Origin of the sequence: Streptomyces apricus (assembly GCF_008369065.1) — a bacterium.
GTDB classification, from domain to species: Bacteria; Actinomycetota; Actinomycetes; order Streptomycetales; family Streptomycetaceae; genus Streptomyces; species Streptomyces apricus.
This window is the reverse complement of the sequence record NZ_VDFC01000046.1, coordinates 284,177-334,743: the sequence shown is the minus strand read 5'-3', so window position 1 is coordinate 334,743 and position 50,567 is coordinate 284,177. Positions and strand designations below refer to the sequence as shown.

At 72.1% G+C, this 50,567-nt stretch carries 49 protein-coding genes and 2 pseudogenes; 28 read left to right on the top strand and 23 right to left on the bottom strand.

Annotation, left to right across the window (positions count from 1 at the left end; all coding sequences use genetic code 11):
• Window positions 1-583 (top strand): DUF6286 domain-containing protein (locus tag FGF04_RS21575; protein WP_149513758.1); only part of this gene is annotated, 583 nt, incomplete at its 5' end.
• A 4-nt stretch (window positions 584-587) separates the two neighbouring features.
• Complete coding sequence (amaP, locus tag FGF04_RS21570; protein WP_149512952.1) at window positions 588-1,166, top strand: alkaline shock response membrane anchor protein AmaP; 579 nt, start codon at window positions 588-590, stop codon at window positions 1,164-1,166.
• Window positions 1,167-1,210: 44 nt separating this feature from the next.
• On the opposite strand, the gene FGF04_RS21565 is transcribed toward amaP, so the two are convergent.
• The 5 genes from FGF04_RS21565 to FGF04_RS21545 all read right to left on the bottom strand — a co-directional run bounded on the left by FGF04_RS21565 (window position 1,211) and on the right by FGF04_RS21545 (window position 6,171).
• Complete coding sequence (locus tag FGF04_RS21565) at window positions 1,211-1,966, bottom strand: SDR family oxidoreductase (protein WP_149512951.1); 756 nt, start codon at window positions 1,964-1,966, stop codon at window positions 1,211-1,213.
• A 5-nt stretch (window positions 1,967-1,971) separates the two neighbouring features.
• Window positions 1,972-3,828 (bottom strand): glycoside hydrolase family 15 protein, encoded by a 1,857-nt coding sequence (locus tag FGF04_RS21560; protein ID WP_149512950.1) that lies wholly within the window; start codon window positions 3,826-3,828, stop codon window positions 1,972-1,974.
• Window positions 3,829-4,011: 183 nt separating this feature from the next.
• Complete coding sequence (locus FGF04_RS21555; RefSeq protein WP_149512949.1) at window positions 4,012-4,803, bottom strand: SURF1 family cytochrome oxidase biogenesis protein; 792 nt, start codon at window positions 4,801-4,803, stop codon at window positions 4,012-4,014.
• Window positions 4,804-4,853: 50 nt separating this feature from the next.
• The gene (locus FGF04_RS21550) at window positions 4,854-5,087 is read right to left on the bottom strand and encodes a hypothetical protein (protein ID WP_149512948.1); all 234 of its coding nucleotides are present in this window, start codon (window positions 5,085-5,087) and stop codon (window positions 4,854-4,856) included.
• 97 nt (window positions 5,088-5,184) lie between these two features.
• On the bottom strand, window positions 5,185-6,171 hold the full coding sequence (locus FGF04_RS21545) for a DEDDh family exonuclease (protein WP_149512947.1): 987 nt from the start codon (window positions 6,169-6,171) through the stop codon (window positions 5,185-5,187).
• 175 nt (window positions 6,172-6,346) lie between these two features.
• Here FGF04_RS21545 and FGF04_RS21540 point away from each other — a divergent pair, with 175 nt between their 5' ends.
• The 6 genes from FGF04_RS21540 to FGF04_RS21515 all read left to right on the top strand — a co-directional run bounded on the left by FGF04_RS21540 (window position 6,347) and on the right by FGF04_RS21515 (window position 12,331).
• Complete coding sequence (locus tag FGF04_RS21540) at window positions 6,347-7,159, top strand: acetoacetate decarboxylase family protein (RefSeq protein ID WP_149512946.1); 813 nt, start codon at window positions 6,347-6,349, stop codon at window positions 7,157-7,159.
• Window positions 7,159-8,043, top strand: coding sequence for an SDR family NAD(P)-dependent oxidoreductase (locus tag FGF04_RS21535; protein ID WP_149512945.1), 885 nt, complete (start codon window positions 7,159-7,161; stop codon window positions 8,041-8,043). Before FGF04_RS21540 ends, FGF04_RS21535 begins: the two co-directional genes overlap by 1 nt.
• 27 nt (window positions 8,044-8,070) lie before the next feature.
• Window positions 8,071-9,357: an amidohydrolase family protein gene (locus FGF04_RS21530; protein WP_149512944.1), complete on the top strand. Its 1,287-nt coding sequence runs from the start codon at window positions 8,071-8,073 to the stop codon at window positions 9,355-9,357.
• A 5-nt stretch (window positions 9,358-9,362) separates the two neighbouring features.
• On the top strand, window positions 9,363-10,592 hold the full coding sequence (locus tag FGF04_RS21525; RefSeq protein WP_149513757.1) for an amidohydrolase family protein: 1,230 nt from the start codon (window positions 9,363-9,365) through the stop codon (window positions 10,590-10,592).
• 123 nt (window positions 10,593-10,715) lie between these two features.
• A complete protein-coding gene (locus tag FGF04_RS21520) occupies window positions 10,716-11,639 on the top strand; it encodes a sterol desaturase family protein (protein WP_149512943.1) in 924 nt (307 codons plus the stop codon).
• Window positions 11,636-12,331 carry a lysoplasmalogenase gene (locus FGF04_RS21515; RefSeq protein WP_149512942.1) on the top strand — a complete coding sequence of 232 codons (696 nt, stop codon included), beginning with the start codon at window positions 11,636-11,638 and terminating at the stop codon, window positions 12,329-12,331. Before FGF04_RS21520 ends, FGF04_RS21515 begins: the two co-directional genes overlap by 4 nt.
• On the opposite strand, the gene FGF04_RS21510 is transcribed toward FGF04_RS21515, so the two are convergent.
• From FGF04_RS21510 to FGF04_RS21500, 3 genes are all read right to left on the bottom strand, one after another.
• A complete protein-coding gene (locus FGF04_RS21510; protein WP_149512941.1) occupies window positions 12,300-13,325 on the bottom strand; it encodes a CopD family protein in 1,026 nt (341 codons plus the stop codon). The two genes, FGF04_RS21515 and FGF04_RS21510, sit on opposite strands and share 32 nt — an antisense overlap.
• A gap of 141 nt (window positions 13,326-13,466) precedes the next feature.
• The gene (locus tag FGF04_RS21505; protein ID WP_149512940.1) at window positions 13,467-15,005 is read right to left on the bottom strand and encodes a S8 family peptidase; all 1,539 of its coding nucleotides are present in this window, start codon (window positions 15,003-15,005) and stop codon (window positions 13,467-13,469) included.
• Between the two features lie 95 nt (window positions 15,006-15,100).
• On the bottom strand, window positions 15,101-16,624 hold the full coding sequence (locus FGF04_RS21500) for a S8 family serine peptidase (protein ID WP_149512939.1): 1,524 nt from the start codon (window positions 16,622-16,624) through the stop codon (window positions 15,101-15,103).
• A 392-nt stretch (window positions 16,625-17,016) separates the two neighbouring features.
• Between FGF04_RS21500 and FGF04_RS21495 the strand changes: the two genes are divergently transcribed.
• From FGF04_RS21495 to moaA, 3 genes are all read left to right on the top strand, one after another.
• On the top strand, window positions 17,017-17,373 hold the full coding sequence (locus FGF04_RS21495) for a DUF485 domain-containing protein (RefSeq protein WP_149512938.1): 357 nt from the start codon (window positions 17,017-17,019) through the stop codon (window positions 17,371-17,373).
• Window positions 17,370-19,013 carry a solute symporter family protein gene (locus FGF04_RS21490; RefSeq protein WP_149512937.1) on the top strand — a complete coding sequence of 548 codons (1,644 nt, stop codon included), beginning with the start codon at window positions 17,370-17,372 and terminating at the stop codon, window positions 19,011-19,013. Before FGF04_RS21495 ends, FGF04_RS21490 begins: the two co-directional genes overlap by 4 nt.
• A 153-nt stretch (window positions 19,014-19,166) precedes the next feature.
• On the top strand, window positions 19,167-20,156 hold the full coding sequence (gene moaA, locus FGF04_RS21485; protein WP_223146398.1) for a GTP 3',8-cyclase MoaA: 990 nt from the start codon (window positions 19,167-19,169) through the stop codon (window positions 20,154-20,156).
• Between the two features lie 135 nt (window positions 20,157-20,291).
• Here the strand turns inward: moaA and FGF04_RS21480 are convergent.
• Window positions 20,292-20,525: pseudogene (locus FGF04_RS21480) on the bottom strand (hypothetical protein); the annotation flags it as partial.
• A gap of 239 nt (window positions 20,526-20,764) precedes the next feature.
• On the bottom strand, window positions 20,765-21,151 hold the full coding sequence (locus FGF04_RS40130) for a DUF3099 domain-containing protein (protein ID WP_188114170.1): 387 nt from the start codon (window positions 21,149-21,151) through the stop codon (window positions 20,765-20,767).
• A gap of 211 nt (window positions 21,152-21,362) precedes the next feature.
• On the opposite strand from FGF04_RS40130, the gene FGF04_RS21470 reads away from it, so the two are divergent.
• Window positions 21,363-21,638 (top strand): GlsB/YeaQ/YmgE family stress response membrane protein, encoded by a 276-nt coding sequence (locus FGF04_RS21470; protein WP_149512935.1) that lies wholly within the window; start codon window positions 21,363-21,365, stop codon window positions 21,636-21,638.
• 88 nt (window positions 21,639-21,726) lie between these two features.
• Here the strand turns inward: FGF04_RS21470 and tyrS are convergent, their stop codons facing one another.
• The 3 genes from tyrS to FGF04_RS21455 all read right to left on the bottom strand — a co-directional run bounded on the left by tyrS (window position 21,727) and on the right by FGF04_RS21455 (window position 25,981).
• Window positions 21,727-22,992 carry a tyrosine--tRNA ligase gene (gene tyrS / locus FGF04_RS21465; protein WP_149512934.1) on the bottom strand — a complete coding sequence of 422 codons (1,266 nt, stop codon included), beginning with the start codon at window positions 22,990-22,992 and terminating at the stop codon, window positions 21,727-21,729.
• 74 nt (window positions 22,993-23,066) lie between these two features.
• A complete protein-coding gene (locus FGF04_RS21460) occupies window positions 23,067-24,461 on the bottom strand; it encodes a metallopeptidase TldD-related protein (RefSeq protein ID WP_149512933.1) in 1,395 nt (464 codons plus the stop codon).
• Window positions 24,458-25,981 (bottom strand): TldD/PmbA family protein, encoded by a 1,524-nt coding sequence (locus FGF04_RS21455; protein WP_149512932.1) that lies wholly within the window; start codon window positions 25,979-25,981, stop codon window positions 24,458-24,460. Before FGF04_RS21455 ends, FGF04_RS21460 begins: the two co-directional genes overlap by 4 nt.
• 227 nt (window positions 25,982-26,208) lie before the next feature.
• On the opposite strand from FGF04_RS21455, the gene fabG reads away from it, so the two are divergent.
• From fabG to FGF04_RS21440, 3 genes are all read left to right on the top strand, one after another.
• Window positions 26,209-26,928, top strand: a complete 720-nt coding sequence (gene fabG / locus FGF04_RS21450; protein WP_149512931.1) for a 3-oxoacyl-[acyl-carrier-protein] reductase — start codon at window positions 26,209-26,211, stop codon at window positions 26,926-26,928.
• A gap of 4 nt (window positions 26,929-26,932) precedes the next feature.
• Window positions 26,933-27,703, top strand: a complete 771-nt coding sequence (fabI, locus tag FGF04_RS21445; RefSeq protein ID WP_149512930.1) for an enoyl-ACP reductase FabI — start codon at window positions 26,933-26,935, stop codon at window positions 27,701-27,703.
• Window positions 27,704-27,989: 286 nt separating this feature from the next.
• Window positions 27,990-28,313, top strand: a complete 324-nt coding sequence (locus tag FGF04_RS21440; protein ID WP_149513755.1) for a hypothetical protein — start codon at window positions 27,990-27,992, stop codon at window positions 28,311-28,313.
• On the opposite strand, the gene FGF04_RS21435 is transcribed toward FGF04_RS21440, so the two are convergent.
• Window positions 28,297-28,992, bottom strand: a complete 696-nt coding sequence (locus FGF04_RS21435) for a FadR/GntR family transcriptional regulator (RefSeq protein WP_149512929.1) — start codon at window positions 28,990-28,992, stop codon at window positions 28,297-28,299. The two genes, FGF04_RS21440 and FGF04_RS21435, sit on opposite strands and share 17 nt — an antisense overlap.
• 61 nt (window positions 28,993-29,053) lie before the next feature.
• On the opposite strand from FGF04_RS21435, the gene FGF04_RS21430 reads away from it, so the two are divergent.
• The 4 genes from FGF04_RS21430 to FGF04_RS21415 all read left to right on the top strand — a co-directional run bounded on the left by FGF04_RS21430 (window position 29,054) and on the right by FGF04_RS21415 (window position 31,558).
• The gene (locus FGF04_RS21430) at window positions 29,054-30,379 is read left to right on the top strand and encodes a CynX/NimT family MFS transporter (protein ID WP_408055646.1); all 1,326 of its coding nucleotides are present in this window, start codon (window positions 29,054-29,056) and stop codon (window positions 30,377-30,379) included.
• Window positions 30,380-30,422: 43 nt separating this feature from the next.
• Window positions 30,423-30,539 carry an SGM_5486 family transporter-associated protein gene (locus FGF04_RS41710; protein WP_107017780.1) on the top strand — a complete coding sequence of 39 codons (117 nt, stop codon included), beginning with the start codon at window positions 30,423-30,425 and terminating at the stop codon, window positions 30,537-30,539.
• 192 nt (window positions 30,540-30,731) lie between these two features.
• Window positions 30,732-30,947, top strand: coding sequence for a hypothetical protein (locus FGF04_RS21420; RefSeq protein ID WP_149512927.1), 216 nt, complete (start codon window positions 30,732-30,734; stop codon window positions 30,945-30,947).
• 92 nt (window positions 30,948-31,039) lie between these two features.
• Window positions 31,040-31,558 (top strand): SixA phosphatase family protein, encoded by a 519-nt coding sequence (locus tag FGF04_RS21415; protein WP_149512926.1) that lies wholly within the window; start codon window positions 31,040-31,042, stop codon window positions 31,556-31,558.
• Window positions 31,559-31,673: 115 nt separating this feature from the next.
• Here the strand turns inward: FGF04_RS21415 and serB are convergent, their stop codons facing one another.
• Together serB and FGF04_RS21405 are read right to left on the bottom strand one after the other, a co-directional pair.
• A complete protein-coding gene (serB, locus tag FGF04_RS21410; protein ID WP_149512925.1) occupies window positions 31,674-32,879 on the bottom strand; it encodes a phosphoserine phosphatase SerB in 1,206 nt (401 codons plus the stop codon).
• Window positions 32,880-32,971: 92 nt separating this feature from the next.
• Window positions 32,972-34,846, bottom strand: coding sequence for a streptophobe family protein (locus FGF04_RS21405; protein WP_149512924.1), 1,875 nt, complete (start codon window positions 34,844-34,846; stop codon window positions 32,972-32,974).
• A 242-nt stretch (window positions 34,847-35,088) separates the two neighbouring features.
• On the opposite strand from FGF04_RS21405, the gene FGF04_RS21400 reads away from it, so the two are divergent.
• Window positions 35,089-37,596 carry an ABC transporter ATP-binding protein/permease gene (locus FGF04_RS21400; RefSeq protein WP_149512923.1) on the top strand — a complete coding sequence of 836 codons (2,508 nt, stop codon included), beginning with the start codon at window positions 35,089-35,091 and terminating at the stop codon, window positions 37,594-37,596.
• 85 nt (window positions 37,597-37,681) lie between these two features.
• On the opposite strand, the gene FGF04_RS21395 is transcribed toward FGF04_RS21400, so the two are convergent.
• From FGF04_RS21395 to FGF04_RS21385, 3 genes and pseudogenes are all read right to left on the bottom strand, one after another.
• Window positions 37,682-38,395 (bottom strand): transglycosylase SLT domain-containing protein, encoded by a 714-nt coding sequence (locus FGF04_RS21395; protein ID WP_149512922.1) that lies wholly within the window; start codon window positions 38,393-38,395, stop codon window positions 37,682-37,684.
• 295 nt (window positions 38,396-38,690) lie between these two features.
• Window positions 38,691-39,811, bottom strand: a pseudogene (locus tag FGF04_RS21390) (S-adenosylmethionine:tRNA ribosyltransferase-isomerase).
• Between the two features lie 67 nt (window positions 39,812-39,878).
• The gene (locus FGF04_RS21385; protein ID WP_149512921.1) at window positions 39,879-40,577 is read right to left on the bottom strand and encodes an SDR family NAD(P)-dependent oxidoreductase; all 699 of its coding nucleotides are present in this window, start codon (window positions 40,575-40,577) and stop codon (window positions 39,879-39,881) included.
• A gap of 185 nt (window positions 40,578-40,762) precedes the next feature.
• On the opposite strand from FGF04_RS21385, the gene FGF04_RS21380 reads away from it, so the two are divergent.
• The 4 genes from FGF04_RS21380 (at window position 40,763) to FGF04_RS21365 (ending at window position 43,409) form a co-directional block, all read left to right on the top strand.
• A complete protein-coding gene (locus FGF04_RS21380; protein WP_149512920.1) occupies window positions 40,763-41,908 on the top strand; it encodes a GAF domain-containing sensor histidine kinase in 1,146 nt (381 codons plus the stop codon).
• A complete protein-coding gene (locus tag FGF04_RS21375) occupies window positions 41,901-42,542 on the top strand; it encodes a response regulator (RefSeq protein WP_149512919.1) in 642 nt (213 codons plus the stop codon). The genes FGF04_RS21380 and FGF04_RS21375 overlap by 8 nt, the downstream gene beginning before the upstream one ends.
• 184 nt (window positions 42,543-42,726) lie before the next feature.
• A complete protein-coding gene (gene chpE / locus FGF04_RS21370; protein WP_149512918.1) occupies window positions 42,727-42,975 on the top strand; it encodes a chaplin ChpE in 249 nt (82 codons plus the stop codon).
• 194 nt (window positions 42,976-43,169) lie between these two features.
• Complete coding sequence (locus FGF04_RS21365) at window positions 43,170-43,409, top strand: chaplin (protein ID WP_149512917.1); 240 nt, start codon at window positions 43,170-43,172, stop codon at window positions 43,407-43,409.
• Between the two features lie 111 nt (window positions 43,410-43,520).
• Here FGF04_RS21365 and FGF04_RS21360 read toward each other — a convergent pair whose 3' ends face one another.
• Complete coding sequence (locus FGF04_RS21360) at window positions 43,521-44,309, bottom strand: hypothetical protein (protein ID WP_149512916.1); 789 nt, start codon at window positions 44,307-44,309, stop codon at window positions 43,521-43,523.
• A 133-nt stretch (window positions 44,310-44,442) separates the two neighbouring features.
• Between FGF04_RS21360 and FGF04_RS21355 the strand changes: the two genes are divergently transcribed.
• From FGF04_RS21355 to FGF04_RS21345, 3 genes are all read left to right on the top strand, one after another.
• Entirely contained in the window at window positions 44,443-45,234 is a 792-nt protein-coding gene (locus tag FGF04_RS21355) for an ABC transporter ATP-binding protein (RefSeq protein WP_149512915.1), read from the top strand.
• Between the two features lie 84 nt (window positions 45,235-45,318).
• Window positions 45,319-45,750 carry an NfeD family protein gene (locus FGF04_RS21350; protein ID WP_149512914.1) on the top strand — a complete coding sequence of 144 codons (432 nt, stop codon included), beginning with the start codon at window positions 45,319-45,321 and terminating at the stop codon, window positions 45,748-45,750.
• 131 nt (window positions 45,751-45,881) lie between these two features.
• A complete protein-coding gene (locus FGF04_RS21345) occupies window positions 45,882-46,814 on the top strand; it encodes an SPFH domain-containing protein (protein WP_149512913.1) in 933 nt (310 codons plus the stop codon).
• A gap of 206 nt (window positions 46,815-47,020) precedes the next feature.
• Here the strand turns inward: FGF04_RS21345 and FGF04_RS21340 are convergent, their stop codons facing one another.
• The 3 genes from FGF04_RS21340 to FGF04_RS21330 form a co-directional block, all read right to left on the bottom strand.
• A complete protein-coding gene (locus FGF04_RS21340) occupies window positions 47,021-47,524 on the bottom strand; it encodes an HNH endonuclease (protein ID WP_149512912.1) in 504 nt (167 codons plus the stop codon).
• Window positions 47,525-47,668: 144 nt separating this feature from the next.
• The gene (locus FGF04_RS21335) at window positions 47,669-48,208 is read right to left on the bottom strand and encodes a YbhB/YbcL family Raf kinase inhibitor-like protein (protein ID WP_149512911.1); all 540 of its coding nucleotides are present in this window, start codon (window positions 48,206-48,208) and stop codon (window positions 47,669-47,671) included.
• 50 nt (window positions 48,209-48,258) lie between these two features.
• A complete protein-coding gene (locus tag FGF04_RS21330) occupies window positions 48,259-49,044 on the bottom strand; it encodes a sporulation protein (RefSeq protein WP_149512910.1) in 786 nt (261 codons plus the stop codon).
• 168 nt (window positions 49,045-49,212) lie between these two features.
• On the opposite strand from FGF04_RS21330, the gene FGF04_RS21325 reads away from it, so the two are divergent.
• The gene (locus FGF04_RS21325; protein WP_149512909.1) at window positions 49,213-49,854 is read left to right on the top strand and encodes a DNA-3-methyladenine glycosylase; all 642 of its coding nucleotides are present in this window, start codon (window positions 49,213-49,215) and stop codon (window positions 49,852-49,854) included.
• The last annotated feature ends 713 nt before the right edge of the window (window positions 49,855-50,567 follow it).

Genomic DNA, 50,567 nt, shown 5'->3' with positions numbered 1-50,567 from the left:
GTACACGCCCCCGCCGACCCTCGACGACACCGGGAGCGGCGGCAGCGGCCGCTTCTGGTCGGCCCGCCGCATCCCCGCCGCGGTCCTCGCGCTGCTGGTCCTCGCCGCCGCCGGCCTCCTGCTGTACGACGYCGTCGCCGTCCGCGCCGACCGGCCCGCCCTGCACGCGCGCAGGGTCCTCGCCCGCGAACTCGCCGAGCGGCCCCTCGACGACACCTGGGTGCTCGTGGGCGCGGGCGTCGCGGCGCTGCTCGGCCTGTGGCTGCTCGTCCTCGCGGCGACCCCGGGACTGCGCGGCGTCCTGCCGATGCGGCGCCCCCGCCCCGACGTACGGGCCGGACTCCAGCGGGACGCGGCCGCCCTGGTACTGCGCGACCGGGCCATGGAGGTGTCCGGCGTGCAGTCGGTCCGGGTCCGGGTGCGGCGCCGGAAGGCCGACGTCCGCGCGGTCTCGCACTTCCGTGAACTCGACGACGTACGCGCCGATCTGGAGACCACGCTCGCCGACGGCGTCGAGGGGCTCGGTCTCGTCCGGCGCCCCGCGCTGTCGGTGCGCGTCGCCCGGCCCGGCAGGAAGGGGTGATCCCGTGCTGAGGACCGTGAACCGGGTCCTGCTGGGCCTCGCCGGCCTGGTCCTGGTGGTGCTCGGCGGTTCCGTGCTCGCCGTCGGCCTGGGGGTGCGCCCGCCCGCCTGGTGGATCCACGACGGGCGGCACGACGTGCTGCTGAGCGACGCCGGCCGCACGCGGTGGCGGGACGCGGGCTGGTGGTGGCCGGCCGTCATCGCCGTACTCGCCCTGGCCGTGCTGCTCGCCCTGTGGTGGCTGGCGGCGGTGCTGCGCAGGCCCCGGCTCGCCGAGGTCCTCGTGGACACCGGCGACGGCGAGGGCGCGCTGCTGCGGGGGCGGGCCCTGGAGGACGTACTGACCGCCGAGGCGGGCGCGCTGCGGGGGGTGCGGGACGCGCGGGCGGTCCTCACCGGCCGCCGCAGGGCGCCCGGGGCCCGTGTGCGCCTGCGCCTGGAGCCGCACGCCGACCCCGCGGAGACCCTGACCGGTCTGACGGCGGAGTCCCTGACCCGGGCCAGGGACTCCGCGGGCCTGGAGACCCTCCCGACGGAAGTCCGCCTGAGAGCGGCCAAACACGCCGCGGAACGGGTCAACTGAGCCGGCCTCGACCGTCCCCTCGACCGCCCGGTGAGAGGGACCGTTCAGAACCCGCCGCGCGCCCCACCGTCCACCGGCACCATGATCCCCGTCAGGTACGACGCCGCGGGCGACAGCAGGAACGCGGCCGTGCGCCCGAACTCCTCCGGCGTCCCGTACCGCCGCAGCGGGATGCGCGCCTCGTTGGCCGCCCGCGCGGCGGCGGGGTCGGGCGCGTACCCGTCCAGCTCGCGCACCCGGTCCGTGTCGATCCGCGCCGGCAGCACCCCCACCACCCGGATCCCGCGCGGCCCCAGCTCGTCCGAGAGGGACTTGGCGAACCCGGCCAGGCCGGGACGCAGCCCGTTGGAGATGGTCAGCCCGCCGATCGGCTCGTGCACCGAACCGGAGAGCACGAAACCGATCACCCCGCCCTCGCCCAGCTCGGCGGCGGCCGCGCGCGCCAGCCGCACCGCGCCCAGGAAGACGGAGTCGAAGGCGGCCTGCCACTGCTCGTCCGTGGTGTCGGCGACGAACCCGGGCGGCGGCCCGCCGACGCTGATCAGGATGCCGTCGAAACGGCCGAAACGCTCCCGCGCCGCCGCGATCAGCCGCTGCGGCGCCGACGCGTCCGCGTTGTCCACGGCCACCCCGTGCGCGTCGGGTCCGAGCGACGCCGCGGCCTCGCCCACCGTCTTCTCGTCGCGCCCGGAGACGACGACCTTCGCGCCGTCGCCGACGAGTTCACGCGCCGAGGCGTACCCCAGGCCGCGCGAGGCTCCGGTGACGACGTAGACGCGGTCCTTCAGTCCAAGATCCATGGTCCTCATCCTGCCTCGTGAGCCGTCTCGTCCGCATCGGGCACCCCCGCCTTTCCGTCACCGTCGAACAGGGCGAGCGCGGTGCCGACCAGACCGATGTGGCTGAACGCCTGCGGGAAGTTGCCGAGCTGGTGCCCGGCCGCGGAGTCGTACTCCTCCGCCAGCAGCCCCACGTCGTTGCGGAGCGCGACGAGGCGTTCGAACAGGTCCAGGGCCTCCTTCGTACGGCCCGTCAGATGCAGTGCGTCCGCGAGCCAGAACGAGCACACGAGGAACGCCCCCTCGCCCCCCGGCAGCCCGTCGACGTCCTCCAGGCCCCTCTCGTGCGGAGCGGGCTCCCCGTGCGGATGCGCGGTGTACCGGTGCACGAACCCGTCGCGGACCAGTTCCGCCCGCACCGCGTCGACCGTGCCGACCACCCGCGGATCGTCCGGCGGCAGGAAGCCGATCCGGGGGATGAGCAGCAGCGCGGCGTCCAGCTCGTGGGAGCCGTAGGACTGCGTGAACGTGTTCCGCTCGGGGTCGAAGCCGCGCTCGCACACCTCGCGGTGCACCTCGTCGCGCATCGTGCGCCACTTCTCGATGTCGCCGTCGAGCTCGGGGTTCTCCTCCAGGGTGCGCACGGTGCGGTCGGCCGCCACCCATGCCATCACCTTCGAGTGCACGAAGTGGCGGCGCGGCCCGCGCACCTCCCACAGCCCCTCGTCCGGCTTGCGCCACGCCGAGTGCAGGAACTCCATCAGGGCCTGGTGCAGCCGCCACATGTCCGGTTCGGCCGGCAGCCCCGCGTGCTGGGCCAGCGTGAGCGAGTCGATCACCTCGCCGTACACGTCGAGCTGCAGCTGCTGCACGGCGTCGTTGCCGATCCGCACCGGCGCCGAACCGCGGAAGCCGGGCAGCCACGGCAGTTCGTACTCGGGGATCCGCCGTTCGCCCGCCAGGCCGTACATGATCTGCAGGTCCGCCGGATCGCCCGCGACCGCGCGCAGCAGCCAGTTGCGCCAGGCCTCCGCCTCCTCCTGGTAGCCGCAGGCGAGGAGCGCGCCCAGGGTCAGGGTGGAGTCGCGCAGCCAGCAGTAGCGGTAGTCCCAGTTGCGGACGCCGCCGATCTCCTCGGGCAGCGAGGTGGTGGGGGCCGCGACGATGCCGCCGCTCGGCGCGTACGTGAGGGCCTTGAGGGTGATCAGGGAGCGGACCACCGCGTCGCGGTGCGGTCCGTCGTAGCGGCAGCGCGCTGCCCAGGCCTGCCAGTCCTGGACGCTGTGCTCCAGCGCCTCGAACGGGTCGACCAGGTCGGGGCGCGGCTCGTGCGAGGGGTGCCAGGTCAGCACGAAGGCGACCTTCTCGCCCTCGGCGACCGTGAACTCCGCGTGCGTACCGAAGTCCTCACCCCAGGTGCGCACCTCGGGCTCGCTGCGCAGCCACACCGAGTCGGGGCCGGCCACGGCCACCCGGTGGCCGTCCGACCTGCGCACCCAGGGGACGACCGAGCCGTAGTCGAAGCGCAGCCGCAGGGTGCTGCGGACGGTCACCCGGCCCTTGAGGCCCTCGACGATCCGTACGACGTCGGGCGCGCAGTCGCGCTGCGGCATCAGGTCGGTGACGCGGACCGAGCCGTCCTCGGTGTCCCACTCGGTGTCGAGCACGAGCGTGTCGGTCCGGTACGCCCGGCGCGTGCAGGTGCTCGCGCCCGCCGGCGCCATCCGCCAGTGCCCGTTGTCCTCGTCGCCCAGCAGTTTCGCGAAGCAGGCCGCCGAGTCGAACCGGGGCAGGCAGAGCCAGTCGATCGAGCCGTCCCGCCCGATCAGGGCGGCGGTCTGGTGGTCGCCGATGAGCGCGTAGTCCTCGATGGAAGGGTGCACGTGTGCCGCCTTCCCGGGGGATCCCGCGATCAACCCCGGTGGGTTGACCTGCGGGCTCCCTGGGGCGGGCGCCCCTGGGGCGGGCTGGGGTGGGGTTTCGGGTGCGGGTCCGTTGTGGCTGGGCGCGCAGTTCCCCGCGCCCCTTGCAGGGCCCGCGCCCCTTCAGGGCGCAGTTTCCCGGGCTCAGACGGTGGCGGGCTCCGTCTTCGGGGTTGGCTCGGCCTCGGCCGCCTCCTGGCGGTCGCGGCGTTCTCGGCGGGCCAGGACCACGAAGCCCACGGGGACGCCCGCCGCGAACAGCCACCACTGGACGGCGTACGCCATGTGCGGGCCGATGCCGCTGTGGTCGGGCTCGGCGATCTGCTCGGGGCTGCCGCCCCGGGGCTCCGGCGCGGTCAGCGCGATGTAGCCGCCGAGGACCTCCTTGCCCAGGTCCTTCGCCCGCTGCTCGCTGTTTATCAGCATGACCATGCGGTCGGGGAGGCCGCGCACGTCCTTGATGCCGCTGTCGGCGCTCGTCTCGTCCGCCATCAGCCGGCCGGTGACGGTGATCTCGCCCTTCGGCGGCGCGGGGATCTTCGGGACCTCGGTCTGCGCACCGTCCGCGGGGATCCAGCCGCGGTTCACCAGCAGCACCCGGCCGTCCGTCAGGACGAACGGGGTCAGTACGTGGAAGCCGACCGCCTCGTCGGAGTTGGTGCGCCGCCGCACCACGACCTCGTCGGCGGTGTCGAAGCTGCCCTTCGCGGTCACCCGGCGGTACAGGTCGTCGTGGGCGACGGCCCGCCCCGGCGCGGTGAGCGACTCGGCGGGAACCGGCTTCGCGGCCAGCGACTCGGCGATCACGCGGTTCAGCGCGACCTTGTGCTCGTGCCGGTGCAGCTGCCAGAAGCCCAGCTCGATCATCGTCGGGATGAGCGCGAGCATGATGAGGGTGAGGATCACCCACTGCCGGGACAACAGGAAGCGGTACACCCCACGACGGTACAACCCGGACCGTGGGGCGCGTTCGGTCGGGTACCGGCTCACACCCTGTCGACGATCCCCACCTTGCCCTCCGCCCGGGCGCAGTGGGCCCCGCAGTACCAGTGCCCCTCGACCTCCACGCCCTGCCCGATGATCTGGACCCGGCAGTGCTCGCACACAGGTGCCATGCGGTGGATCGCGCAGGAGAAGCAGTCGAAGACGTGCACCGCGCCCTGCGCGTGCACCTCGAAGGTCATTCCGTAGCTGTTGCCGCATACCTCACAAGTCGCCATGCGCCACAGGGTGGGCCGTCACCGCGGTCCGGGCGAGCGGGCCGCGGGCGAGTCGCGCGGCAATCACCCGTCCGTACGGTCGCCGCCCCGCGGCCGCTCAGGCGGGTTCCACGTTCCCCAGGAGCTGGCCGAACGCCGCCTCGTCGACGACCGGGGTACCGAACTGGCGCGCCTTGACCACCTTGGACGTACCGGAGTCGGGGTCGTTCGTGACGAGCAGGCTGGTGAGCCGGGACAGGCTCGTGGCGACGTGCAGCCCGGCCTCCACGGCACGGTCCTCCAGGAGGTCGCGCTCGACCGAGGTGTCCCCGGAGAACGCGATGCGCATGCCCTGCTTGAGCTGCTTGCCCGGCTCGTACCGCCCGGGGTTCGGGTACGGGCAGGCGGGCCGCTTGCGCGAAGGGCGCCAGCTGCCGGAGGGATAGCCGCCCGCCGCCCGGCCGGCGCCCGGCCGTCCGGTGCGGGGCGCCGCCCGGTCCGTCCACTCCGTCAGCGGCAGGCATTCGAGCAGCGGCAGCCGCACCCCGTCGCGCGCGGCGGCCAGCAGGCTCGGCCGGAACGCCTCGGCGAGCACCCGCGCATCGTCCAGCGCGTGGTGGGCGCGCTGCTGCACGACCCCGAAGTGCGCCGCCAGCGACTCCAGCTTGTGGTTGGCCAGCGGCAGGCGCAGCTCCTTCGACAGCGCGATGGTGCACAGCCGTTGGCGCACCGGCGCCTCGCGCCCGGCGCGCGCGTACTCCCGGGCGATCATCGACCAGTCGAAGACCGCGTTGTGCGCGACGAGCACCCGGTCCTCCAGCCGGGCCGCGAACTCCTCGGCGATGTCCGCGAACAGGGGCGCCCCTTCGAGCACGTCGCTCGTCAGGCCGTGGATCCACACCGGGCCCGGGTCCCGCTCCGGGTTGACCAGCGTGTACCAGTGGTCCTCGACCTCGCCGCGCGCGTCCAGCCGGTAGACCGCGGCCGACACGATGCGGTCGTCGCGGGCCAGTCCGGTGGTCTCCACGTCGACGACCGCGTACCCCTGCGGGTACGAGGCCGGCCACGGGACGGCGGACGGTGCGGTCTGACGGTCTTCGAGCATGGTCACCGAGGATAAGGGGCGCGACTGACAGCCCCGCCCCCGGGAGGCCGGACCCGGCCCGATCCGGACGTTCGTCCCTGCACGGCTATGGACCATTGCCGCGCCCGGTGCGACGGTGCTCCGCGCCTGCGATGCACGCGGACACCGAGGACGGCGACGCGAAGGGTGGTACGGCATGGCACGCGTACGGTACGGGGCGCGGACCGGGGCGGAGGCCGCCGCCGCGCGCGCCGCGCACTCCCGGCTCCCCGCCGTCTGGTCCACCGGTGTGACGGCCCTCTGGGAGAGCGACCCGGACGCGGTCGCGGCGGTCCTGCCGCCTCCGCTCGAACCCACCGGACGCCCGCTCGTCCGGGTGAACATCAGCAAGGTCGACCTGCCCGGGTACCCGCTGGGCGCGGGCTCCTTCGCGGTCGCCGCGGCGCACGACGGGGTCGAGGGCTGGTACCCGCTCGTCATGCCGATGACCCATGAACGGGCGCTCACCGGCGGCCGGGAGGTCTTCGGCGAGCCCAAGAAGCTGGGCGAGGTGACGGTGGAGCGCGAGGGCCTGACGGTGCGCGCCGCGCTCGCCCGGCACGGCATCGCGTTCGTGGAGGTGCGCGGCGCGGTGAGCGGGCCGCTGCCCCTGCCGGAGCCGGCCCGCAGGACCGACTTCTACTTCAAGTTCCTGCCCGCGGTGGACGGCTCGGGCGCGGACGGCTCGGGCTTCGACGCCGGCCCCGTCCTCGTGCACTGCGTACGCGACGAGCGGGTGCGCGGACTGGAGCGGATCACCGGCGACGTCGTCCTGCGCGAGTCGGTGTACGACCCCGTCGCCGACCTCCCGGTCCGTGAGCTCGTCGGGATCACCCTCGGCGAGCGGACGACGGACCAGAAGGGCACCGTCGTCGCACGGGTCGACCCCGGGGAGCTGCTGCCGTACGCCCACCAGCGCTACGACGACCCGCACCAGCTCCTCGACGGGCCTCCCGAGGGGAGCGCCTGATGGACCTGGAGGCGGGGCAGGTCGCCGTCGTCACCGGAGCGGCGAGCGGGATCGGGCTCGCCATGGCGCGGCGGTTCGCGGCGGAGGGCCTGAAGGTCGTCCTCGCGGACGTCGAGGAGGGCGCCCTGGAGGCGGCCGCCACCGGGCTGCGCGAGGACGGCGCCGCGGTGCACGCGCGCGTGGTGGACGTCGGGGAGCGCGAGGAGGTGTTCGCGCTCGCCGAGGACGTGTACCGCACCTTCGGCGCCGTGCACGTCCTGTGCAACAACGCGGGGGTCGGCTCGGGCGCCGAGGGCCGCATGTGGGAGCACGACCCGAACGACTGGAAGTGGGCGTTCGCCGTCAACGTCTGGGGCGTCTTCCACGGCGTCCAGGCCTTCGTGCCGCGGATGCTGGCCGGCGGCGGGGCCGGCCACGTCGTCAACACCTCCTCCGGCGACGGCGGCATCGCGCCCCTGCCCACCGCGTCCGTCTACGCCGTCACCAAGGCGGCCGTCGTGACGCTGACGGAGTCCCTGTACGCGCACCTGAGGGCGGAGCACGCGCGCGTGGGGGCCTCCGTGCTCTTCCCCGGGCCCCACATGCTCCGTACGGGCCTGTGGGAGTCGCACCGCAACAGGCCCGCGCGGTACGCCAAGCAGCGGCCCCGCAGGACCCCGTACCGCAGTCTCGGCCAGTGGGAGGCCGCGATGCGCGAGGCGGGGCGCGAGGTGCGGTTCACGCCCGTCGAGGAGGTCGCCGGCCTCGTCGTGGACGGCATCCGCGCGGGCCGCTTCTGGCTGCTGCCGGAGAGCGAGCACAGCGACGCGCGGATCCGCGCGCGGGCGCGGTCGATGCTCGACCGCGCCGACCCGGCGTACCTGGAGAACTTCATTCTGGACTGACCGGACCGACCGGACCGAGGAGCCGTTGTGGACGCCACGACAGAGCCCTACCTGATCATCTCCTCCGACTGCCACGCCGGACCGCCCACCGAGGAGTACCGGCCCTATCTGGACGCCCGGTTCCACCGGGACTTCGACGAGTTCCTCGCCGGGCAGGACCGCCGCCGCGCGGAGATGACCCGGCTCGGCATCCGCAACGAGGCCTTCGCCGACCGGTGGTTCCACGACAACGAGGAGGGCCTGCGCGGCGGCTGGGACCCCGCACGGCGCCTCAAGGAGCTGGACGGCGACGGCGTGGCGGCCGAGGTGGTCTTCCCGGACGCCGACGCGGTGGACAGCCGCACGGCCGCGCCCTTCGGGGTCGGCCTCGGCCTCTCCGGCGACCACGACCCCGACCTCGGCATGGCGGGCGCGCAGGCCCACAACAGGTGGCTCGCCGAGTTCGTCGGCGAGCACCCGCAACGGCACCGGGGGGTCGCCCTGCTGCCCGTCACGGCGCCCACCGACCGGGTCGTCGCCGAGGTGTACCGGGCCAAGGAGTCGGGGCTCGGCGCCCTGATGATCCCCGCCATGTGGGTCGACAAGGAGCCCTACCACGACCGCCGTTACGACCCCGTGTGGGCCGCGGCCGCCGAGTGCGCGATGCCGGTGCTCACCCACTCCGGGGCGGCCCCGCGCCACGAGTACGGCGACCACCTCGGCATCTACGTGAGCGAGGTGACCTGGTGGCCCGCCCGGCCGCTGTGGTTCCTGCTCTGGTCGGGCGTCTTCGAGCGGCACCCCGGACTCAGGTTCGGCGTCGCGGAGTCCGGGTGCTGGTGGCTGCCGAACCTGCTGTGGTTCATGGACCGGCTCTACCTCGGCGCGCACGGCGGCAAGAAGCTCTCCCCCTTCGCCGGTCTGCGGCGCCCGCCGCACGAGTACCTCGACCGCCAGGTCTTCGTCTGCGCCACCAACACCAAACGGCGCGAGCTGGCCCAGCGCTACGAGATCGGCGTCGACAACATCCTCTGGGGCAGCGACTTCCCGCATCCCGAGGGCACCTGGCCCGACACGCGCGCGTGGCTGGCGCGGACCTTCCACGACATCCCGGTGGCGGAGACCCGCCGGATGCTGGGCCTCGCCGCCGCGGAGGTCTTCGGCTTCGACACCGGTCGACTGGCCCCGCTCGCCAAGCGGATCGGCCCGACCCCGGCCGACCTCGGCCAGAGCGGGGACCAGCGGGCCGTCGAGGCGTCCTGGGCGCGCTCGCGCGAGGTGGGCCGGCACTGGCTGACGGACCACGACTTCCCGGCCCTGGGGGTGAATCCGTGAGCCCCATGAGTACGGACCGCTACACCGTGATCTCGGCCGACTGTCACGCCGGAGCCGACCTGCTGGACTACCGGCCGTACCTGGAGAGGGCGTACCACGACGAGTTCGACGCCTGGGCGGCCGCGTACGTCAACCCGTACGAGGACCTGACGGCCGACACCGCCGACCGGAACTGGAACTCGGACCGCCGCCTCGCCGAGCTGGAGCGGGACGGGATCGTCGCGGAGGTGGTCTTCCCGAACACGATCCCGCCGTTCTTCCCGTCCGGCTCCCTGATGGCGCCGGCGCCGACGGCCGCGGAGTTCGAGCGCCGCTGGGCCGGCCTGCGCGCGCACAACCGCTGGCTGGCGGACTTCTGCGCGGCCGCGCCCGGCCGCCGCGCGGGCGTCTTCCAGATCCTCCTGAACGACGTCGACGAGGCGGTGAAGGAGGTCGGGCGGTCCGTCGCGGCGGGCCTCACGGGCGGCCTGCTGCTGCCCGGCACCCCGCCGGGCTCGGGACTGCCCGAGCTGTACTCGGCGCTCTACGACCCCCTCTGGGCGGTGTGCGAGGAGCTGGGCGTCCCCGTGAACCACCACGCGGGCTCGGCCTCGCCGCCGCTCGGCGAGGAGCCCGCGGCCCGGGCGGTCTTCATGGTGGAGACGACCTGGTTCTCGCACCGCGCGCTCTGGCACCTGGTCTTCGGCGGCGCCTTCCGCCGCCACCCCGGTCTGCGGCTGGTCCTCACCGAGCAGGGCTCGGGCTGGATCCCCGGGGTGCTCGACATGCTCGACTACTACCACGGCCGCCTGGTGGCCGCGGCGACGAAGGCGGTCACCGCGGAGTCCAGGTTCGGCGCGGGCCTCGCCGCCTCGATGGGCAAGGGCCCGTCCCAGGTGTGGCGCGACAACTGCTTCGTGGGAGCGAGCTTCATGCGCCCGCACGAGGTGCCGCTGCGCGACCGCATCGGCCTCGACAAGATCATGTGGGGCAGCGATTACCCGCACGACGAGGGCACCCACCCCTACAGCCGGGAGGGCCTGCGGATCGCGTACGCGGGACTGCCGCGCGCGGAGGTCGCGGCGATGACCGGCGGCAACGCGGCCCGCGTCTACGGCTTCGACCTGGACCTTCTGGACCCCATCGCGGCGAAGATCGGTCCGACCGTGGAGGAGATCGCCGAACCCCTGGCGGAGCCCCCGGCGGACGCGACGAGTCCGGTGTTCGCCCCGGGAGGGTCGGTGCGGGTCTGGTGAGGGGTCCGGCACGAACCGGAGGCTCCTTGTCCGGGGTCGCCAACAAACAAGCGCGTACCGCCGGTAATACTTGTGGGTAACAACGTCTAGCCGCGGTGGGCCGAGCGGCCCTACGGTGCAGTGATGCCGAACCTGCCCGATGTCGTGCTGTGGTCGATCCCCGCCTTCGTGCTGCTCACCGTGGTGGAGATGGTGAGCGTCCGGATCCATCCGGACGAGGACGCCGCGGGGTACGAGGCGAAGGACGCCGCCACGAGCCTCGGCATGGGCCTGGGCAGCCTCGTCTTCGACTTCCTGTGGAAGATCCCGATCCTCGCCGTCTACACGGCCGTGTACGAGCTGACGCCGCTGCGCGTGCCCGTCCTGTGGTGGACCGTGCCGCTGATGCTGCTGGCGCAGGACTTCTTCTACTACTGGTCCCACCGCGGGCACCACGTGATCCGCATCCTGTGGGCCTGTCACGTCGTGCACCACTCCAGCGAGAAGTTCAACCTCACCACCGCGCTGCGCCAGCCCTGGACGACCTGGACCGTCTGGCCGTTCTACGTGCCGCTGATCGCCCTCGGCGTCCATCCGGCGGCGCTCGCGTTCTGCTCCTCCGCGAGCCTGGTGTACCAGTTCTGGATCCACACCGAGCGCATCGGCAAACTGCCCCGGCCCGTCGAGTTCGTCCTCAACACGCCCTCGCACCACCGGGTCCACCACGCCTCCCAGGGCGGCTACCTGGACCGCAACTTCGGCGGGATCCTGATCGTCTGGGACCGCCTCTTCGGCTCGTTCGTCCCGGAGACGGACCGGCCGGTGTACGGGCTGACCAAGAACATCCGCACCTACAACCCGCTCCGGGTCGCCACGCACGAGTACGCCGCCATCGCCCGGGACCTGCGCGGGGCACGGAGCTGGCGCGAGCGGGCCGGGCGGGTGTTCGCCGGACCGGGCTGGCAGCCGGCGACAGCACCGGCACCGGCACCGGCACCGACATCGGTACCGGAACCGGCCCCCACGTCAGCACAGGCACCCGCGTCCGTCACGGGACCCGCCGCGTGAACGAGCGCCACGCGCGCGTGGCGCTCGTCGCCTTCGGCCTGGTGGGCGCCTCGGACCTGTTCCTGCTGGCCGTCGGCGGCGACACCGGGGACCTCGGCCACACCCTGGCCAAGCCCCTGCTGATGCCCCTGCTCGCCGCCCACGCGTACCTGCGCGGCGGCCCCGCCCTCCTCGTCGGCGCCCTGCTCTGCGGCTGGGGCGGCGACGTCCTGCTCCTCCTCGACGCCGAACCGGCGTTCCTGGCCGGGATGGCGTCCTTCGCGGCGGGCCACGTGTGCTACCTGCTGCTCTTCGCCCGGCGGGCCCGGAAGACGGTTCCACGCGTGCGCGTGGCCCGCGCCACGACCGCCGCGTACGCCCTCGCGCCCGTCGTCACCGTCGCCCTCCTGTGGCCGCACCTGCCCGCCGGGCTCCGCGTCCCCGTCGCCGCCTACAGCCTGCTGCTGACCGCGATGGCGTACGGAGCAGGGCGGCTCGGACCCGCCGCGGCGGCCGGGGGCGTCCTGTTCCTGCTGTCGGACACGCTCATCGCGACCGGTGTCGCCGATCTGCCGCAGCTCCCGCGTCCCGACCTGTGGATCATGCTGACCTACCTCGCGGCGCAGTCCCTGCTGGTCCGGGGCGCGCTCGCGGACAGGGCGGCCCCGGCGGGCCACACGGTCACCAGCGGATCGGCACCGGCACGGCCGTGAGCACGGCCGAGACCGCGACCACCAGGCCCAGCACCACGACCTCGGCGCGGGCGGGGGAGTAGGCGGTGAGCGGCTCGGCCGCCCGGTGCAGCCGCCGGCGGGCCCACAGCGCCAGCAGGGCGACGGCGGCCACCAGCAGCACCTTCGCGAGCAGCGTGCGCCCGTACGCCGTCGTCGTCAGCTGGTCCAGGACCGTGCCGGGCGGCATCCGGCGCAGCGTGCTGCACACCCCCGTCGCGGTGATCGCGGCGAGCAGGACGGCCGCCACGCGCGCGTAGAGGCCGAGCAGCGCGGCGCCCGCCGCGGGGGCGGTGCGCCGCCAGTGCAGCAGCGTGCGCAGGGCGTACAGCAGCCCGCCGGTCCACAGGGCGGCGCACGTCACGTGGACCAGCGTCAGGCCCGAACCCACCAGCGGGCTCTGCTCGGTCACCGGGTGGGCGCGCAGCGCCTCCGCGACGGCCAGCGCGGCCAGCGGCCACACCTGGGTGCCCGGGCGGCGCGACAGCGCGCACAGGCCCAGCACGACGAACGCGTTGACCTCCAGGAGCGCGAGCGCGCCGTCCCTGGACTGGTAGAGCCCGCCGATGTCCATGTCGGAGAGACCGCGCGGCACGAGGTTCCCGGTGGCCACCACCGAGGCGAGCCCGAGCGCGGCCGCGAAACCGGCGACGGCCGCCGCCGGGGCCCAGCCGCGCGGCACGTCCTCGTACGGCGCGCCGGGCACCCGCCGCGCCAGCCGGGCGACGAAGACCTCGCCCGCGGCCACGCTCACCGCGGCGAACAGGACCGTCCGCAGCAGCGCGATCCCGCCCACCCCGGGCGCGGCGGCCTCGCCCGTGCCGCGCAGCGCGACGGGCGGCCCGAGCAGCGGGACCAGGGCGGCCAGGGCCACCAGGGCGAGGACGGCGGCGGAACGCCGCACGGAGGCGGCGCCCGGCCGCGGCACACGCGCCGCGCCGCCGCCCGCGTCGGCAGTCGGTCTGATCGAACTCACCTCGAAATCCTCACCAGGGGACCGGACCGGGGCAAATCCTGAGGGGCGGATGCGGTGGAACCGGCACACGACGGAGGGGCCGGGCGGCACACGGCCGCCCGGCCCCTCACATCATGCCCGCGGTGACCCCTGCGGGGAGGCCTACTTCGTGACGGCGTCCAGCGCGTCCGCGATGCCCCAGCCGTAGAAGCCGTTGCGGTTCTTCGGGCCCTCGCAGACCGCGTCGACCTTGCCGTCGCCGTCGATGTCGTACGGGTCCGTGCACGGCGTGGCGTCGGCCTCCGCGTACAGCAGCGCCTTCACCAGGGCCGCCGAGGCGTGCGGGTGCGTCGACTTGATGAGCGCGGCCACGCCCGCGACGTGCGGCGAGGCCATCGACGTACCGGCCATGTACCCCCACGAACCGCCCGGCAGCGGGCCGAGGATCAGGCCGCTGGTGGCCGGCGGGGCCGGGGTCTGGTAGCGCGTCGAGTCGCCGCCGGGGGCCGCGATGTCGATGACGCCCAGGCCGTGGTTGGAGAAGGACGACTTGATGCCCTTGGCGCCGGTCGAGGCGACCGTGACGACACCCGGCAGCTGGGTCGGGATGTCGAGGCACTCGGACGGGTCGATCACGCGCTCCGAGGGAGTCGTGTCGTTGGGCGAGGACGGGTCGGTGATCTCGTCCGCGGCCAGGTCGTAGTTCTCGTTGCCCGCCGCCGCGACGTTGACCGTACCCTTCTTCTCCGCGTACCGCGTCGCCCGGGTGAGGGCCTCGACGAGCGCCTTCTGGTCCGGGTCGTTCTTGCAGTTGAAGTACCACGGGTCGGTGTAGTAGCTGTTGTTCGTGACGTCCACGCCGTGCTCGGCCGCCCACATGAAGCCGCACACCACGGCCTCCGTGTAGAAGAAGCCGGCCGTCGTGGAGACCTTGATGCCGGAGACCTTCACGCCGGGCGCGACACCCGTGACGCCGACGCCGTTCTTCGCGGCGGCGATCTCGCCCGCCACGTGCGTGCCGTGCGGGCTCTCCTCGGCGCTCGGCCGCCAGGCCCCGTCGGTCGTGTCCGGCTTGCCCGTCACACAGTTGACCGACGCCTTGCGGTCGAAGTTCGGCGCGATGTCGGGGTGCGTGTCGTCGACGCCCGTGTCGATCACCGCGACGGTGACCTTCTTGCTGCCGAGCGTCTTCTGGTGGGCCTTGTCCGCCTTGATGGCGGGCAGGTCCCACTGCAGGGGCTCCAGCGGGTCCTGGCCGGCGGCGGCCGCGCCGGAGGCGGTCGCGACCTCCTTCGCGCTGAGCACCTTCGGGGTGCCGACGTCGGTCGTGGACTGCGCGGGCAGCGGCGCCGTACGCGTCGAGCCCGCCGACTCCACCCCGCGCACCTTGCGGATCGTCTTGGCGAAGTCCGCGTTCGACGAGTGGACGACGATCACGCCGATCCGGTCGTACGACGTCACGATCGTGCCGCCGGCCTTGGCGATGGCCTTCTTCACCTGGGAGGAAGGGCCGTGCCCGGCGCGGACGTTGACGACGTAGCTCAGCGGGGTGCCCTCCGCCGAGATCTTCTCCGCCGCGCCGGCGTCGTCGGCCGGAGCCGCGGACGCGCTGACGTTCGGCAGGAAGGCGAGAGCCGTGGCCAGGGCCATCCCCAGCGGGATGGCTATGACGCGGCGCGAGCGCGTGGTGGACGCGGTCATGCTGTCTCCAGTTCGTTTTTCGCGGTGCGGAGGGGGTCCTGCCGTGCGGCAGGACGGGGAGGACGGCGGACCCGGAGGTCCCGGCGGGACCGCGGCTACTTGACGGCCTTCAGCGCGTTCACGATGCCGAAGCCGTAGAAGCCGTTCACGCGCTTGCCGCCCTCACAGGTGGCGTCCTGCGTGCCGTTGCCGTCCTGGTCGTAGGAGTCCGGGCAGCCCGGGTTGTCCGCCTGGGCCTTCAGCAGCGCCTGCAGCTGCGCCGGGCCCGCCCACGGGTGCGCGGACTTGAGCAGCGCGGCGACCCCCGCGGCGTGCGGCGACGCCATCGAGGTGCCCTGCAGGAAGGCGTACTGGTTGTTCGGCATCGTGGAGAGGATCCGGCCGTTCTTCGACGGGGTGTCCGGGATCTGGTAGAGCCGGTCGCCGCCGGGGGCCGCGACGTCGACGACGCCCTTGCCGTACGAGGAGTAGTACGACTTGAGGTTCTGCACGCCGGTCGCGCTGACCGTGACGACGCCCGGCAGCTGGGTCGGTACGTCGAAGCACTCGTGCGGGTCGATCGTGCGGGTGACCGGCGTCGAGTCGTCGGGGCTGGAGTCGTCCACGATGGCGTCCGAGTCCAGGTCGTGGTTGGAGTTGCCGGCCGACGCCAGGTGCAGGGTGCCCTTCTTCGTGGCGTACCGCTGGGCCCGGTTCACCGCGTCGACGATCGCCCGCTGGTCGGGGTCGTCCAGGCAGTTGTAGAGCCACGGGTCCACGTAGTAGCTGTTGTTCGTGATCTCCACGCCGTGGTCGGCGGCGAACACGAAGGCGCAGACGACGCTCTCCGGGTAGAAGAGGCCGTTGTCCGGGTCGCTGACCTTGATGCCGGAGACCTTCACGCCGGGCGCGACCCCGGCGACGCCGATGCCGTTGCGGGCGGCGGCTATCTCACCGGCGACGTGCGTGCCGTGGTAGTCGTCCGCGGTGTACGGGCGCCAGGCGCCCTCGCTCGTGTCGGCCACCCCGCCCACGCAGTTGGCGGACTGGGAGGCGGAGAAGTTGGGGGCCAGGTCCGGGTGCGTGTCGTCGACACCCGTGTCGATCACGGCGACCGTGACCTTCCTGCTGCCCGGGTTGATCTTGGCTGCCTTGTCGGCGCCTATCGCGCGCAGGTCCCACTGGTCGGCTTCGAGGGGCTCGCTCGCGGGGGCCGCCGCGGCCTTCACCTTCGCGGCCTCGGCGGCCGTCAGGTAGTCGGCGGCGCCCTCGTCCGTCGTACCGGCCGCAGTCAGCGGAGCGGTCCGGGTGGCGCCCGCGGACTGGACGCCGCGCACGGCCCGTATCCGCGCGCCGAACCCCGGGTCGGCCGCGTGCGCGACGATGACGCCGATCCTGTCGTACGTGGTGACGACGGTGCCGCCGGCCTCGGATATCGCCTTCTGGACCGCGCCTATGGTGCGGCGGTCGGTCTTCGTGTTGACCKCGTACGCCAGCTCCGGGCCGTCGGCCGCGGTGGCGGCGGGCGCGGGCTGCGGGGCGGCCGACGCGACACCCGGGACGAAGCCGAGCGCTGCGGTGAGGGAGAGCACGACGGGCACGGCGAGGGCGAGACGGCGTCTGGAACGCAGATGAGCCATGGGATCTCCACATCATCCGGAAAAGGAACCGGCCCGAACACAGGTGGTGCTCGGGCAGGTACATGACGGGCGGTGCTGGGCCGAAACTATCTCCCGCCGTCCCTGGCCAGCAATGACTTACGGGGACGACTTACGACGGCGTCCGGCGCGGCAGGCGGGCCGGGTTCCGAAAGAAGTGGCCGCGGTTGAACCGCTCCCCGTGCGGCGCCGTGACGTTGAGCAGGGAGCACGAGCACCGTCGGGCCCCCTGTCGGATCACGCCCGGGGCACCTACCATCGCCAACCGGTCCACGTGATCCACGTCACCGTGAGGTCAGAAATCAGCCATGTCCGCAGCCAGTTCGTCCCCCGACGCCGTACCCGCACCCGCACCCGCAACGCGAGGAGACTCCGTGGCCACCGACGCACCACCACCCTCGAAAGCCGAACCTCATCTCCCGACCACCGCGGAGTTCACAGAGGTGCAGGAGAGCGCCGAGTTCGGTGAGCTGCGCCGCGCCCACCGCTCCTTCGCCTTCCCGCTGACCATCGGCTTCATCAGCTGGTACCTGCTGTACGTCCTGCTGTCCATCTACGCGGACGACTTCATGGGCACCAAGCTCTTCGGCAACTTCAACGTCGCCTTCGTCCTGGGCCTGGCCCAGTTCCTCACCACGTTCCTCATCGCCTGGTGGTACGAGCGCCACTCCTCGTCCAAGCTCGACCCCAAGGCCGAGGCGATCAAGTCCCGGATGGAGGGCGGCGCATGAGCCCCGCGATCGACCAGGTCCAGCTCGCGCAGGCGCAGCTCGCGGCGGGGGAGGCCAGCGAACACCGTCCGCTGATCATCTCCCTGTTCGCGGTCTTCGTCGTCGCCACCCTCGTCATCACCGTCTGGGCCGGCCGCCAGACCAAGGACGCCTCCGACTTCTACGCCGGCGGCCGTCAGTTCAGCGCCTTCCAGAACGGGCTCGCCGTCTCCGGCGACTACATGTCCGCCGCCTCGTTCCTCGGCATCGCGGGCGCCATCGCCCTCTTCGGCTACGACGGCTTCCTGTACTCCATCGGCTTCCTGGTCGCCTGGCTGGTGGCGCTGCTCCTGGTCGCCGAGCCGCTGCGCAACTCCGGCCGGTACACGATGGGCGACGTCCTCGCCTACCGCATGCGCCAGCGCCCGGTCCGCACGGCCGCCGGCACCTCCACCATCGTCGTGTCGATCTTCTACCTGCTGGCGCAGATGGCGGGCGCGGGCGTCCTGGTCTCGCTGCTGCTGGGCATCACCAGCGACGCCGGGAAGGTCGGCATCGTCGCCCTGGTCGGCGTCCTGATGATCGTGTACGTCACCATCGGCGGCATGAAGGGCACCACCTGGGTGCAGATGGTCAAGGCCGTGCTGCTCATCGGCGGCACCCTGCTCATCACCTTCCTGGTGCTGCTCAAGTTCGACTTCAACGTCTCCGACCTGCTCGGCACCGCGGCGGAGAACAGCGGCGGCGGCGCGGCCTTCCTGGAGCCCGGCCTCAAGTACGGGCTCACCACCACCTCCAGCATCGACTTCATCTCGCTGGGCATCGCCCTGGTGCTGGGCACCGCGGGCCTGCCGCACATCCTGATCCGCTTCTACACGGTCCCCAACGCCAAGGCCGCGCGGAAGTCCGTGAACTGGGCGATCGGCATCATCGGCGGCTTCTACCTGATGACCATCGCGCTCGGCTTCGGCGCGGCGGCCCTCATCTCGAAGGAGGAGATCGTCGAGTCCAACCCCGCGGGCAACACGGCGGCGCCGCTCCTCGCCCTGCACCTCGGCGGCGTCGACTCGGCCTGGGGCGCGATCCTGCTCGCCACGATCTCCGCGGTGGCCTTCGCCACGATCCTCGCCGTGGTCGCCGGCCTGACCCTCGCGTCGTCCTCGTCGTTCGCCCACGACATCTACGCGAACGTCATCAAGAAGGGCCAGGCCACCGAGAAGGAGGAGATCCGGGCCGCCCGGTACGCCACCATCGGCATCGGTGTCGTCTCCATCGGCCTCGGCGCCCTGGCCCGTGACCTGAACGTCGCCGGTCTGGTCGCCCTCGCCTTCGCGGTCGCCGCCTCCGCCAACCTGCCGACGATCCTCTACAGCCTCTTCTGGAAGCGCTTCACCACCCAGGGCGCACTGTGGTCGATCTACGGCGGCCTCGTCACGGCGGTCGGCCTGGTGCTCTTCTCGCCGGTCGTCTCCGGCAAGGCCACCTCGATGTTCCCGGACGTCGACTTCCACTGGTTCCCGCTGGAGAACCCGGGCATCATCTCGATCCCCGTCGGCTTCCTGCTGGGCTTCCTCGGCACCCTCCTGTCCAAGGAGGAGCCGGACGCCGGCAAGTACGCCGAGCTGGAGGTCCGTTCCCTCACCGGCACCGGGGCGCACTGAGCGCACCGGTCCACCGGGGCGCCGGACTCCGTGCCGGACGGCCGCGTCGTAGATCCCTACGACGCGGCCGCGGTGCGTCCGGTGCGATCGGCCCACGCCGGATGTCGGCCGCGTCACGTAGGCTCGCTCATATCGTCGAGGGAGGGGTCCCACGTGCTCATCGACACCTATGGCCGGGTGGCCACCGACCTGCGGGTCTCACTGACCGACCGGTGCAACCTCAGGTGCACGTACTGCATGCCCGAGGAAGGCCTGCAGTGGCTGGCCAAGCCCGACCTGCTCACGGACGACGAGATCGTCCGCCTCATCGGCCTGGCGGTGACCCGGGCGGGCATCACCGAGGTCCGCTTCACCGGCGGCGAGCCCCTGCTGCGCCCCGGTCTGGTCGGCATCGTGGAGCGGGTCGCGGCGATGGAGCCTCGCCCGCAGATGTCCCTGACGACGAACGGCATCGGCCTCAAGCGCACCGCGACCGCCCTGAAGGCGGCCGGCCTGGACCGGGTCAACGTCTCGCTGGACACCCTGCGCCCGGACGTCTTCAAGACCCTGACCCGCCGCGACCGCCACAAGGACGTCATCGAGGGCTTGGAGGCGGCCCGCGCCGCGGGACTGACCCCGGTCAAGGTCAACTCGGTCCTGATGCCGGGCCTGAACGAGAACGAGGCGCCCGACCTGCTCGCCTGGGCCGTGGAGCACGACTACGAACTGCGGTTCATCGAGCAGATGCCCCTCGACGCGCAGCACGGCTGGAAGCGCGAGGGCATGGTCACCGCCGGCGACATCCTCACCTCCCTGCGTACGCGTTTCGAGCTCACGGAGGAAGGGGCCGACGAGCGGGGCTCCGCGCCGGCCGAGCGCTGGATCGTGGACGGCGGCCCGCACCGGGTCGGGGTGATCGCCTCGGTCACCCGCCCGTTCTGCTCGGCCTGCGACCGTACGCGGCTGACCGCCGACGGACAGGTCCGCACCTGCCTGTTCGCCTCGGAGGAGACCGACCTGCGGGCGGCGCTGCGCTCGGGCGCCCCGGACGAGGAGCTCGCCCGGATCTGGCGGCTGGCGATGTGGGGCAAGAAGGCCGGAGCGGGCCTGGACGACCCCTCCTTCGTCCAGCCGGACCGCCCGATGTCGGCGATCGGCGGCTGACCGCGGGCGGCCGCAGGGTCGCGCGTCAGCGCCCGCGCGTCAGGGCGCGGGCGGCCGCTCCGGGGAGCCGGCGGAATCCGAGGGACCGGGGGACTCCGGGGAATCGGACGGCTCCGCGGAATCGGGCGTCTTCGAGGACTCCCATTCCGTCAGGAGCACCACGTCCTTGAGGAAACCGCGGACGCCCAGGAACTTCGACAGGTGGTCGCGGTGCTCCTCGCACGCGAGCCAGGTCTTGCGGCGCTCCGGCGTGTGCAGCTTCGGGTTGTTCCACGCGAGCACCCACACGGCGTCCGCCCGGCAGCCCTTGGCGGAGCAGACGGGGGAGACCGGGGTCGACGGGTCGGAACCGGGGACGTTCAGGATCACGTCCTCGACAGTAGCCGAGCCTCTTCGGCCGGGCCCCGGAGAGGTCCTGAAAAGGCGACGCCGAGCAGCCACGGGGGGAGCTGCCCGGCGTCGGTCTGTCGCTCCGACGGGGGATGCGGAGCGCATCCCAAGTATGTCACGGCTAACCCATCGCCCGGCAACGGAACAACATGATTGATCTGAGCTTTTCTTGAGCTCCGCAGGTGATCTGTATTCCGCTTTTCCTGGAATCCCGCTACTCAGGTCCGTTCGTGCGGCCCGTCCCGCAGGTGCGCCCCGAGATCGGCCGTGCTCTCCTCCGGGACGGACTCCGCGACGCCGCCCGCGCGCGGCGCGGCGAGCATCGGACGGGTCGGCGCGGTCACGAAGGTCGACGGCAGCGACGGCGCGTTCTCCCGGCCCGCGTTGGCGATCACCACGGAGATGTAGGGGAGAAGCACGCCCAGCACCAGCGCAACGACGGCGACGTGCCGCTCGACGTTCCACAGCGTGGCGGCCAGGACCACGGAGACCGTACGCACGGACATCGAGATGATGTAGCGCCGCTGCCTGCCCCGCACGTCGTCGGCGAGTCCCTGCCTGGCCCCGGTGATCCGGAAGACCTCGACGTCGTTCTGCTTCCGCATCACGTTCCACCACCTGCCTGCATCGGACGCTCCCCGGCCCGTACGAGAAACAACGGTACGCCCCGGTTGTGCCGCCCACGAGACCGGGGCGCCCGTGTCCCCGGCCAGGACGGCTGCGCCGTACCGCGTACGGGCGTCCCCGACGTGCGCCGTAGGGCACACGGGCCGACACTGGGCGTAATGCTCGCGTAGAGCCGTATAGGAGGCAGCCATGGGCTGGTTGTGGGCGATCATCGTGGGATTCGTACTGGGCTTGCTCGCCAAGGCGATCATTCCGGGCAAGCAGCACAGTCCGCTCTGGCTCACCACGATCTTCGGAATCATCGGTGCGATCGTGGGCAACGCGATCGCCCGCGGCATCGGTATCGACGAGACCAGGGGCATCGACTGGGGCCGGCACATCCTCCAGCTCATCGCCGCGGTGGTCATCGTCTTCCTGGGTGACATGCTCTACACCGCAATGCGGGGCAACCGGCAGAGAACCTGAGCACAGGAAAAGAAAAGGGTGCGGGTCCGAAACGGACCCGCACCCTTTTTGTTTTCGAGAGCGCCGGGAACGGCGCAATCTTTTGCCTTTAAGGCAAAACCTCCACGGCGGCGAGGCTCTTCTTGCCCCGCCGCAGTACCAGCCACCGCCCGTGCAGCAGATCCTCCGCACCGGCGACGGCGTCCTCGGAGGCGACCTTCACGTTGTTCACGTACGCCCCGCCCTCCTTGACCGTGCGCCGCGCGGCGGACTTGCTGGCGACCAGCCCGACCTCGGCGAACAGGTCGACCACCGGCCCCGGCGCGGACACCCGCACCCGGGGCAGCTCGGACAGCGCGGCGTCCAGCGTCGCGGCGTCGAGCCCGGCCAGCTCGCCCTGCCCGAACAGCGCGCGCGACGCGGCGATCACGGCAGCGGTCTGGTCGGCGCCGTGCACCAGCGTCGTCAGCTCCTCCGCCAGCGCCCGCTGCGCGGCCCGGGCCTGCGGCCGCTCCGCGGTCTGCCGCTCCAGCTCCTCCAGCTCCTCCCGGGACCGGAAGGACAGGATCCGCAGGTACGTCGAGACGTCCCGGTCGTCCACGTTCAGCCAGAACTGGTAGAACGCGTACGGCGTCGTCATCTGCGGGTCGAGCCAGACGGCGCCGCCCTCGGTCTTGCCGAACTTGGTGCCGTCCGCCTTGACCATCAGCGGCGTCGCGATGCAGTGCACCTGCGCGTCCGGCTCCAGGCGGTGGATCAGGTCCAGGCCCGCCGTGAGGTTGCCCCACTGGTCGCTGCCGCCCTGCTGGAGCGTGCAGCCGTAGCGGCGGTACAGCTCCAGGAAGTCCATGCCCTGCAGCAGCTGGTAGCTGAACTCCGTGTAGCTGATGCCCTCCTGCGACTCCAGCCGCCGGGCGACCGACTCCTTGGTGAGCATCTTGTTCACGCGGAAGTGCTTGCCGACGTCCCGCAGGAACTCGATGGCCGAGAGCCCGGCCGTCCAGTCCAGGTTGTTCACCATGACCGCGGCGTTCTCGCCCTCGAAGGACAGGAACGGCTCGATCTGGCCGCGCAGCCGCGTCACCCAGTTCGCGACCGTCTCCGGGTCGTTCAGCGTCCGCTCCGCCGTCGGGCGCGGGTCACCGATCTGGCCGGTCGCCCCGCCCACCAGCGCCAGCGGGCGCAGCCCCGCCTGCTGCAGGCGCCGCATGGTCAGGACCTGCACCAGGTGCCCCACGTGCAGCGAGGCCGCGGTGGGGTCGAAGCCGCAATAGAACGTGACGGGACCGTCCGCGAGCGCCTTGCGCAATGCGTTCTCGTCGGTGGACAGGGCGAACAGCCCGCGCCACTTCAGCTCGTCGACGATGTCCGTCACGGTTCTCGCGTCTCCTTGGATGATCTTCAGGGGTGCAGCCGGCCGGGAAGCGGCCGACTGCGAGGCTATCGAGGTTATACGCCCTGGCTGACCGAGCTCATGTTGAAATCCGGCACCCGCAGCGGCGGCATCGCAGCCCGGGTGAACCAGTCGCTCCACTCGCGCGGCAGCGTCTTCTCGGTCCGCCCCGCCTCGGTCGCCCGGCCGAGCAGCCCCACCGGCGACTCGTTGAACCGGAAGTTGTTGACCTCGCCGGTCACCTCGCCGTTCTCCACCAGGTAGACGCCGTCCCGGGTCAGCCCGGTCAGCAGCAGCGTCGCCGGGTCGACCTCGCGGATGTACCAGAGGCAGGTCAGCAGCAGCCCGCGTTCCGTGGCGGCGACCATCTCCTCCAGGGACCTGTCCTCACCGCCGTCCAGGACGAGGTTGCCGATGCCGGGGGACACCGGCAGCCCGGTCAGGGCCGCGCTGTGCCGGGTGCTCGTCAGGCTCTGCAGCACCCCCTCGCGGATCCACTCCGTGGGCCCCAGCGGCAGCCCGTTGTCGAAGACGGAGGCGTCGTCCCCGGAGGAGTGCGCCAGCACGAAGGGCGCGCTCTCCAGGCCCGGCTCGTTCGGGTCGCTGCGCAGGGTCAGCGGCAGGTCGGTGAGCCGGTCGCCGACGCGGGTGCCGCCGCCCGGCCTGCTGAACACCGTGCGGCCCTCCGCCGCGTCCCGGGCCGCCGCCGACCACAGCTGGTAGATCAGCAGGTCCGCCACGGCGGTCGGCGGCAGCAGCGTCTCGTACCGGCCCGCGGGCAGCTCGACGCGCCGCTCGGCCCAGCCCAGCCGGACGGCCAGCTCCGCGTCGAGCGCCGCCGGGTCCACGTCCTTGAAGTCCCGCGTGGAGCGGCCGGCCCACGCCGACCGCGTACGGTCCGGGGACTTGGCGTTCAGCTCCAGCGTCCCGTTGGGCTGGTCGTGGCGCAGCCGCAGCCCGGTCGACGTCCCCAGGTAGCTGGAGACCAGCTCGTGGTTGGCGAAGCCGTACAGCTCCCGGCCGCCCCCGCGCGCGCGGGCGAACGACTCGCCGAGCGCCGGGGCGAAGTCGGTGAAGACGGCCGAGGAGGTCTCGGCGGGCGCGTCCGTGAAGTCGGGGGAGGCGGGCACGCCCTCGACGAGCGGCTGCGCGTCCTCGGCCGGGTCGGCGCCGCGGGCCGCGGCCTCGGCGGCGCGCACCAGCGGTTCCAGCTCGTCCGCGGTCACGGCCGAGCGCGACACGACCCCGGAGGCGGTGCCCTCGCGGCCGTCGACCGTCGCGACGACGGTCAGTGTGCGCCCCCGGGTGACGCCGTTCGTGGTGAGCGCGTTGCCCGCCCAGCGCAGGTTGACGGTCGACCGCTCGTCGGCGATGACGACGCAGCCGTCCGCCCGGGACAGGGCGAGGGCGCGCTCGACGATCTCGTGCGGCTTCTTCGAAACAGCGCTCATCGACCGGCCTCCTGCGTGGTGTTCAGAATGTTGACGCCCTTGAACAGGGCGGAGGGGCAGCCGTGCGAGACCGCCGCGACCTGGCCCGGCTGGGCCTTGCCGCAGTTGAAGGCACCGCCCAGGACGTACGTCTGCGGGCCCCCGACGGCCGCCATCGAGCCCCAGAAGTCCGTGGTCGTCGCCTGGTAGGCGACGTCCCGCAGCTGGCCCGTGATCCGCCCGTTCTCGATCCTGAAGAACCGCTGGCCGGTGAACTGGAAGTTGTAGCGCTGCATGTCGATCGACCAGGACCGGTCGCCCACCACGTAGATGCCGCGGTCGACGCTCCCGATGAGGTCCTCGGTGGACATCCCGGCGGGATCGGGTTGCAGCGACACGTTCGCCATGCGCTGCACGGGCACGTGGCCCGGCGAGTCGGCGTACGCGCAGCCGTTGGACCGCTCGAAGCCGGTCAGCCTCGCGATCCTGCGGTCCAGCTGGTAGCCGACGAGCGTGCCGTCCTTCACCAGGTCCCAGGACTGCCCGGCCACGCCCTCGTCGTCGTACCCGATCGTCGCGAGCCCGTGCTCGGCGGTCCGGTCGCCGGTGACGTTCATCAGCTCGGAGCCGTAGCGCAGTTTGCCCAGCTGGTCGAAGGTGGCGAACGACGTCCCGGCGTACGCGGCCTCGTACCCCAGCGCGCGGTCCAGCTCGGTGGCGTGCCCGATGGACTCGTGGATGGTCAGCCACAGGTTGGAGGGGTCGACGACCAGGTCGTACACGCCCGCCGTGACGCTCGGCGCGCGCATCTTCTCGGCGAGCAGCTCCGGGATGCTCGCCAGCTCCGCCTCCCAGTCCCAGCCGGTGCCGGTCAGGTACTCCCAGCCGCGTCCGACGGGCGGCGCGATCGTGCGCATGGAGTCGAACTCGCCGCTCGACTCGTCGACGGCCACCGCGGTCAGCTGCGGGTGCAGCCGGACCCGCTGCTGGGTCGTCACCGTGCCCGCCGTGTCCGCGTAGAACTTGTTCTCGTGCACCGTCAGCAGCGAGGCGTCGACGTGGCTGACGCCGTCCGCCGCGAGCAGCCGCGCGCTCCAGTCGGCCAGCAGCCCCGACTTCTCCTCGTCCGGCACGGAGAAGGGGTCGATCTCGTAGGAAGACACCCAGGTCTTCTCGGCGTGCACCGGCTCGTCCGCCAGCTCGACCCGCTCGTCCGACCCCGCCGCCTTGATGACCTGCGCCGACAGCTTGGCCATGGCCACCGCCTGCGAGGCCACCTTCGCGGCGGCGTCCATCGTCAGGTCGACGCCGGAGGCGAACCCCCAGGTGCCGCCGTGCACGACCCGCACCGCGTACCCGAGGTCCGTGGTGTCGGAGGACCCGGCGGGCTTGGCGTCCCGCAGCCGCCAGGACGCGCCGCGCACCCGCTCGAACCGGAAGTCGGCGTGGTCGGCGCCCAGCGCCCGGGCCCGCGCGAGCGCCGCGTCGGCGAGGGCCCGTAGGGGCAGGGCCAGGAATGACTGATCGACCTCGTGGGGCACGAGTGGGTTTCCCTTCACTTCGGACCGGCGAAAGCACCAGTCCGAAGTGAAACACGCTCCGCGCGCGCGGTGTACGGGGATTCGCGCCCGGCCGCGGTCCGGAGCGCGCCGACTGTAGGGACCCGACAGCGGGCGGGGTGCGCGACTGTCGGTGCCCGATTCTTCGGGCGGGTGACGGTACCGATAGGTTTTTGAGGTACCAGACCGGCTATCGAAAGGGTGATCCGTTGAGCCGCTCGGTTCTCGTCACCGGAGGAAACCGGGGCATCGGCCTCGCCATCGCCCGCGCTTTCGTCGACGCGGGCGACAAGGTCGCGATCACGTACCGGTCGGGCGAACCCCCGGCCGCCCTCACCGAACTGGGCTGCCTCGCGGTCAAGTGCGACATCACCGACAGCGAGCAGGTGGAGCAGGCCTACAAGGAGATCGAGGCCGAGCACGGCACGGTCGAGGTCCTCGTGGCCAACGCCGGGATCACCAAGGACCAGTTGCTGATGCGGATGTCCGAGGACGACTTCACGTCCGTCCTGGACACCAATCTGACGGGCGCCTTCCGCGTCGTGAAGCGCGCCAACCGCGGCATGCTGCGCGCCAAGAAGGGCCGCGTCGTCCTGCTCTCCTCGGTGGTCGGCCTGCTCGGTTCGGCGGGGCAGGCGAACTACGCCGCCTCCAAGGCGGGACTGGTCGGGTTCGCCCGCTCGCTCGCCCGTGAGCTGGGCTCGCGCAACATCACCTTCAACGTCGTCTCGCCCGGTTTCGTCGACACCGACATGACCAAGGCGCTCACCGACGAACAGCGCGAGGCCATCGTGAAGCAGGTACCGCTGGGCCGGTACGCGCAGCCCGAGGAGATCGCCGCGACGGTGCGGTTCCTCGCCTCGGAAGAAGCCTCGTACATCACTGGAGCCGTCATCCCCGTAGACGGCGGACTGGGAATGGGTCACTGATCACATGAGCGGAATCCTTGAGGGCAAGCGCGTCCTGATCACCGGTGTGCTGATGGAGTCGTCCATCGCCTTCCACACCGCGAAGCTGGCCCAGGAACAGGGCGCGGAGATCATCCTGACCGCGTTCCCGCGGCCCACGCTGACCGAGCGCATCGCGAAGAAGCTCCCCAAGCCCACCAAGGTCATCGAGCTCGACGTGACCAACGACGAGCACCTCGGCCGCCTCGCCGAGGTCGTGGGCGCGGAGCTGGGCAGCCTCGACGGCGTCGTGCACTCCATCGGCTTCGCGCCGCAGGACGCCCTGGGCGGCAACTTCCTGAACACCCCGTTCGAGTCGGTCGCCACGGCCATGCACGTCTCCGCCTTCTCGCTGAAGTCGCTGACCATGGCCTGCCTGCCGCTGATGCAGAACGGCGGCGGCTCGGTCGTCGGCCTCACCTTCGACGCCCAGTACGCCTGGCCGCAGTACGACTGGATGGGCCCGGCCAAGGCCGCCCTGGAGGCCACCAACCGCTACCTCGCCCGCGACCTGGGCAAGCAGAACGTGCGCTCCAACCTCATCTCTGCCGGGCCGATCGGCTCCATGGCCGCCAAGTCCATCCCGGGCTTCGGCGAGCTGGCCGCCGTCTGGGACGAGCGCGCGCCCCTGGAGTGGGACCTCAAGGACCCCGAGCCGGCCGGCCGCGGTGTGGTCGCCCTGCTCAGCGACTGGTTCCCGAAGACCACCGGCGAGATCATCCACGTCGACGGCGGTCTGCACGCGATCGGCGCGTAAACGCTTGCGCGGCCGTCCGCGCGACCGCTTCCGTACGGTGTCGGCGCCCCGTTCCCCGCAGTGCGCGGGGAGCGGGGCGTCACCCGTTCGGCTCCGCCGGCCGGGCGCCCGAAGGGAGGAACGGCTCACCCTGTAGGAGGAGTCCCCCAGGAGTCCCCAGGGGTTCCCGAGACGCCCTCCAGAGCCCAGCCGAGGAGGTTCCCTTGTGCACCTCTTCCCGCCCCGGTGCCCGCACCGGCTCCCCAGGAACGGCCTCACGGCACCCCCGCTCGCCCTCTTCGCCGCGCTGGCCCTCGTGCTCGTGGTGCCCTGCGACGCCGCCTCGCACGCCGAGCGGACCACGGGAACGGCGCCCCACGCGCGCGTGCCCGCACCGGCGCGTCCCTTCGGAGCGGTCTGCCGGACCGTCGTCGACGGTTCGCACGTGACGGCGGACTGCCGCAATCCGTACCCGGAGACCGACCACGTCGGCCTGCACGTCGAGTGCGAGCGCTGGTGGGACATCGACGCCGACGGGGTGAGGGTCGAGGCGGGCCCGGCGCAGCACGTCCGGCTGACCGGCCGCTGCTGGAAGGAGGTCCGCTCGGCGTGGATCACCCACCAGAGGTGACGTCCTCCGGGCTCCCCGGGCGGCAGAGGAACGGATAGCCGGCCGCCTCCGTCGCGGCCGTCTGCGCGTCGCCCGCGCGGATCGCGTCCACCAGACGCGTGTGGTCCATGTGCGTCTCGGGCGTCAGCTCCCCGCCGACGTCCTCGCGCAGCCAGTCGCGCACCACCTCGCCCAGGTCCGCGTACATCGCCGTCATGACGTCGTTGTGGGACGCGGCCACCACGGCCAGGTGGAAGGTCGTGTCGGCGCTCACGAACGCCTCCGCGTCCCCCGACTCCCAGGCCTCCTCCCGGCGTACGAGGAGGGCGTCCAGCTGTTTGAGGTCGCGCTCGGTGCGGCGCCCGGCGGCCAGCCGCGCCGCGCTCGACTCCAGCGTGGAGCGCAGCTCGGCGATGTGCCGCGGGTCGGCGTCCGCGAAGCGGCGGTGCATCACGCCGGCCAGCTCGCTGGTCGCCACGACGTAGGTGCCCGAGCCCTGGCGGATGTCGAGCAGGCCGTTGTGGGCGAGCGCGCGGACGGCCTCCCGGACCGTGTTGCGGGCCACGCCCAGCTGCTCGACCAGCTCCGGCTCGGTGGGGATGCGGGACCCCACCGGCCACTCGCCCGTGGTGATCTCGTTGCGCAGCGCGGCGATGACCTGCTCGGAGAGCGCGGAGCGGCGGGGGTGGCTCAGGGGCATGACGGTCCTTCGCGCCAGGAGAGTGGACAACCAATCATCCCATGATTCTATGATGGTGTTCATGAATGGCGAGGAAACCCGGACGATCACGTCCCCACCGGTACGCAGCTCCGCACGGGACGCGGACGCCGACGCGGACCTCCGTACGCCCCGCACGCGCGCGTGGATGACGCGACTGGTGATCGTCGGCATCGTGCTGACCGCCCTCAACCTGCGCCCCGCCATCACCAGCTCGGGCGCCCTGCTCGAAGAGGTGCGCGACGGGCTCGGCATGAGCGGCAGCGTCGCCGGGCTCCTCACCTCCGTACCGCCCCTGTGCTTCGCCCTCTTCGGCGTCATGGCGCCGCGCCTGGCCCGGCGGTTCGGACTCGCCGCCGTGGTCGCCGCGGGCATGCTGGCCATCGGCACGGGCCTGGTGGTCCGGCCCTTCGCCGGGAGCACGGCCGGCTTCCTGGTCGCCACCGCCGTCGCCCTCATGGGCATCGCGGTCAGCAACGTCCTCATGCCGGTGATCGTCAAGCGTTGGTTCCCGGACCGGGTCGGCTCCATGACCGGCCTGTACTCCATGGCCCTGGCCCTCGGCACCGCCACCGCGGCCGCCGCCACCGTGCCCGTCACCCGGGCCCTGGGCGGCAGCTGGCAGGCGGGCCTCGCCGTCTGGGCGGCCCTCGCGGCCGTCGCCGTCCTGCCCTGGCTCCCGCTCGTACGGGCCAAGGGCACGCCCCTCTCCGCCGCCGGGACCGCACCCGCCCCGGTCGCCGGAACGGTCACCGAAGGGCGCCAGGAGCCCGCGCCGCTGCGGATCACCCGGAGCCGGACCGCCTGGGCGCTCGCCGTCTTCTTCGGGCTCCAGGCCACCGCCGCGTACATCACGATGGGCTGGATGGCGCAGATCTTCCGGGACGCCGGGGTCCCGGCCGGCACCGCCGGCCTGCTGCTCGCCGTCACGATGGTGATGGGCGTGCCCCTGGCCTTCGTCATACCGAGGCTGGCCACCCGCCTGCCCCACCAAGGCCCGATCGTGATCGCCCTGGGCCTGTGCGGCTTCGCCGGCTACGCGGGGCTCTACCTCGCCCCGGCGGGCGGCGCCTGGGCGTGGGCCCTCCTGCTCGGCATCTCCAACTGCGCCTTCCCGCTGGCCCTCACCATGGTCGGCATGCGCGCCAGGACCGGGGCGGGCGTCGCGCAGCTCTCGGCCTTCGCGCAGAGCACCGGCTACCTCATCTCGATCCCCGGCCCGCTGCTGGTGGGCGTCCTCTACCAGCACAGCGGCGGCTGGGGCCTGCCGATCGCCCTGATGGCGGGCCTGATGGTCCCGCAGGTCGTGGTGGGCGTCCTGGCGGGCCGCGACCGCACCGTCGAGGACGAGGCCGCCGCCACCCGGTGACCCCACCGGTGAGGAACCGGGCGAGGAGTGCGAGACTGGCCGCATGCCCGTGCTCGATCCGAACCCCAAGAACGGCCAGAAGAAGATGCTGCTCGTCTTCGGCGCGTTCCTCCTCATCTTCGTGGTCATCGGCGTCATCGCGTCGATCGCCTCCCCCTGACCGGCCGCCTGAGCGATCCTTGACGGACCGCCGCGGGTCCGACGGTGGGGTTATCCCCCCGTCCCCTAGGGGGTGGGTGTCAGGGTCAAGTGGGTGGATCACCGGATGGGGCGAGGGGCCCCGGTTCCGTACCTTCGAGATGTGACCGCGAGGACGCGGACCACGGAGCACTCGAAGCCCCACGGAGGCGGCATGTCGGCCCCTACGCACACCCCGCCCCACCCGGCGACCGGGCGCGGCGCCGAGACGCGGCTGCCCTGGTGGGCCCTCCTGCTCCCCGCCCTCGCCTTCGCGGCACTGCTGCTGCTCATACTGAACCCCGCGGACGCCCACGCGGCGGGCGCGGACCCGGTGGTCGGCAGCCTCTTCGAGCGCATCCAGCAGATCGTGCTGCGCCAGGAGTCCTGAGCCCTCCGCGCCCCGCACCCCGCGCGTCCCGCCGCGGGGCACCGCATCAACTCCCTGCGCCCCATGGCGTGTTTCATGCGAAGCTGGGACCCATGAGCGTCGCAGAACCCCGCAGGATTGTCCTTTTCCGGCATGCGAAGGCCGACTGGCCCGACGTGGCCGACCACGAGCGTCCGCTCGCCGAGCGTGGCCGCAAGGACGCCGCCGTCGCCGGACGCAGACTGGCCGACAGCGGCATCCCCTTCGACCTGGCCCTCTGCTCCACCGCGACCCGGACCCGCGAGACCTGGAAGCTCGCCGTCCAGGAGCTCCCGCACCGGCCGAAGACGGTCTACGAGGAGCGCCTCTACGAAGCCTCCCCGGGCGAGCTGATCGCCGTCCTGAACGAGACCCCGGACGACGTGAGCAGCGCCGTCCTGATCGGGCACAACCCCGGGGTGCACGGCCTCGCCGACGTCCTGGGCGGCCGGGCCGAGGGCGACGCCCAGCAGCGGATGGGCCGCCGCGAGTTCCCCACCGCCGCCTTCGCCGTGCTCTCCTTCACCGGACCGTGGAAGAGCCTGGAGCCGGGCGCGGCCACGCTGGTCGACTTCTGGAGCCCCTCCGAGTGAGCACCCCGTGAGCACGGACGGGGCCCGGCACCTTCGCGGTGCCGGGCCCCGTCCTCGTTCCCCGGCGTCGGAGCCGGCGTTCCGGGCGTCGGAGCCGGCCGACGCCCGGGAACGCTCAGTCCACGTGCATGTCCGCCGCCTCGACCTCTTCGCGCGTCACGCCCAGCAGGTAGAGGACCGTGTCCAGGAAGGGGAAGTTCACCGCGGTGTGCGCGGCCTGGCGCACCACCGGCTTGGCGTTGAAGGCCACCCCGAGACCGGCCGCGTTGAGCATGTCCAGGTCGTTGGCGCCGTCGCCGATCGCCACCGTCTGGGCCAGCGGCACGCCCGCCTCCGCGGCGAACCGGCGCAGCAGCCGTGCCTTGCCCGCCCGGTCCACGATCTCGCCGACGACCCGGCCCGTCAGCTTCCCGTCCACTATCTCCAGCGTGTTGGCCTGGGCGAAGTCGAGCCCGAGCCGCTCCTTCAGGTCGTCCGTCACCTGGGTGAACCCGCCCGAGACGACACCGACCTGGAAGCCCAGCCGCTTCAGCGTCCGGATCAGCGTGCGCGCCCCCGGGGTCAGCCGCACCTCGCTGCGCACCTTGTCGACCACGGAGGCGTCCAGCCCCGCGAGCAGCGCCACGCGCGCGTGCAGCGACTGCTCGAAGTCCAGCTCGCCGCGCATCGCGGCCGCCGTCACCCCGGCGACCTCCTCCTCGCAGCCGGCGTGCGCCGCGAACAGCTCGATGACCTCGTCCTGGATGAGCGTGGAGTCCACGTCCATGACGACCAGGCGCTGCGCCCGCCGGTGCAGCCCGGCCGCGACCACCGCGATGTCCACGCCGAGGGCCGCCGCCTCGGTCACCAGCGCGGTCCGCAGCGCCTCGGTCTCCGCACCGGAGACGGCGAACTCGACCGCCGTCACGGGGTACTTGGCGAGCCGGAAGATACGGTCGATGTTGCCGCCGGTGCCGGTGATCCGGGCGGCGATGGCGGCCGTGGACTCCGCGGTGAGCGGATGCCCGAGGACGGTCACCAGCGACCTGCCGTGCCCGCGCGGCCGGTTGTCGCCGTGCCCGGAGATGATCTCGGCCTGCATCTTCATCGAGTCCGCCCAGCTGTGCACCGTGGCGCGCAGATCGCCCTCCAGGCCGGCCGGCGGGTGCGTCACGAGCGCGCACAGCACGATCCGGCCACGGGTGACGACCTGCTCGATGTCGACCACGTCGACGGAGTAGGCGGCGAGGGTGTCGAACAGCCCGGCGGTGAGGCCGGGCCGGTCCTTGCCGAAGATCTTGACGAGGAGAGTGGGGACATCAGACGTCTGTGATGCGCTCATGGTGCGTACACCGTATCCGGCACCCCGTGCCGTACGCCCCCGAGGTCCGACTGACGGACAGGGAACGGTACATGTCGTTCCGGTGTCCCCGGTCAGCGCCGTCCGCCCGGCGGACGGGGCGGGGGAGAGGGCGGCAGCTCGTCCGGCGGGAGCGGCGGCCCGTCCTGCGAGGACCGGGACCGGCGCCGTGGGCCCTGACCCGGAGCGCCGGGCCGGGGCGAGGGCGTGACGGGCCCGATGACGGTCTGCGCCCCGTACACGTCGTCGGGCGGCCCGGGCCGCGCGCCCGGTGGCGGCGGCTGGGCGCCCGGACCGTGCGGCTGCCCATCCGGTGCCTGTGACCCGCCCGGGGCCCGTGACCCACCCGGGGTCTGCGACCCGCCCGGGGGCCGGGAGCCGCCGGGGGCCCCAGGAGCGCCGGGTCCCCGGCCGGGTCCGGGGTCCCGCAGCTCGTCCGGTACCCGCAGGTACGGGTTGGTCTCCGGGTTGGCCGGCCGGAACGGCGTACCGGGGCGGTAGGGCCCGGCCTCCCCGGCAGCGCCCCCGGCGGCCTGCGCGTAGGCGGCGACGGCCGCCGGGGCGTCCGCGCCCGCGTCACCCCGTGCCAGGGGCGCGGCCTGCCGTCCGGCGGCGCCCGAGGCGCACGCGAGCAGCGCGCCCGCCGCCCCGGCGCCCGCACCCCACAGCGCGCCGAGCAGCAGGGCCATGCCGAGCTGCCCGCGCAGCTCGATCCCGGAGTCGAACGCGTCGATGCCGAGCACGGACAGCGAGGCGTCCACGGACACCTCGGTCAGCCAGACCAGCAGGGGCAGCACGAGCGCGGTCACGATGCCCAGCCGCAGCGCGCACCGGCCGGCGAAGGCGAGGATGCCCCGCTCCCGCGCGAACGGGGTGCGGGCCGCGGTCAGGACGCCCGCGAACAGCATCATCAGGGCCGCCGCGACCCCCAGCAGCCACACCCGCCCGTCCAGCTCGGCCAGCCTGCCCAGTGTGACGGGCTCGTCGGAGAACTTCAGCAGGTCGTCCATGGGATCGGGCAGGAACTGCAGGAACGGGCCCGTGGCCGTCCCGTCCCACGGCACGAAGAGCCCGACCGGGATGCCCAGCCACACCCCGTTGGGCGCCCCGAGCAGGGCGGCGCCGGCGATCCGTTTCGGGTTGTCGTCGCCGATCGCCGCGTACGCGGCCGCCGCGAGACCCGCGAGGACCGCCACCAGTAACACCGTGACCAGCGCGTTCACCGCGGGCCGCACCACACGGTGCACGGCCGTCCAGCCGCCGGGCAGCGGGGTGCGGCGCGAGGCCAGCAGCGCGACCGCCAGGACGCCCAGCACGAAGCCCAGGCCGCCGAGGAGCGTCGGCACGGTGTCGACGGTGAAGCCCACCTTGGCGTTCGCGTCCGCGAGGTCCCCGAGCCGGTCCGGCAGCAGCCCGCCGATGTTGCCGAGCCCCGGCACCTCCACGTCGTCCGGCACCCCGCCGCCCGGCAGCTCGTCGAGCCCGAGAGAACCGCCGTCGATCGTGACGACGTCGTGTCCCGCCCAGGCCAGGCCGCCCAGCAGCGCCACGAAGAGGGCGGCCACCGTGCCCACCCGGGCAGCCAGTTCGGCGGGCGCGACCACCGCGCCGGCCGCGCGCAGGGAGCGCAGGAAGAACCAGGACAGCAGCAGCGCGCCGGCCAGGCTGACACCGAGTGGCGTGATCTGGAGGGCGGTCTCGGCCTGCGCGCCTTCCAGCCCGAAGGCCGACACGTCGCCGGAGGGGGAGACCGATCCGCCGGCCCCGAGCGCCACGACCGCCGCGGTCATCGGCCCGAGCGAGGCCGTCGAGTCCGCGCCGAGCAGGTGCAGCCCGAGCGCCGCCACGCCCGCCATCCCGATCAACGCCCAGCTCACGGCGGCGATCGAGGACAGCAGTACGTCACCCACCGGTACCCGCCTGCCGCGTCCCACGGACCCGTCGCTCATCGTCAGCCCCCCGACTCCGCACCCGCGACGCCTCCGCCGCGGTGTCCCCCTCGCGTGGGATTACCACTCTCCGGGCCGGTTTCAACCCCGTCAACGGAAACGGACAAGCCGCCCGTACGCCGTCTTCGCGAGGCCCGACTTTCGGTCAGGGGGCTCCTACTGAAATAGTTCCCCACGATGTTCGACATCCCTAGACTCCCTGTGTTGGGGGTAAATCGGGGGACAACACAGTGGGGCATGGAGTGCCGGAACTCGTACTGGAATTGAACGGACGGACCTGGACGCTCGACGCGTCCAGGCCATACACCCTCGGACGCGATCCGCAGGGAGACGTCGTGCTCGACGACGCCAGGGTGTCCTGGCGGCACGCCACGATCAGCTGGAGCGGGCGCGGCTGGGTCATAGAGGACCACGGCAGCACCAACGGCACGTTCGTGCAGGGGCAGCGGATCCACCAGATGGAGATCGGCCCCGGCTCGGCCGTCCACCTGGGCAACGCGACCGACGGGCCCCGTGTGAGCCTGACGGGCGCCGGGGCCGCCGCGCCGCAGCAGGCCCGGTCCCAGCAGCAGCCGTACGCCGCCCAGGGCGCCGCGCCCGCGGCCGGCGGCTGGGCCCAGCAGGCGCCGCAGCAGCAGGCGCCCGAGCAGGGCCGGCCGCCGCAGCAGGGCGGGCACATCCCGCCGCAGCAGGGTCCCGGCGCCGGCGCGGGGGCGCCGCCGGTCTACGGCGACCGCAGCCCGACCACGTTCCACCAGATGTCGCTGGGCCGCGTGATGCGCATCGGCCGTGCGCTGGAGAACGAGCTGGTCGTCTCCGACCTGCAGGTCTCGCGCCACCACGCCGAGTTCCACGCGACGCCCGACGGACGGGCCGAGATCCGCGACCTCGGCTCGCACAACGGCACGTTCGTCAACGGCATGCCGATCGCCAAGGGCGGCTCCGCGCTGCTCGGGCCGAACGACATCGTCGGCGTCGGTCACTCGACGTTCCGCGTGGTGGGCGACCGCCTCGAAGAGTTCGTCGACACCGGTGAGGTCTCCTTCTCGGCCCGCCACCTGACCGTCACGGTCGACGGCGGCAAGCAGATCCTCAAGGACGTCTCCTTCGGCGTACCGGAGAAGTCGCTCATCGCGGTCATCGGTCCGTCGGGCTCCGGCAAGTCGACGCTCCTGAAGGCGCTCACGGGCTACCGCCCCGCCAACGAGGGCGACGTCCTCTACGACAACCGAAACCTGTACAAGCAGTTCGCCGAGCTGCGCCAGCGCATCGGCCTGGTTCCGCAGGACGACATCCTGCACAAGGAACTGAGCGTCAAGAAGGCCCTCAAGTACGCGGCCAAGCTGCGCTTCCCCGCGGACACCACGACGCAGGAGCGCGACGCCCGCATCGACGAGGTGCTGCGCGAGCTCAAGCTGGACATCCACAAGGACAAGAAGGTCACCTCCCTCTCCGGCGGCCAGCGCAAGCGCGTCTCGGTCGCCCTGGAGCTGCTGACCAAGCCGTCGCTGATCTTCCTGGACGAGCCGACCTCCGGCCTCGACCCGGGCATGGACCGCGACGTCATGCAGCTGCTGCGCGGCCTCGCCGACGACGGCCGCACCGTCCTCGTCGTCACGCACTCCGTGGCCGAGCTCGCCATCTGCGACAAACTTCTGGTCATGGCGCCCGGCGGCTCGGTGGCTTATTTCGGCCCGCCCGAGGAGGCGCTGAACTTCTTCGGCTACGACACCTGGGCCGACGTCTTCTCCGCCTTCGAGAACTACCGCGACTACGACTGGGCGGGCCGCTGGAAGGGCTCGCAGCACTACCAGATGTACGCCGCGGACATCGACGCGGTCGCCCCGCAGTCCGTACACATGCCGCCGCCGCAGGCGATGCGCCAGCCCAAGCCGCAGGGCTGGATGTCCCAGCTGGGCACCCTGGTCCGGCGGTACGTGTCGGTCATCGCGTCCGACAAGGGCTTCCTGGCGCTGACGGTGATCCTGCCCGCGGTGCTCGGCGCGGTCAGCCTGCTCATCGAGCCGGACAAGACGCTGCTGGTGAACGAGAAGCTGCAGCCGAACGGCCTGCCCGTCCCGAACAGCACGGCCGCGACGGTCCTGCTGATCCTCGCGGTGGGCGCCTGCTTCGCGGGCGCGGCGAACTCGGTCCGTGAGCTGATCAAGGAACGGGTCATCTACGAACGGGAGCGCGCGACCGGCCTGTCGCGCTCCGCGTACCTGATGTCCAAGGTCATCGTCCTCGGCGCCATCACCATGTTCCAGGGCGCGCTGGTCGGCGCGATCGGCTTCACCAGCCGGACGATCCCCGACGAGGGCCTGATCCTCGGCGGCGCGGTCGCGGTCGAGCTCTCCCTGCCGATCATGGCGCTCGGCTTCACCTCGATGATGTTCGGCCTGGTCATCTCCTCGCTGGTGAAGACCGCCGAGAAGACCATGCCGCTGCTGGTGATGTTCGCGATCATCCAGGTCGTGTTCACCGGGTGCCTGTTCCCGCTGAACGGCGCGCTGGGCGTCAACCAGTTCTCGTACCTGATGCCGTCGCGCTGGGCGGTCGGTGCCTCCGGGGCCACGCTCGACTTCAACAAGATCAACCCGCACAACACGGCCGAGGCGGACCCGCTCTGGGAGCACGAGGCGCTGACCTGGGCCCTGGACATGGCGGCCCTGTTCGCCCTCGCCGCCGTCTGCGCCTTCTTCGTGGCCCGCTTCCTGCGCCGCCACGAGCCGGAGGTCATGCGCAAGTAGGGGCTCGGTCCGAGCACGCGCGAAGGGCGGCATCCCCGGTGGGGTGCCGCCCTTTCGGCGTACGCGTCAGAGGTCCGCGCAGAGCTCAGTACGCGCTGTTGACGTTGTCGATCGAGCCGTACCGGTGCGCCGCGTAGTTGGCGGCGGCGGTGATGTTGGCGACCGGGTTGTACTGGCTGTGGACGGTGCCGGCGACGTGGTAGGCGTCGAAGGTCGGCTTGATGACCTGCAGCAGGCCGATCGAGGGGACGCCGTTGATGGCGTTGATGTCCCAGCCGTTGATCGCGTTCGGGTTGCCCGAGGACTCCCGCATGATGTTGCGGTGCAGCCCGTCGTACGTGCCCGGGATGCCGTGCTTCTTCATGATGTCCAGCGACTGGCGTATCCAGCCGTCGAGGTTGTTCGCGTAGGTCTTCGCGGCCACCGGCTTGACCGCGGCGCGCTGGGTGGAGCGGCTCGCCGCCTCCTTCGCCTTGCGGGCGGCCTCGGCCTTCTTCGCGGCGTCCGCGGCGGCCTTCTTCTTCGCGGCGGCGTCGGCCGCCTTCTTCTTCGCGGCGGCGGCCTGGGCGTCGGCCAGCTGTCCGCTGAGACCGACGGTCTTCACCTTCAGCTGCTCCGAGGAGACGGTGACCGGAGCGGCGGCGACGGGGTCGGCTGCGACCCGGGTGCCCTGCGTGTCGGCGGGCGCGAGGGAGAACGTGAGGGCGGCGGCGCCGAGCGCGGCGACGCCCGCGAAGGAGAGCTTGTGGGCCTTGGTCAGGGCGGGGATGCGACCAGGAATGCTGTACTGCTTGGGCATGGCTGGAGGACCTCTTCGATAGCGCGGAGGCCGCTCTGCGTCCGGTGGGGACAGGATGTTTCCGGATCCAGCGCCGTGGGTAACCGCACCCGGCGCCGAGCGACGAGAGCCATTGTTAGCGGGCGCAATTTTCCGAGGCAAAGATGTGACGTACGATCCCGGGTAGTGGATCAGGCAGGCAAAACGGGACAGAACACTATGTCTGTCCCGCTCACCGCGAGTCCGGTTGTCTCCTATGTCCGTTCGTACGTGATGTGTGCCCTATGCGCGGGCTCACATCGGACGCCCCTGACTCTCACTCAGTGTTGCCCGAGCAATGCTCTGTGTGAAGGCCCTCCTCCCGCAGGAGGAGATGGACGTCGCCGAACTCGTGCCACAGGTAGCGCCCGCGCAGCGCCTCCTCGTACCCGCGGTCGACGGCCCGCCGCCCGGCGACCGCCTCCAGCATCAGCAGGTGCGAGGCCGCCGGCTCGTGCAGCCCGGTGAGCAGCCCGTCGACGACCCGTACCCCGCGCTCCGGCGTCACCACCAGATCGGTCCAGCCCCGCACCGCCCGCACCACCCCGTCGGGACCGGCCGCCGACTCCACGGCCCGCACCGCCGTGGTGCCCACCCCGATCACCCGGCCGCCGCCGGCCCTCGCCGCGCCGATCAGCCGCGCCGACGCCGCGGGCACCGCGAAACGCTCCGGGTACGGCGGCTCGTGCGCCTCCGCCGAGGCGACCCCGGTGTGCAGGGTGACCGGCGCGAACTGCACCCCCGGCTCACCAGCTCCGCCACCAGACGTGCGGTGAAGGGCCGCGCCGCGCTCGGCATCTCGGCACTGCCCGACCCGTCCGCCGACGGCAGTGCGAACACCGTGCGGTACGCCGACAGCGGCTGGTCCCGCTCCGTGTACGAGTAGCGGATGGGCCTGCCGTGCCGCCGCAGCAGCCCCGGGACGTCGGGATCCGAGACCCGCCCCCACCACAGCCGCGCACCCCGGTCGCTCAGCGGCTCCTCCAGTACGAGCCGCACGTCCCCCGGAAGCCGTACCTCCGTCCCCGCGGGCCCGCCCCCACGCGCGCGGGTGGTGCCCCTCCCGTCGGGCTCCCGCAGCTCCACGGCCCAGCGCCCGTCGTCGCCGCGCGTGGAGAAGTGCACCACCACGCGCGCGTGCCCCGTCATCCCGTCCACCGCGGCCGCCAGTGTCGTCGACGTGTTCACGATGAGCAGGTCCCCGGCCCGCAGGAGGCCCGGCYGCTCCCCGAAGGCGTGGTGGGACACCTCGGTCCCGCGCGAGACGAGCAGCCGCACGGCGTCCCGGTCGAGCCCCGGCCCCCGCTGCTCGGCCGGCACCCGGGCCGACAGCTCCGCCGGGACCTCGCACCCCGCCCGGCCGCGGCCGGACGGCGACGCCCCCACGACGGCCGTCATCGCCGCTCCGGCGGCGACCCGGCCCCGCGGCGCCCGCGCGCCGCCCGCCGCACCCCGCCGGCGCGGCTCACGGAGCCACCTCCAGCAGGGCCGCCGCCGTGTACCGGCCGCTCGCGGGCCGTCCGTCGAGCAGCCCCAGGAAGGCCGGCACGACGCTCGCCGGACCGGGCCGCGGACCGTCGTCGTCCGGTACGGCCGCCGCGTACAGGTCCGTGCCCATGTCGCCCGGATCCACCGCCCAGACCCGCAGCCCCGGCTCCTCCCGCGCCAGCACGGCCGAGAGGTGGTCGAGCGCCGCCTTGGAGGCCCCGTAACCGCCCCAGGTCTCGTACGCCTCCACGGCCGCGTCCGAGCTGACACCGATCACCGCGCCCGACGGCGACTGCCGCAGCAGCGGCAGCGCCTCCTGCACCAGCCCCAGCGCCGCGACCGCGTTCACCTCGAACGCCCGCCGCAGCCCGTCCAGGGCCAGCTCCTCCAGCCGTACGAGCGGTTCGGCACCCAGCGCGCTCGCGTTGTTCACCAGGAGGTCGACACCGCCCAGCTCCCGGGCCGCCGCCACCAGGGCCGCCCGGTGCGCGCCGTCCGCGACGTCCCCGGGCAGCGCCCGCKCCCGCACCCCGTGCCCGCCGAGGGCCACCGCCGCCTCCTGGAGGAGCGGTGCCGCCCTGGCGTCGAGCACCAGGTCCCAGCCGCGCTCCGCCAGGGCGCCGGCGAGTGCCCGTCCCAGCCCCTTCGAAGCCCCCGTGATGATCGCCACCGGCATGGTCCGTCCCCTCGTCGTCGGGCCACCGCGACCGGCGGCCGCCCTCAACGTAGGAACCGGGAGCCCCCCGCCGCCTCCGGCGCGGGCCGCAGTGCGATGGGGCCCTTCGGCCTAGGACCACCGGCCCGCACCGGCCCGCCACAGGCCCGATACGCGCTGTCACACCCCGCCGGTACCGTGAGGCCATGAGTCAAGGACCCACGGCGGGCCTGTACGCGGTCAGCACCGCGCTGCTGGCCATGAGCAGGCACCTGGAGGTGCGCGACGTCCTCAAGACGATCGTCGCCTCGGCCCGCGAGCTCCTCGACGCGCAGTACGCGGCCCTGGGGGTCCCCGACGACCACGGGGGCTTCGCCCAGTTCGTCGTCGACGGCGTCAGCGACGCCCAATGGAAGGCCATCGGCCCGCTCCCGCGCCAGCACGGCATCCTCGCCGCGATGCTCCGCGACGCCCACCCGGAGCGCCTCGCCGACGTGCGCAAGGACCCGCGCTTCGAGGGCTGGCCCGCCGCCCACCCGGACATGTCCGACTTCCTGGGCCTGCCCGTCCGCGACGGCGACGAGGTCATCGGCGCCCTGTTCCTGGCCAACAAGAACTGCGCCGGCCCGCGGGACGGCTGCGGCTTCACCGAGGACGACGAGGAACTGCTGCGGATCCTCGCCCAGCACGCCGCGATCGCCCTCACCAACGCCCGCCTGTACGAACGCAGCCGCGAGCTGACCATCGCCGAGGAACGCTCCCGCCTCGCCCACGAACTGCACGACGCCGTCAGCCAGAAGCTGTTCTCCCTGCGCCTCACCGCCCAGGCCGCCACGGCCCTGGTGGACCGCGACCCGGTCCGCGCCAAGGACGAGCTGCAGCAGGTGGCGGCCCTCGCCGCGGAGGCCGCCGAGGAACTGCGCGCCGCCGTCGTCGAGCTGCGCCCCGCCGCCCTGGACGAGGACGGCCTCGTCGCCACGCTGCGCACCCAGGTGCAGGTCCTCGACCGGGCCCACTCCGCGCGCGTCACCTTCGACGGCCGCGGCGTCCGCGCCCTGCCCGCCGCCCAGGAGGAGGCCGTGCTGCGCGTCGCCCAGGAGGCGCTGCACAACGCGCTGCGGCACTCGGGCGCGGCACACGTCGACGTCACCCTGGAGAAGCGCGGCCTCGGCGCCGTCCTGCGCGTCAGCGACGACGGGTGCGGCTTCGAGCCCCGGGAGACCCGCCGCGCGGGCCGGCACCTGGGCCTGGTCTCCATGCGGGACCGGGCGAACGGCGTCGGGGGCGCGCTCACCGTGGAATCGGCGCCCGGCAAGGGCACCACGATCGAGATGGAGGTCCCTGGTGGCTGACGCAATCAAGGTGCTGCTCGTCGACGACCACCAGGTGGTCCGCCGGGGACTGCGCACCTTCCTCGAGGTCCAGGACGACATCGAGGTCGTGGGGGAGGCCGCCGACGGCGCCGAAGGGGTCGCACGGGCCGAGGAGCTGCGGCCCGACGTCATCCTCATGGACGTCAAGATGCCCGGCACGGACGGCGTGGAGGCCCTGCGCACGCTCCGCGGCCTCGACCACCCCGCGCGCGTGCTGATCGTCACCAGCTTCACCGAGCAGCGCACGGTGGTCCCGGCCCTGCGGGCGGGCGCCGCGGGCTACGTCTACAAGGACATCGACCCGGACGCCCTCGCCGGTGCCATCCGCTCGGTCCACGCGGGGCACATCCTGCTCCAGCCCGAGGTGGCGGGCGCGCTGCTGTCCCAGGAGGAGACCGGCCACGGCCAGGGGAGGGGCGGTTCGCTCACCGAGCGCGAGCGGGAGGTGCTGGGGCTGATCGCCGACGGCCGCTCGAACCGCGAGATAGCCCGTGCGCTCGTCCTCTCCGAGAAGACCGTCAAGACGCACGTCTCGAACATCCTGATGAAACTCGACCTCTCCGACCGCACCCAGGCCGCGCTCTGGGCCGTACGCCACGGTGTGACGGGCTGATGACCTGCTGATCCTCACGACGGCCGCTCCCGGGGGCGACGAAACGGAGTATTTTCCTCCGGACTGAGATTCATACCGTCGTGGGAATGTCCCCCGAATGGCGCATCCTTCTCCGGCGCCGGCCGTTCTCCAGTGCGTGCTGCGGCGTTCTTGCCGCAGTGGTTCACAACGAGAGGGCTCAGCAGTGAAGAACCTGAAGAAGGCCGCAGCCGTCACCATGCTGGCCGGTGGCCTCGTCGCCGCCGGTGCCGGTTTCGCCTCCGCCACCGACGGCGGCGCGCACGCCGGCGGCCAGGCCGTGGGCTCGCCGGGTGTCGGCTCGGGCAACCTCGTCCAGGTCCCGGTCGACATCCCGGTGAACGCGGTCGGCAACACCGTGAACGTCATCGGCGTCCTGAACCCGGCGTTCGGCAACTTCGGTCTGAACCACTGACGTACGGCCCCGGGTCGGCGGCGACCACCGGCTCCCGGGCACGCCCGGGAGCCGGTGCGTTTTTCGGCAAGTCGGACCACTGACCCGAACGGGCAGAACGCGCCTGCCCGCCGTGCCGTCCGGCCCCTCCGGGCGTTGCTCAGGCTACGGCCCGCGGCTGGGCCGTACACGCAATCGCAGGAGGAACGCTTCTCATGAACATCGCCAAGAAGGCGGCCATGGCCGTCACCGTCGCCGGTATCGCAGCGGGTGCCTCGGCCGGTGCGGCCGTCGCCGACTCCGGCGCCGACGCCGCGGCCGTGAAGTCCCCGGGTGTCCTCTCGGGCAACGCGGTCCAGCTCCCGATCCACATCCCCGTCAACGTCGTCGGGGACAGCATCAACGTGATCGGTCTCCTGAACCCGACCTTCGGCAACGCGGGCGTCAACGACTGACATCCCCCCCGGGCGGGGCCCCGCCTGTCGTCCGGCTTGCCCGGCGAGCCAGGCCAGCCGGGCCGGCCGGGTAAGCCACCGCGCACGCGGTCCCGGCCCGCCGGGATCGCGTCAGCGCACCCCCCGCTCCCGTTCCTCCACGAACGCGTTGTACGCGGCCACCTGGGCCCTCCTGCCCGTACGTTCGACCGGTCGCAGGGCCTCGGCCCGCGCGGCGATCTCGGAGGCGCTCACCGCCCCGCCGTGCCCGGCACCGGTCGCCACCGACACGAGCAGCCCGACCCGCCGGGACAGCGCCAGCACCCGTACCGCCCGCGGCGGATACCCCGGAGCCAGCACCTCCCCGTCCCGCTCGGCCCGCGCCCGGTACGCGTCGATCGCCGCCTCGGCCACCGGCCCCGAACCCGCCACGTCGAGCCGCGACAGCACCTCGGTCGCCTCGCGCAACGCCTCCGCGAGCTCCCGCTCGGCCTCACCGAGGGACGGCACGTCGGCGGGCGGCGCCTCGCGCACGGCCAGACAGTGCCAGACCACCTCCACATGCACATCGCCCCGCGGACCCGCCTCGCGCACCTCGGGCACCAGCCCCAGCGCGGCCCCGTGGCAGACCACCGCCTCCCCGGTCTCCAGGGCGCGCGCGTTGAACTCCGGCGGCCCGCTCAGCCCCAGCGGATGACCGGGCGCGGGCAGCGCGACCCGCAGGCCGCTCACCCCCAGCGCGCGCAGCCGCCCCAGGGCGAGCGAGAGCCCGACGGGCCCCGTCTCACCGGGCAGCCCCTCGACCCGGTGCACGGCATCCTCACCGACGACGGCGACGACCGCGTCGTCCGGCGAGACGAGACCGGCCAGCAGGGCGTTCCCCCATGCCGCCAGCCGTCCTGAACGTGGTTCCGAAAGCATGCCCCCACTTTAGGGAACGGCTTAAGGCCCGGCCGATGGACCGGCCGGGTGGACCGGTGGCGTAGGTTTTCCTCGGGGGCTGCGTCCACAGACGTCAGCGACGGTCGAATCTGCAATGGGAGACAGCGCGCTCATGAGCGATGTTCTGGAGCTTGAGGACGTATCCGTGGTCCGAGAGGGCCGGGCTCTGGTGGACCAGGTCTCCTGGTCGGTCAAGGAAGGCGAGCGCTGGGTCATCCTCGGACCCAACGGCGCCGGGAAGACGACCCTCCTCAACCTCGCCTCCAGCTACCTCTTCCCCAGCAAGGGCACCGCCACGATCCTCGGCGAGACCCTCGGCAAGGTCGACGTCTTCGAGCTGCGCCCGCGCATCGGCGTCGCCGGCATCGCCATGGCGGAGAAGCTCCCCAAGCGCCAGACCGTCCTGCAGACGGTGCTGACCGCCGCCTACGGAATGACCGCCGGCTGGCACGAGGACTACGAGGACGTCGACGAGCAGCGCGCCCGCGCCTTCCTCGACCGCCTCGGCATGACCGACTTCGTGGACCGCCGCTTCGGCACCCTCTCCGAGGGCGAGCGCAAGCGCACCCTCATCGCCCGCGCGCTGATGACCGACCCCGAGCTGCTGCTCCTCGACGAGCCGGCCGCCGGCCTCGACCTCGGCGGCCGTGAGGACCTCGTACGCCGCCTCGGCCGCCTCGCCCGCGACCCGATCGCCCCCTCGATGATCATGGTCACGCACCACGTCGAGGAGATCGCCCCGGGCTTCACCCACGTCCTGATGATCCGCCAGGGCAAGGTGCTCGCCGCGGGCCCCCTGGAGCTCGAACTCACCTCGCGCAACCTCTCGCTGTGCTTCGGCCTCCCGCTCGTCGTCACCCAGACCGGCGACCGCTGGACCGCCCAGGGCCTGCCCCTGTCCTGACCCCCGCGCTGACGACGGGAAACACCCGCCCCAACCGGATCGGCGCCCTGTCGGGGACGGGACCCGCGGACCTACCATGACCATGTGGACGACATCGACGCATGGGTGTGGTGGCTGATCGGCGCGGCCGGACTCGGGATCCCGCTGGTCGTGACCGCGATGCCGGAATTCGGAATGCTCGCCGTCGGCGCCGTCGCGGGCGCCGTGACCGCGGGGATCGGAGGCGGTGTCGTCCTGCAGGTCGTGGTCTTCACCGCCGTCTCGGTCGCGCTCATCGCGGTCGTACGCCCCGTCGCGGCCCGGCACCGGGCCCGCGGACCCCAACTGGCCACCGGCATCGACGCCTTGCGCGGCAAGCAGGCCGTCGTCCTGGAACGGGTCGACGGATCCGGCGGCCGGATCAAACTCGCCGGCGAGATCTGGTCCGCCCGCTCCCTCGACACCGGCCGCGCCTACGAGGTGGGGCAGGAGGTGGACGTGGTGGACATCGAGGGCGCCACGGCGATCATTGTGTGACTCCCGAGACGTCCGGTGAACGGAACGTCCCCCGAGGCGAGTTGTGGTCTGACACACTCGTCCAGCAAGATCTTCCACAACTGCAGGACCTTCCGGAAACACCGAGGCGGAGAAGGGTACGGGGAGCCACGATGGAACCGATCATCATCGTCCTGATCATTCTGGTGGTGTTGGTCTTCATCGCGCTGATCAAGACCATCCAAGTCATCCCACAGGCCAGCGCCGCCATCGTCGAGCGCTTCGGCCGCTACACGCGCACCCTCAACGCGGGCCTCAACATCGTCGTCCCGTTCATCGACTCGATCCGCAACCGCATCGACCTCCGCGAGCAGGTCGTGCCGTTCCCGCCCCAGCCGGTGATCACCCAGGACAACCTGGTCGTGAACATCGACACCGTCATCTACTACCAGGTGACCGACGCCCGCGCCGCGACCTACGAGGTCGCCAGCTACATCCAGGCGATCGAGCAGCTCACCGTCACCACGCTGCGCAACATCATCGGCGGCATGGACCTGGAGCGCACGCTGACCTCCCGCGAGGAGATCAACGCGGCGCTGCGCGGCGTCCTCGACGAGGCCACCGGCAAGTGGGGCATCCGCGTCAACCGCGTCGAGCTGAAGGCGATCGAGCCGCCCACCTCCATCCAGGACTCGATGGAGAAGCAGATGCGCGCCGACCGTGACAAGCGCGCCGCGATCCTCACCGCCGAAGGTATCCGCCAGTCCCAGATCCTCACCGCCGAGGGTGAGAAGCAGTCCGCCATCCTCCGCGCCGAGGGTGAGGCCAGGGCCGCCGCGCTGCGCGCCGAGGGCGAGGCGCAGGCGATCCGCACGGTCTTCGAGTCCATCCACGCCGGGGACGCGGACCAGAAGCTGCTCGCCTACCAGTACCTCCAGATGCTCCCGAAGATCGCCGAGGGCGACGCGAACAAGCTCTGGATCGTCCCCAGCGAGATCGGCGACGCCCTCAAGGGCCTGAGCGGCGCGATGGGCAACTTCGGCCCGATGGCCGGCCCCCAGCCCCCCGCCGGCACAGAACGCCGAGAAAAGCCCCCGGTCGACTGACCTCACCCGACCAGAACGCCAGAAGGGGCTCCCCTCACAGGAGGAGAGCCCCTTCAACCGCTCAGGGCCGCGAGGAACGCCGCAGTCTCTTGCCTTCAGGGGCGCGGGGAACGGCGCAATCTTTTAGGGGCGCGGGGAACTGCGCGACCAGCCGCAACGCACCCGCACCCGACAACGCACCCCACCCGCCAAACCCAACAAAACGCCTACGCCGACTGCGCAAGCCACTCCGGCAGCGCCTCGAACTCGTCCCGCCCCAACGCCAGCAACATCGCATCCGCAGGCGTCGGCTCGAACGGCTCCCGCAACAACGGCATCCCCGCCTGCGCAGGCGTCCGCGCAGCCTTGCGGTGGTTGTCCTCCGCACACGAGGCCACCGTGTTCAGCCACGAGTCCTGACCCCCCTGCGCCCGCGGCACCACGTGGTCCACCGTGGTAGCCCGCCGCCCGCAGTACGCGCACCGGTGCCGGTCCCGCACCAGCACGCCCCGCCTCGACCACGGTGCTCGTCTTCGGAACGGCACCCGTACGTATCGGCACAGCCTGATCACCCGGGGCGCGGGTATGTCCAGCGCGGCTCCGCGCATGCGCAGTTCCGGGTGGGCCTGCTCGACGACGGCCTTGTCCTGCAGCACCAGAACGACGGCTCGGTTCAACGTCACCGTAGACAGCGGCTCGAAGCTCGCGTTCAGCACCAGCGTGTCCCGCATCCAGCCCACCTCCCATGCGCACCGGCCCACCACCTGGCGGGCGTGGATCAACTCTGGCCGGGCACGCCGAGATGGACAACGCAATAAAAGTGCCCGCCTCTGATCAATTCCAAGACCAGAGACGGGCAAACACTCGATGAAAGGTCAGCTCTCCGCGGGAGCGGCGTACTCGGCGACGAAGTGCGCCCTCGCGAGCGTGTGGAACCGCAGGTTGAAGCCCACGACGGCCGGTGAGGCGTCCGCGTCAGGACCGAGCTTCTCCTGGTCCACCGCGTACACCGTGAACACGTACCGGTGCGCCGGATCGCCCGGGGGAGGCGCGGCGCCCCCGAAGTCCTTCGACCCGTAGTCGTTGCGCGCGTGGACCGCGCCCTCGGGCAGCCCCTCGAACTTCCCCGTGCCCGCACCCGTCGGCAGTTCCGTCACCGAGACCGGGATGTCGAAGACGACCCAGTGCCAGAACCCGCTGCCCGTGGGGGCGTCCGGGTCGAAGCACGTCACGGCGAAACTGCGGGTCTCCGCCGGGAAACCCTCCCAGCGCAGCTGCGGCGAGGTGTTGCCGGCCGCCTGCACCTGGGCGTCCTGCAGCGTCCCGCCCGCCTCGACGTCCTCACTCGTGACGGTGAAGGACGGCACGGCGGGATGGAAGTCGTGGGGAAGCGGCGGCCTCGTGGACTGCGTCACCTCGGCACCTCCTGATCGGTTCCTGGTTCTGGGTGGCTCTCGCCCCGAGCCTAGAACCAGTTGCGCCGGCTGCCGACCTCGGACAGCCACTGGTTGAGGTAGGCGGCCCAGTCCGTGCCCTGGTAGTCGTGGAGACCGACCTGGAAGGAGCGGAAGGAGTCGCTGCCCTCGCTGAACAGACCGGGCTTCTTGTCCATCTCCAGGATGACGTCCATCTCGCGGTCGTCCGCGACGAAGGTCAGCTCGACCTGGTTGAGCCCGCGGTACTGCTGCGGCGGGAAGAACTCGATCTCCTGGTAGAACGGCAGCTTCTGCCGCGTACCGCGGATGTGCCCCTTCTCCAGGTCCGCGCTCTTGAAGCGGAAGCCCAGCTGGATGAAGGCGTCCAGCAGCGCCTGCTGCGCCGGCAGCGGGTGCACCTGGATCGGGTCGAGGTCACCGGAGTCCACCGCGCGCGCGATCGCCAGCTCCGTGGTGACACCGACGTTCATGCCGCGCAGCGGCTGGCCGCCGATGTTCGTGATCGGCGTCTCCCACGGGATCTCCAGCCCGAACGGCACCGCGTGCACACCGTCGGCCTGCAGCTCGAAGGCCCCGCCGAGCTGGAGCTTCGTGAACTCGATGTTCTGCTTGTACTCCTGGTCGTCGTGGCCCTCGACCTCCACCTTGGCCTGCAGCCCGACGGACAGTCCCTCGATCTGCTGGCTCACGGACCCGCCCTGGATCCGCACCTCACCCTGGACGACACCGCCCGGAACGACGTTGACCTCGGTCAGCTCCGTCTCGACCGAAGCCCCACCGGCCCCCAGGCTCGCAAGCAGCCGCTTGAACCCCATGTCTTCTCCTCTTTCGGGCAACGCCCCGTTGTCGTTCGGTCCGGATCGGATCCTTGATCCATACATACGCGATCCGGCCCGGTCCGGTTCCGCGCCCTCACCCTGGCAAGGCGGGCGCTCCCTGACCACCCCGCACGCAGTCATACGTGTGCACTAAGCTCGGAAGCCATGATCGCGGCCCCTGACCGTACGCCCCTCACCCGGGACTTCTTCGATCGACCCGTCCTCGAAGTGGCCCCCGACCTCCTGGGCCGTGTGCTCGTGCGCACGGACCCGGACGGTCCGATCGAACTGCGCCTCACGGAGGTTGAGGCCTACGACGGTGCGAACGACCCCGGTTCGCACGCCTACCGCGGCCGCACGGCCCGCAACGCGGTGATGTTCGGCCCGCCCGGACACGTGTACGTCTACTTCACCTACGGCATGTGGCACTGCATGAACCTGGTCTGCGGCCCGGAGGGCACGGCGAGCGGGGTCCTGCTGCGCGCGGGCGAGATCACCGCGGGCACGGAAGCCGCCCGCAAACGTCGACTTTCGGCCCGGTACGACAGGGAACTGGCCAAAGGGCCGGCCCGCCTGGCCACCGCTCTGGGAGTGGACCGCTCCCTCGACGGTACGGACGCGTGCGCCGCCGGGGATTCACCGGTCAGCCTGCTGCGGGGCACCCCGGTCACCCCCGACCAGGTACGCAGTGGTCCGCGCACCGGAGTGGCCGGCGACGGGGGCGTCCACCCGTGGCGCTTCTGGATCGGCGACGACCCGACGGTGAGCCCCTACCGCGCCCACGTCCCTCGTAAACGTCGAACTTGACGCGTCCCTGGGCGGACCGTAATGTAGTCCGAGCCGCTTGAACCGGGTACTGCGTTCAGTCAGCAGCCGGGAGCGGCCAACCCACTACCTACGACTTCCTCTCAGCGAGGGTCTATTCAGCGTGTCCGCACGCCTGAATTCGAACTCGCGGAACTCGATTATGAGTTGCCGAGAGGATCGGCTAACGTAGTGAATGTCGAAAGGCCGCGAGGCCGAAAGGCAAATCCCGCCGACTGGGAATCGGAACCGGAAACGGTCTGATAGAGTCGGAGACGCAAGACAGCAAGACCGAAGGGAAAAGCCCGGAGGAAAGCCCGAGAGGGTGAGTACAAAGGAAGCGTCCGTTCCTTGAGAACTCAACAGCGTGCCAAAAATCAACGCCAGATATGTTGATACCCCGTCCATCACCGCATGGTGGTGGGTGGAGGTTCCTTTGAAAAAGTCCTGTCGGCTCACCGGCTGGCAGGCGCATCAGCGAGGACGCTGTGAACGACCGGTCTTATTCCGTCCGGTTGTTCCGCTCTCGTGATGTGACACCCGATTACGGGTAAACATTCACGGAGAGTTTGATCCTGGCTCAGGACGAACGCTGGCGGCGTGCTTAACACATGCAAGTCGAACGATGAACCACTTCGGTGGGGATTAGTGGCGAACGGGTGAGTAACACGTGGGCAATCTGCCCTTCACTCTGGGACAAGCCCTGGAAACGGGGT

Coding starts and splice junctions, on each gene's coding strand:
- FGF04_RS21565 (WP_149512951.1), bottom strand. CDS start 1,966: ATGGATCTTGGACTGAAGGACCGCGTCTACGTCGTCACCGGAGCCTCG.
- FGF04_RS21550 (WP_149512948.1), bottom strand. CDS start 5,087: ATGGCGACTTGTGAGGTATGCGGCAACAGCTACGGAATGACCTTCGAG.
- FGF04_RS21545 (WP_149512947.1), bottom strand. CDS start 6,171: ATGCTCGAAGACCGTCAGACCGCACCGTCCGCCGTCCCGTGGCCGGCC.
- FGF04_RS21540 (WP_149512946.1), top strand. CDS start 6,347: ATGGCACGCGTACGGTACGGGGCGCGGACCGGGGCGGAGGCCGCCGCC.
- FGF04_RS21535 (WP_149512945.1), top strand. CDS start 7,159: ATGGACCTGGAGGCGGGGCAGGTCGCCGTCGTCACCGGAGCGGCGAGC.
- FGF04_RS21525 (WP_149513757.1), top strand. CDS start 9,363: ATGAGTACGGACCGCTACACCGTGATCTCGGCCGACTGTCACGCCGGA.
- FGF04_RS21520 (WP_149512943.1), top strand. CDS start 10,716: ATGCCGAACCTGCCCGATGTCGTGCTGTGGTCGATCCCCGCCTTCGTG.
- FGF04_RS21505 (WP_149512940.1), bottom strand. CDS start 15,005: ATGACCGCGTCCACCACGCGCTCGCGCCGCGTCATAGCCATCCCGCTG.
- FGF04_RS21490 (WP_149512937.1), top strand. CDS start 17,370: ATGAGCCCCGCGATCGACCAGGTCCAGCTCGCGCAGGCGCAGCTCGCG.
- FGF04_RS40130 (WP_188114170.1), bottom strand. CDS start 21,151: ATGCGGAAGCAGAACGACGTCGAGGTCTTCCGGATCACCGGGGCCAGG.
- FGF04_RS21470 (WP_149512935.1), top strand. CDS start 21,363: ATGGGCTGGTTGTGGGCGATCATCGTGGGATTCGTACTGGGCTTGCTC.
- FGF04_RS21460 (WP_149512933.1), bottom strand. CDS start 24,461: ATGAGCGCTGTTTCGAAGAAGCCGCACGAGATCGTCGAGCGCGCCCTC.
- fabI (WP_149512930.1), top strand. CDS start 26,933: ATGAGCGGAATCCTTGAGGGCAAGCGCGTCCTGATCACCGGTGTGCTG.
- FGF04_RS21435 (WP_149512929.1), bottom strand. CDS start 28,992: ATGCCCCTGAGCCACCCCCGCCGCTCCGCGCTCTCCGAGCAGGTCATC.
- FGF04_RS21430 (WP_408055646.1), top strand. CDS start 29,054: ATGAATGGCGAGGAAACCCGGACGATCACGTCCCCACCGGTACGCAGC.
- FGF04_RS41710 (WP_107017780.1), top strand. CDS start 30,423: ATGCCCGTGCTCGATCCGAACCCCAAGAACGGCCAGAAGAAGATGCTG.
- FGF04_RS21420 (WP_149512927.1), top strand. CDS start 30,732: ATGTCGGCCCCTACGCACACCCCGCCCCACCCGGCGACCGGGCGCGGC.
- FGF04_RS21415 (WP_149512926.1), top strand. CDS start 31,040: ATGAGCGTCGCAGAACCCCGCAGGATTGTCCTTTTCCGGCATGCGAAG.
- serB (WP_149512925.1), bottom strand. CDS start 32,879: ATGAGCGCATCACAGACGTCTGATGTCCCCACTCTCCTCGTCAAGATC.
- FGF04_RS21405 (WP_149512924.1), bottom strand. CDS start 34,846: ATGAGCGACGGGTCCGTGGGACGCGGCAGGCGGGTACCGGTGGGTGAC.
- FGF04_RS21395 (WP_149512922.1), bottom strand. CDS start 38,395: ATGCCCAAGCAGTACAGCATTCCTGGTCGCATCCCCGCCCTGACCAAG.
- FGF04_RS21380 (WP_149512920.1), top strand. CDS start 40,763: ATGAGTCAAGGACCCACGGCGGGCCTGTACGCGGTCAGCACCGCGCTG.
- FGF04_RS21365 (WP_149512917.1), top strand. CDS start 43,170: ATGAACATCGCCAAGAAGGCGGCCATGGCCGTCACCGTCGCCGGTATC.
- FGF04_RS21360 (WP_149512916.1), bottom strand. CDS start 44,309: ATGCTTTCGGAACCACGTTCAGGACGGCTGGCGGCATGGGGGAACGCC.
- FGF04_RS21355 (WP_149512915.1), top strand. CDS start 44,443: ATGAGCGATGTTCTGGAGCTTGAGGACGTATCCGTGGTCCGAGAGGGC.
- FGF04_RS21345 (WP_149512913.1), top strand. CDS start 45,882: ATGGAACCGATCATCATCGTCCTGATCATTCTGGTGGTGTTGGTCTTC.
- FGF04_RS21340 (WP_149512912.1), bottom strand. CDS start 47,524: ATGCGGGACACGCTGGTGCTGAACGCGAGCTTCGAGCCGCTGTCTACG.
- FGF04_RS21330 (WP_149512910.1), bottom strand. CDS start 49,044: ATGGGGTTCAAGCGGCTGCTTGCGAGCCTGGGGGCCGGTGGGGCTTCG.
- FGF04_RS21325 (WP_149512909.1), top strand. CDS start 49,213: ATGATCGCGGCCCCTGACCGTACGCCCCTCACCCGGGACTTCTTCGAT.